Source organism: Anabaena azotica SJ-1, from assembly GCF_047275885.1.
GTDB classification, from domain to species: Bacteria; Cyanobacteriota; Cyanobacteriia; order Cyanobacteriales; family Nostocaceae; genus Trichormus_B; species Trichormus_B azotica_A.
Genome location: NZ_CP178454.1, coordinates 5,361,758 through 5,419,428, shown reverse-complemented (window position 1 = coordinate 5,419,428; position 57,671 = coordinate 5,361,758). Strand labels below are relative to the sequence as shown.

Here is a 57,671-nt window from a genome sequence, read left to right as displayed (position 1 = left end):
AAACTGACAGCAAGACTTCTCCATTGCCCCCTCCTGTCTCCTCTCCAACTTGTAGACGTTGCAAAGCCGATTTATCTGACTTGCTCAGTCTGCACGACCAAGCCATTTGGTATCACAGACAAGCACTCCATTTTTTTTCAAAAGGGCGTTATCCAGAAGCAGCAATCCAGAACAATAGAGCTATTGCTTTGTATTACAGTAATGCAGACTTCCATGCCTTAGCTGGGAAATTATCGGCATTGCAAGGAGAATGGAGAGAAGCGATCGCATCTTGGCAACAAGCACTCAAGTTTGACCCACAAAATATCATTGCTTGTGATTGTCTACAAATGATCCAGCTAATGAAGGAGGAGCGCAGTGCCTCCTCCTGAATTTTAACAGCCCTATGGCTAACGCCACGCTGCGCTATCAGGTGAGGCAGAAGGCAGAGGGCAGGAGGCAGAAGGCAAAATTTTGAATTAAGAATCAAGCCTTTTTGACTCGCCCATTTGGGTTTAAGTCTCCCACCATAATTTTGTGATTTGGCAGTCTACGATTAGAAGTGGGTTTAAATCCCCCTCTCATCGGCCTCCTGCCTCCTGCCTTTCAACTCCTGCCTCCTTTAAATTCCCAATCGTTGATAAACCTGATCTAAATGTCTGAGATGGTGCTGTGGATCAAAACAAGCATCTATTTCTGCTGGTGACAACTTTTGAGTAACACGGGGATCTTTGCTAATCAAATCGCGGAAATTACCTTCCGGTTTGTTCCAAGCAGTGTGGGCGCTTTGTTGGACTATGGCATAAGCTTCTTCGCGGTTAAGTCCTTTGTCTATTAAAGTCAATAGGACTCGTTGACTGAAAACTACGCCACCATAACAGTTAAGATTCCGTTCCATGTTCTGGGGATAAACCAGCAGATTTGTCACCAAGTCTGTGATTTCATGCAGCATAAAGTGAGTTAAAATGCAAGCATCTGGCAAAACTACCCGTTCTACAGAACTGTGAGAAATATCTCTCTCGTGCCATAAAGCGATGTTTTCTAAAGCTGCACCTGCATGACTTCTCACCAATCGAGCCATCCCCGTCAGTCGTTCGGAACGGATGGGGTTGCGTTTGTGCGGCATGGCGCTAGAGCCTTTTTGACCTTTAGCGAAAAATTCTTCAACTTCCAAAACGTCGGTTTTTTGGAGATTACGAATTTCTACCGCAAAGCGTTCAATGGATGCCGCAACAAGGGCCAATTGCTGCACATAGTCGGCATGAATATCACGGGAAATAACCTGTGTTGAGGCTGTGTCGGGTTTGAGTCCTAGCTTTTGACAAGCGATCGCTTCTACACGAGGTTCAATATTCGCATAGGTTCCTACAGCGCCGGAAATCTTACCTACAGCTATGGTTTTCCGGAGAATTTGCAAGCGTTCTTGATGCCGTAACACTTCCGCTAACCACCCAGCCAACTTAAAACCAAAAGTCATCGGTTCAGCGTGAATACCATGCGATCGCCCAATCATCACAGTATAACGGTGTTCTCTGGCCTTACGGCGAATTGCCTGAATTAAATCTTCCAAGCGTTGCAACAACAAATCCAAACTAGCGATCAATTGCAGTGCTAGAGCCGTGTCCAGAACATCCGAACTAGTTAAACCCAGGTGAATATAACGTCCCGCATCACCTACGTATTCATTAACATTTGTCAAAAAAGCGATCATATCATGGCGGACTTCCGCCTCAATTTCCAGCACCCGCTTAGGGTCAAAATTCGCCTTGGCTTTAATCTCTGCAACCGCCTCTGATGGAATGTAACCTAATTCTGCCTGGGCTTCACAAACAGCAATTTCTACTTGCAGCCAGGTTTTTAGTTTATAAGCTTCGTTCCACAGATTGCCCATTTCGGGCAAAGTATAACGCTCAATCACATTCGGGCATATAATACAACCGTCATATTTTACCGAAAAATTGGGTCTAAAGCCCCGTCCTTCTAGGACGGCTTTTCTTCCTGCAACCTATCAATCCAGTCTTCAATCATTTGAGTCATAGTTTTTCGCTTCTGTTTGGCGACCTTTCTCAGTTTTTCAAGTCTTTGAGGGTCAACCCGTACACTCAGTCTTTCTTTCATGCTGCTATCCATCGGCTACCCATTTATGGTATCATGGGGGATATGAAAACACTGAAGTTTAAGCTCTATCAACACAAGCGGAATAGACACCTCAAGCGCACAATTAACGCTGCTGGGGTGATTTATAACCATTGCATTGCCCTCCATCGACGCTACTACCGGATGTATGGCAAGTATTTGAGTTGTGCAAAACTCCAGTCACACATTGCCAAATTGAGAAAGCGTAATTCATTTTGGCAGCAGGTAGGATCACAGGCAGTGCAAGATATTTGTCAACGCATTGACAAAGCCTATCAATTGTTTTTCAAGCACAACAAGAAAGGAGTAAGACCACCAGGATTCAAGAAGATTAAAAAGTACAAATCTTTCACCCTTAAGCAAGCAGGGTATAAGTTTTTGAGTGGTAACAGGGTAAAAATTGGTAGTAAAGTTTATCAATTTTGGAAGTCTAGAGAGATTGAGGGAACAGTCAAAACCCTAACTATTAAACGCACGACCTTGGGTGAATTGTTTATGGTTGTGGTTGTTGATGATGGTAGCCCAGAAGTTGAAGTTAAGACGGGTAGAATCGCTGGCTTTGACTTTGGGCTGAAAACATTTCTCACTTGCTCAGACGGTACTAAGATTGAGTCTCCCCAGTTTTTCAAACAGTCCCTAAATGCCATCACCAAAGCGGCTAGGCAACACTCTAAAAAGCTAAAAGGCTCATCCAACAGGGAACGAGCAAGAAAGAATTTAGTACGCAAATATGAGGATATCTCTAATCGGCGGCGTGACTGGTTCTGGAAGTTAGCCCATGAGTTAACAGACCAGTTTGATGTACTGTGTTTTGAGACTTTAAACCTCAAGGGAATGCAGCGACTTTGGGGTAGAAAAATATCGGACTTGGCGTTTGGTGAGTTTCTACAAATCTTAGAATGGGTTGCCAAAAAGAAAAATAACTTGGTTGTTTTCATCGACCAGTGGTATCCCAGTAGTAAAACTTGCTCTAGTTGTAGGCACGTTTTAGAAAACTTGGATTTATCAGTCAGAGAGTGGCGTTGTCCGTCATGTCAATCAGTTAACGGAAGAGACGAAAACGCAGCACGTAATATTCAAATGGTTGGGGCATCATCCATTAGGTTAGGCGATGTCAGACAGGCTATGCCTGCAATTGCTGTTTGAGCCTAGAATCTCCATGCTTTTAGGCTGGGGAGTATGTCAAATTTTAATTAGGGTGTTGTGAGTATTCATTGATTTTCTAGCCAAATATACTCATAAATGGTATAATGCGCTCACATTTAGGGAAGATAGATGAAATTAGTTGAACGTCACATCATCAAGAAAACTCATCAATTCTACAAGGAGATAGATGAGTTGTGTTGGCGTTCCAAAAATCTCTACAATTACGCTAACTACTTAGTCAGGCAATCATTTATCCTTGAGGGCAGTTATTTAGATAATACAAACTCAACTCAAGGGAAATGCTCACACATCTCACCGGATAAATGCACTAACTTGTAAACGGAATAATCAAATAAATAATTACTTGCATAATGCTAGTAGATGGATTATTAATTATTTAGTTGAAGCAGGAATAGGGACGCTAGTTATTGGCAAAAATGAGCAATGGAAGCAAGAAATAAATCTCGGTAAAACTACAAATCATGTTAATGCTAGTCTGAATATTGCTAGAAAAGTAGTCCCTGCGGCTTTTAGCTTAGGGATAGAGGAGCCACTGCGTTGGACGGGTTCCCCGGCTTGAAGCAAGTGGCGTGGTATTGCAGTTTACCCATTCCGGGTAACACCGGGAAAAGTAGCTTGAGGATATTTGTCCATAAAACTACTAACTGTAACGGATAAGAATCCTATTTGATTTGTAAACATGAAGAGTATTCGGTCTTTAATGTTGGGTGTTAGGTGCGAAGAAGTATATCCAACTTAATTTAAATCAGTAAATATATTTAGTAAATAATTTAAAGTCATTTAAGCTAATTTTCGTTCCAATCCTTAACTTTTATTTAAAGAGCAGATGTTATTATTTGATACACTTACTCAGTATCAATGGAAATTTTGCCTAATCAAAAGATTTACCAGCCAAACAAGTTTGAATTTAGGATTTACAATTCTTAGATTTATCCCACTCGTTCTGAGGTTGAGTTTGGAGATTTTAGATTCACTGAAAACAGGGTGTGGGGTTATGAAGTGTAGGGAAATATAGTTGCTTCCTGACCCTAAAAGGTGCAAACTCCTCAATTTATTGATGGAGAAGACAAATATCTTGAACATTAAGGATTATAAAAAATGCTGGCTATGCATAGCATGAAAAGTGCTGATAAGTTGAATCTAAAACTAGAATCAACTTTGCAGGAACTACCAGTTTGGACTGTTCAAATCGAACTAAATCAGCCAGGAAATGAATTAGCTAAACTTTTTGATCAAGAGCCTTTATTACCAGGAATTATCTTGACTAAAAATCATAAATATGCAGGCATGATTTCCCGACCACTATTTTTTGAGCAAATGAGCCGTCCTTATGGGTTAGGACTGTTTGCTGGTCGGCCTATTGAATATCTTTACAATTTTCTCCTACCAGAGACATCTATTTTATCTGAGGATACTCCCATTGTAGATGCAACTCAGACAGCATTAGCGCGATCGCCTAAACTTGTTTATGAGCCGATAGTAATTACAGACCAATCTCACCAGTATGGATTACTCGATTTCCATCAGTTACTTTTAGCTTACTCTCAAATTCATGTTCTCACACTTAATCGACTTCAAACAGAAAAAGAACGCGTTCGCGTAGCACGAGCAGATTTTCGCGACCTTCAACACAACTATACTCGATTACTACAAAATGAAAAAATGATTGCCTTGGGACAACTTGTAGCGGGAATTGCCCACGAAATCAATAATCCCATGAACTTTATCTATGGCAATCTTAACTATGCCGCTGAATATGTACAAGACCTCATATATCTACTAGAATGCTATCAAAAAGAACCTTCTTACCCTGAAGTAGCCTTGCAAGCCAAAAAAAGAGGTATTGAAATTGAATTCATCATGGAAGATTTGCCAAAATTGTTATCTTCTATGAAAGTTGGTGCGACCAGAATTAATGAAATTGTCTTATCTCTACGAAATTTCTCCAGACTAGACCAAGCAGAAATAAAATCTGTTGATATTCATGAAGGCATAGAAAATACATTAATAATTCTTCAACATAACTTAAAAGCTAAACCTGATCGTCCAGAAATTAAAGTAATTAGAGATTATGGTAATCTGCCATTAGTAGAATGCTATGCTGGTCAACTTAATCAAGTATTTATGAATGTCATATCTAATGCTATTGATGCCCTTTCCGAAAATTATCAAATATGTATTTGCGGTCATCATTTAACTTCCCATAATCAAAAAGATATGACAATTACTATTCGTAGTGAAGTAAATGAGGACAATCAGGCAATAATTCGCATTGCTGATAATGGACCAGGAGTACCAGAGAATATCCAAAAGCGTGTATTTGATCCCTTTTTTACTACCAAATCCGTGGGTAAAGGAACTGGATTAGGATTATCCATCAGTCATCAAATTGTGGTAGAAAAGCATGGTGGTCAAATTTATTGTTTATCGCAGCCAGGACAAGGATCTGAATTTATTATTAAAATTCCCGTTATTTCGGAAAAAAAAGAATTTCCATAATACTTTTGCAATTTATATCAAAAATAATGCTACCAAATTCTAGTGAAATTAACCTCCTGATTCCATCACACAAATTACCTCTATACGCTAAAAAAGTCTTAGTAACAGCCCCCAGAAATTATGCCTGTCGTTTGTCGGAAGAAATTATTAAAACAGGTGGTCTTCCCGTTCTCATGCCTACCATCGAAACCTGCTTTTTATCAGACTACACAGATTTAGATATTACTTTGCAGAAATTAGATAAATTTAACTGGATTATCTTTACCAGTCGCAACGGAATAATCGCCTTTTTTCAGCGTCTACATGAATTGAATATTCCCCACTCAGCGTTACAAAATTGTCAATTATGTGCTTTAGGTAAAGACTCTGAAAGTTTATTATCTTTTTGTGGACGAGTTGATTTAATCCCCGAAGAACCCAGTCCAGCAGGAATTGTCGCAGAATTATCTAAAATGCCCAATATTCATGATCAAACAGTCCTATTACCTACTCCTGAAGTTGTGGGTTTACCTGAACCGAATATCATCCCTAACTTAATTAATGATTTATATAAATTAGGTATACAAGTTACTCGTTTATCTACTTATATGACCCAGTGTATAGATAAAAATATTTATACAGTAGAATTAAATTTAATACGTCAAGGAATCATAGATATGATTGCTTTTAGTAGCACAGCAGAAATAGAAAGTTTTATCAGAATGTTTGATTCAAAAAATGATTATGAAAATTCTATAATTGCTTGTTTTGGACCCTATACAGCTACAAATGCACAAACTTTAGGTTTAAATGTTTCTATTGTATCAGATGATTATAGTTCATTTGCCGGATTTACCGCAGCAATGGCAGATTTTTTTAATTAGTGTTGATGGGTTTTACTGTTATTCACTGCAAGTAACAAAATATAAGCTAAATATAAGATTGTCACTTATATTATAGAAATTTTTGGGGTTGCTAGAGATAATTGAATAACCCTAATTTTGCACTCTATGTTAATCAGTTGGTTTTACCTCATGATAGCAATTCTTTTTGAAGTTGCTGGAACAACTTGCATGAAACTGTCTGAGGAATTTACTAAATTAGTTCCTTCGATATTAATCTTTGTCTTTTATGGACTTTGTTTAACATTTTTGACGCTTTCTCTGAGAAAACTTGAAGTTAGTATCGTTTATGCTGTTTGGTCTGGTTTGGGTACTATTGTAATTACTAGTATTGGTATTGTCTGGTTTCGTGAATCTTTTACTCCTATAAAAGTTATGTCCATCTTTTTAATAATTATCGGGGTAATTGGTTTAAATGTAGGTGAATACTTGCAGAATTACAAGAATTAATGTTTATTCATGAAGTTGCAGAATGCTAAATCACAAGAAGACCCCTGACTTCTAACAGAAATTAGAGGATGTTTGAAAAGTCCCTCATGGTGTATCAAAAACTCTTAGACCCTCCTAACCACCTTGAGAAAGGAGGGAATAAATCCATCAAAGTCCCCCTTTTTAAGGGGGATTTAGGGGGATCTATAGGTATGGAATACCACACGAAAAAGTTTTCAAACAACCTCTTAAATTTGTAACAATCCCTCTGGGTTCACTGTTAACAGTGGCCGTCGCTGCAAACCTTCACCGTGTAAAATTTCATTAGCGGCCAACAAACCACTACTAACAGCCCTTTCCATTAAACCGCAAGGAAAAGGCATTTTCACCCAATCACCTGCAAAGAATAAATTAGTCAGAGTTGTAGTGGTTTCTGGACGTTCTGCATAACTGTTGGGTGGATATCCAGAAAAGTTATGTTGATTGACTAATTCTCGATGTATTAATGTGGCTTGTTTTAATTCAGGAACTATTTCATAGAGTTCATTTTCAAAGGTTGTTAACAAAGCTTCTTGATTAGGAAATTCTTTTTCTTTGTAACAGTAAGCGTGTAATTCTATTACACTACCACCTGTACGTTGCGCCCAATCAATGAATTGCTGTTGTATGCGATGATAAAGAGTAATACTATCAGTTAATTTGTAACCAGATAGAGAGGTAAAATTACTATGTTGCCATGGAAAGTCCTGATCAAACCAGAAACGACACACAGCAAAAGGATCAGCAATATTCAATTTTTCGATTTGCGATCGCACTTGTTCATCTACATCCCCAGTCATACGTTTAAATAAGTTTTGTACTCCCGGTACATCAGTAGCGAAAACATAATAGTCTGCGGCGATTATCTCCGGTGATGATGAATCTTGATTAACTGCCAATAGCTGCAAATTATCATCTTTTCTTGCGACAACTTGAAATTTCGATAAATCTCTTTGAGCAGGCCCTTTAACAACATTACCATCAGATGTAAATACCGCACCATGACAAGGACAATGGAACTTACCATCTGTTGCTATTTGCACCGTACAACCTTGATGAGTGCAAGTGAGAGAAATAGCTTCCTGACTGCCATTTTTTAGAGCAAATACTTCATCCGCAGCACCAAAATATTCTATCTCACTATCATTCACCACCGAGTTACGCTTGACCCAAAAAGGTACATTATTATTATTATTATTGTTGCCTACATAATACTTAATTCCTTCAATCTGATCTTGATTCGCAACAATTTCACTTACCGTTGCACCTGTGATAATTTTACCTTGTTTCTGAATTGCTTGAGCGATCGGTTGAATTAAACTTGTCCCCATGTCATCTTTGGTACCATTAAAAGCTAATCCTTCAGGATTACCAAAAAAGTAAAAATGGAAGAACTGCATAAGTTCTCCTACACTCATATTATCAGGCGCATTCAAGCTAGATTTGGCAAAAGGTAGAAAATACAAATCATATAAACCTTGGGGAAATTCTGTAGCAACCCAATCAGCAACAGAGATATTATCAAAGCGTTGGTAATTCTTTTCTCTCTGAAATCCGGTGATTGCTTGAAAAACTTGTAAATGCTTAATTTTGGTAAGGTTTATTCCCCATTGGAAGCGATTGGGAGAAGCAATAGCTAAGTCAATAATATTCCAAGGGAAAGCTGAATTACTAGGACGAAATACCTCTGGTTGATATTGAGAATTATGGTAAACAACAGAATAAAAGTTTAATGATTGGAAATTATCGCTTATACCTATTTCTGATACCACACTATTTAAGTTATAATACTGGGGGAAAAAGCCATGAAACCCATGTTCCATCATAAAAGTTTCACCAGCAGCCTCTATTTGCCAACTGGCTATTTTACCACCTAGTTGGGGAGATTTTTCTAAAAGTGTCACAGTAAATCCCCTCTGAACTAATTGATATGCACAAGCTAAACCTGCTAAACCACCACCAATTACTGCAACAGTTTTGTGAGTATGTAATGTCTTGGGTAAATCAAGATGATCTTGTTGAAAAACTGAGGGTTTTGGTTTACTAAACCGAGAGTATCCCGTTGCTCCCACAATCGTACCCACACCAAATAGCTTCAGCAATGTACGGCGAGAAATAGTAGATGATTCTGGTAAATTAAATAGTTGACTCATTGGTTATACAATTAACTTTTCACGATGCAATACTGCGTGCAATCAAGTCGATAAATGGGCAAATTTTTATCGTTATTATCAAAGGATGTCTTTTGGTTGAGGTTGATCAATTGCTAGTCGTGGTCTTTTAACATATTACTTACTCAAATGTGATCATCAAAATCTGCTCTAACAGAAAAAAATGCAAGATTTGGTTTAGCAATTAGAAGGTTCTTTGATAGTGTAATATATTATTTAATAATTGACTTCTCTGCATGGATTATACTATACCGTTAGTATAATATCAACCTGGGATAGATTTGTAAATCAACTAACCAAGAATGAAATATTGGCGTGAAACTATAGCTGTAACTCAGCGCATCTTAATTGAACTATTGCGACGTAGACGCAGCTTAATTTTTTGGAGTATTTTCCCTATTTCCATTTTAATTCTCAACGGATTTATTTTGGCAGAACGGGCAAAACTCACAATGGCTGTGGCTTTTGAAAATGCCGCACCTTCAACTTTAGTAGGTGCAGCACTATTTTTTAGTTGTTTGGGTGGGAGTGTTGCTACCGTAGTCGCAGAACGAGAACAACAAACTCTCAAACGCTTATTTATTTCTCCCTTGAGTGGCACATCTTATTTTTTGGGAATTTTTCTCGCGCATAGTGTTATTGGAATTGGACAAACACTGTTAGTTTATACTATCGCTGCTTTTTGGGGTGCGACATTTAAAGGTTCTATTTTATTAGGAATTATCATAATTTTATTGAGTATCATTGCTTATGTTGGTTTGGGATTTATTTTAGGTACACAATTAGCTAGACGGATTGAAGATGTTAATGCTTTAGTTGCAGCTTTTGGTGTACCATTATTAATTTTGGGAGGAGCATTTTTACCGACTTCGTTATTTCCGAAAACTCTATTAAATATTGCTAGATTTAACCCTATTTATCACATGAATGAAGCTTTGTTAGGTGTATCAGCTAAGGGAGATACATTTAATGATATCATCTTACATTTTTGGTTTTTATTCTGGTTTGCGATGGTAATGTTAGCCTGTGGATGGTTATCTTATCAACGAATGTTGATGGTAGAAAGAAGGCTGTAAATTTGTTATCATTTAGATAAATAATTCTCCAATCAATTGGAAAGTTATTTGTAAGTATTGAGCATAGAGAATACTGCAATTCAGGAGAATAAAGGCTTTTTTAATCAACTTTGATGATTTTGATAAAATCTCACTTCTCTCTATTTTTTATTTCAAAAGCTTGTAATCCCATTGAAAAATGATGATATTCACGGCTTAATTGTAATGTAATCCTATTGAATAATTGGGAATAGCTTGTGTGAATTTTTAAACCATTCAGGAATTGGCCTGAATTTAGGTGTAATGAGTCTTGTATAGCTACGCCACGCAAGCTATCAAAAATCAAATAGTAGTCCTATATAGTCTAATTTGAGATTTTAAGGAGGGGGATTTTAAAGATATAACATGGGTATGAATTTTCGAGTCCATGAACGAATTATATACTTTGCTCTCTCCTTTCTACTGCTGTAGTTTTTACCACCGAAGTGACCAGCAATTCCTTGAAAGTCAGGTTCAATGGCAAAACGAGAGATTATTTTTTGTTTTCCTTCCAAACTTTTAATAGCTCTGTAAAACTGGGTTTCAATATAAAAACACCCTTCTTTATGTTGTTGATGGAGAGGTTTAATATTGTGATGGTAAAAGTCTTGATTAAAAACTAAAAAACGAGTGTCGCAATAGGGGTTTACTTCATTGTTTCCCAATAATCTTTTAATTCTCCAACCTTGATCTTTATAGTCGCATAAACAATCATAATCTTCTTTTACACTTGCTAATATCTGGGTCATATTTTTTAAATAAATTCGACCTGTAATTTTAGCAAAATAGGTTACTGTATTAATCAAACTGGATTGTTCTAATCCTTTTTCTATTAATAAAGATTCCCCATATCCTTTGCCTAATTCTCTGGGAAAATCATTACAATTTAAGGAAATAAATTCAATTTTTTTATTATGTACATTATCAATAGCGGCTTCTTTGACTCTATCAAGAGGCCATCCTGAATTTTCAATAAAAATAATTTTCTTGATTCGTGGCTGATTTTTGACATAGTATTTAACACTATTATAATAATCCTCTTGTCGCTGTTCTGCTAAAGTAGGATAAGCTTTGGGCATTCCCTTGATATCAATACTAGCTGTTAATACAAGGGCGAAATCTTGCTCAATATTTAAACCTTTATTTTCTTTCATAGTTAGTTTTATCTTGCGTGGAAATTAGCGTGGATTAGGGTTTTTTTATTAAAGATGAAAATCTTTATTCCCATAATTGCCTGTGAGCTAGAATAACTTTAAGATAATTCATCTGGTATCTAACATTTCATTTGTAGAAACCGCTTTTTATGTGCATAAGGATAAATATTTGTAATTTATGATACTGGTTAGTTATTCTTTTAAGCATTGGCAAAGCGATCGCTAACGCCTTGAGTTCTCTATAAAACTCAGTGTTATGCGTAATCATCCTTAGTTATATCGCAAAAAATGCTATTTGGCAATCACTACAGAATACACTTCATTCCCATTTTGGTGGGAAGTTGTTAATCAGAGCAAATCATTACAGGTGCAGTATTGACATAGGAGATCACAAAGTTAAGCATAGATTCAGTTAGGTTTTCGCTAAATCTGTTGTTTTTGGTGATTTTCGCCAGTTCAATGACTTGATTTTTCTAAAAACTCGTTTTTGCTAGTTTTAGAACATCTTCTTAGATAGTTAAGTTCAAGTTTACTAAAGTTTAAAATTTAAATCATAAATATGCTCAGGATTAAAAACTTAAATAAATCTTACACAAACAGAAAAGTTCTGGAAAATTTAACCCTAAATATTGCTTCAGGAGAAGTTTACGGTTTATTAGGTGCAAATGGAGCAGGAAAAACAACAACAATTAATATTATTTGTAATCTCCTCAATGCTGATAGTGGTTATATTACCATCAATAATCAACCAATTTCCGAATCAACCAAAAAAATAATTGGAATTGCTCCTCAAGAAAATCTGTTATATAAAACCCTTTCTTGTGCAGAAAATTTGCAATTTTTTGCTGATATTTACGGTTTGGATCGAGAAACAAAAAATAAACAAATCGAAGCAACTCTTAAAGCTGTTAATTTATTAGATAGAGCTAAAAGTCCTGTCGAAACTCTCAGTGGGGGAATGCAAAGACGACTAAATATTGCTGTGGCTTTGGTACATCAGCCGCAGTTAGTAATTCTAGATGAACCAACTACAGGGTTAGATATTGAAGCGAGATATGAAATTTGGGAGTTAATTCGCCAACTCAAAAATCAAGGTATGACTATCTTGCTGACAACGCATCTACTAGATGAAGCTGAACGACTTTGTAACCGAATTGGCATTTTGAAAAATGGTACAATTTTAGCTGAGGGGAGTTTATCTGAGTTAAAAACTCTTATTCCCGGTCAGGAAGTTTTGGTGTTGCAAACTATACAAGAAGACGAAGCGATCGCACTAGCTCAAAAATATGGTTTTATCCCCAGGCGTTATGGTAATGACTTAGCTTTTTTACTACCAGAACCGCTAGAATTAAAGGAAATCATGACCAGATTTGAAGGCATACCCATGGATTCTATTTCTCGTCAACCTGTACGCTTAGAGCATATTTATTTAGAAATCACCCAAGTTAATAGGTGACAGGTGACAGGTGACAGTAAGCACTATTTTGAATTTTAGATTATGGATATTATCGAAATACTAAAAGCTGACTATCAAAGATTTCCTGTGAATCAAACCTACAGCATTTATGCACCAAATGTTTATTTTCAAGATGCTGTTTTTAAATTTCGTGGTTTGGAACTTTACAAATGGATGATTAAATTTATCCAGACTTTCTTCTTAAATTTGCAAATGGATTTGCACAATATTCAACAACAAGAAGACACAATTAAAAGCGACTGGACACTTAGCTGGAACTCCCCCCTCCCCTGGAAACCACGTATATCTATTTCTGGTTGGAGTGAACTACGTCTCAACCCGGAAGGTTTAATTATTTCCCATATTGATTATTGGCATTGTTCCCGATTAGATGTGCTGAAGCAACACCTATTTTCCGTAAACAAAGGATAATGTAAATATGTAAATAAATGTAAACAAAATTCAGGCAGGACAAAATCATCCATGCGAGTAATTTTAATGACAGGTAAGGGTGGCGTAGGTAAAACCTCCGTCGCTGCTGCAACTGGACTTCGGTGTGCAGAACTCGGCTATCGGACATTGGTTTTAAGTACAGATCCTGCTCACTCCTTAGCGGATAGTTTTGATATAGAATTGGGACATGATGCCAAACAAGTCCGCCCAAATTTGTGGGGTGCAGAACTCGATGCACTCCAGGAATTAGAAGGGAACTGGGGGGCTGTAAAGCGTTATATTACCCAAGTTTTACAAGCACGGGGTTTAGACGGGATACAAGCGGAAGAATTGGCAATTTTACCAGGCATGGATGAAATTTTCGGCTTGGTGAGAATGAAACGTCACTATGATGAAGGGGAATTTGACGTTTTAATTATTGATTCTGCCCCAACTGGTACGGCGCTGCGTTTGCTAAGTTTACCAGAAGTTGGTGGCTGGTATATGCGGCGTTTTTACAAACCTTTTCAAAATATCTCAGTAGCACTCAGGCCTTTAGTAGAACCGTTGTTTAGACCAATTGCGGGTTTTTCTTTACCAGATAAAGAAGTAATGGATGCGCCTTATGAGTTTTATGAACAAATAGAAGCACTGGAAAAAGTATTGACTGACAATACTCAAACCTCCGTTCGACTTGTCACCAACCCAGAAAAAATGGTGATTAAAGAATCTCTTCGCGCTCATGCTTATCTGAGTTTGTATAATGTAGCGACAGATTTAGTTGTAGCTAATCGCATTATTCCCCAAGAAGTTAAAGATCCCTTTTTCCAACGTTGGAAAGAAAATCAAGAGCAATATCGCCAAGAAATTCATGACAACTTCCACCCCTTACCAGTGAAAGAAGTACCTCTTTATTCTGAAGAAATGTGTGGTTTAGCCGCATTAGACAGACTGAAAGAAACTCTTTACCCAAATGAAGATCCAACTCAGGTTTATTACAAAGAAACCACCATCAGAGTTGTACAAGAAAATAACCAATACAGTTTGGAACTTTATTTACCTAATATTCCTAAAAGCCAGATTCAACTCAGTAAAACTGGTGACGAATTAAACATTACCATTGGTAATCATCGCCGTAACTTGGTTTTACCCCAAGCTTTAGCCGCACTGCAACCTTCAGGGGCAAAAATGGATGATGATTATCTGAAAATTCGTTTTGCTGACAATGTAAGAGTTTAGGAAATAGGTGATAGGAGGCAGAATAATTTTGAATTGTGGATTGTTACTTGTTGCCTATCACCTGTTCCCTGTTGATAATTATGCGGAAATGTATGATCCCATTAATCATGATTGAGTCTATAATTAGCCCGTATACTCACTGTTGCTTTTGTCTACAATAAAATATTTAAATATTATTAAGCTGAATAATCGACTGTAGTAAGATAATAATTATTGTATAAAAACAATGGTTTCCATCCCACCAATTGACCTACAGACAGGTATAGCTCAAGAAACTCTACTGCGTCGAATTACAAATCGGATTCGCCAGTCCTTAGAGTTAGAAGACATTATTACAGTAACTACAGCCGAGGTTCGTTCCTTACTAAGAACTGACCGAGTGATGATTTATAAATTCCATCCTGATGGTAGTGGTCAAGTTATTGCTGAATCTATTTATGAAAATAGTTTACCCTCGTTGCTAGGGTTGAATTTTCCGGCTGATGATATCCCTCCCCATGCGCGTGAATTGTTTATTAAATCGCGGGTGCGTTCTGTAGTTAATGTTGATGCTGGTGAAATTGGCCAAAGTCCTGTGCGTGACATCAATACAGGAGAAATTACATCTAATGACATTCTTTACCGTCCTGTAGAACCATGTCACATAAAATATTTGACAGCTATGGGCGTAAAGTCTTCAGTGGTTGCACCGATTATTCATGAAGATCAACTGTGGGGATTGTTAGCATCACATCATTCTCAAGCCCGGGAAGTGGTAGAATATGAACTAGAAGCGATGCAGCTGGTAGTGGAACAGTTATCTGTGGCGATCGCACACAACAATCTCCTCATCCAAGCCCGTGCCAAAGCCGAACGAGAAGTTATTATTAACCGTATTGCTACCCTGCTTCATTCGCTGCCAACTATTGTCTTACAGCCAGCTTTAGAAGCCACAGTTGCCGCTTTTAATGGCGTTGGAGGCAGGTTATGTATCAGACATAATGCTTTTAATTTCCAACATAGTAGCTTTAAAGCCCTCACAGAATGTTTAATTCCTGGTAGCAATTGTTTTCAGCTTTATGTATGTGGAAAACAACCTATTATTTCTGAACAAAATATATATCCAATTTTAGAACAGTATAGCGTCTGGCGAGAACATTATAAATCCGGTCAATACGAAATTTGGCCAATTTCTGATATCTATCAAGATGCTAATTTAAGAATTTTACAACTTGCTTTTAAACCTACAAAAATTCGCAGTATTTTAATGATTCCCCTCCACTATCGACAAGAATTAGTGGGTTATTTAAGTATTTTTCGCAATGAAATAGAGACAGAAACCCTTTGGGCGGGTAAAGTTGATCCAGATAATAGACAAATATATCCCCGTCTATCTTTTGATATGTGGTGTGAACTAAAACAAGGACAAGCTCAAAAATGGACAGATGCAGAAATTGAATTAGCTAGAGAAATTAGTAAACATTTTGCTTCAGCAATTCAGCAATATGAACTTTACCAACAGGTACAAAGTTTCAATGAAAACTTAGAGAAACAAGTCCATAAACGTACATTAGAAATGCAAAAAACGGCTGAACAACAACAAGCTGTGTTCGGAGTTATTAATAAAATTCGTGAATCCCTTGATACCGATACTATTTTTAAAACAACTACTAAAGAAGTTTGTCGATTAATTAAATCTGATCGTGTTTCCGTTTATAAATTCAGTGCTGACTGGGGCGGAGAATTTGTTGGAGATTTTGATGCTACTAGCACCAACTACTTGAATGATTCAAAACTGGGAATTAATACAATTTGGAATGATACTTATTTACAAGAAACACAAGGAGGAAGATATCGCAATAATGAAACTTATGCAGTAGATGATATATATAAAATGGGATTTACTCCCTGTCATGTTGATAACTTAGAACAGTTTAACATTTATGCTTTTGTCTTAGCTCCTATTTTTATCAGGAAAAAACTTTGGGGTTTACTTTGTACTTATCAACACGCTGGTCCTCGTCAATGGACAACTGCTGAAGTTAATTTTCTCAGTCAGATTGCAGGGCAACTTGGTGTAGCAATTCAACAAGCTGAATTACTTGTTAAAACTCAACAACAAGCGGAACAATTAACTCAAACCCTGCATGAATTACAAACTACTCAAACCCAACTAATTCAAACTGAGAAAATGTCTTCTCTAGGACAACTTGTAGCGGGTGTTGCCCATGAAATTAATAACCCAGTTAATTTTATTTCTGGAAACCTTACCCATATCAATGAATATGCTAAAAATTTGCTGACCATGCTCAATCTTCATCAGCAAGAGTTAACAAATCCTAGCAAAAATATTTTAAACACAGCCGAAGAAATTGATTTAGAATTTCTCATAGAAGATTTACCCAAAAGTTTATCTTCCATGAAAATTGGGGTAGATAGAATCCGGCAAATTGTCTTATCTTTGCGAAATTTTTCACGTCTTGATGAATCAGAAATGAAGGCTGTGAATATCCATGATGGTATTGATAGCACCCTATTGATTTTACAGCATCGCTTAAAAGCAAAACCTGAATCTCCTGGGATTGAATTAATCAAAGAATATGGGAATTTACCTTTGGTAGAATGTTTTGCTGGACAACTAAATCAAGTCTTTATGAATATTTTGTGTAATGCCATTGATACCTTAGAAACTAGTAAAAAATATACATTAGAAAATCCCAAACCAGGAAAAATTACTATTTCTACTGCTGTAGGAGTAATGAATGACAATATAAATAGTGCAGTCATTCGTATTAGTGACAATGGTTCAGGAATGCCTTCAAATATCAGAGACAGAATATTTGATCCATTTTTCACCACTAAGCCAGTAGGAAAAGGTACTGGTTTGGGTTTATCAATTAGTTACCAAATTGTGGTAGAAAAACATGGTGGGATTTTGAAATGTAATTCACAACCAGATATAGGTACAGAATTCTGGATTGAAATCCCCATTAAACATATCTTTCAAGGGAATAGGGAATAGGCAGGAGTCAGGAGTCAGGAGTCAGGAGTCAGGAGTCAGGAGTCAGGAGTCAGGAGTCAGGAGTCAGGAGTCAGGAGTCAGGAGTCAGGAGGATAGGAAGAAAATATTTCTCCCCTGCTCCCCATCATCTTCCCTGTCACCTATTAATACTAATTCCTCAATTGCACAGGCATAGCTAAATAGGTCATTTTTAAACCGCCTAAAGGTGTAAAAATTACCGGAGTGAGGCTTTGATTTAAGTGCATTTGAATTTCCGAAGATGGTAATTCTTTTAAACCTTCCATTAAATATTTAACATTAAAAGCAATGTCTATATCTTCCCCAGAAATTTGTGCCGGCATTGACTCTGTACCATTACCCACATCTTGCGCTTCACAAGATAAGGTAATTTCTTGATTGGCGTTATCAATACTGACTTTGACAATATTATTTTTCTGGTCAGCTAACACCGCAATTCGTTCTAAGGTGCTGATAAATTGCCGCCGTTCTAATACTACTTGGCGTTCAAATTGACGCGGTATTAATTGCCGATAGGCGGGATATTGACCTTCTAAAGTCCGACTGGTTAAACGTTGATTTTGCCAAGCAAAGACAATTTGACCTTGATCCAAATATAAGGATACAGCTTCTTCTGAAGAACTATGAGCTAACATCCGCTGTAATTCCCGTAATGCTCTAGCTGGTACTGTCACCTCTAGTTGTTCATTACTTTCAAGGGGACGTTCGTTAGCGGTTTCTAGCACTGCTAAACGGTGTCCATCGGTAGCTGCAAATTCTAAGGTATCCTGTTTAACTGTTAAATGTACGCCTGTAAGCACTTGTTTGGTTTCATCGGCGCTGGTAGCAAATAATGAACCCTTCAATCCTTCAATTAATGCGGCGGTGGTGAGTTGAATTGCTTCTGAAGAGTCAATTACTGGTAATTCAGGAAATTCTTCTGCTCCCATGGCGCGGACTTGATATTTACCGCTTTTGGGTTTGAGGGTGACAACTATACCTTCTCCGGTGTTGTCTCCTGATTCATCGTCTAAGGTGATTTCGCCTTCTGGTAGACGGGAGGTGATATCTACAAGTAGTTTAGCAGGAAGTGCGATCGCACCTCCTTCAATTACCTCAGCACTAAAACTAGTTCGGATACCCAAACTGAGATCAAAAGCTGTTAAGCTGACTTGGTTCGTTTCTGCATCCGCTTGTAAAAGCACGTTAGCAAGTACAGGATGAGTTGGTCTTGATGGTACTGCACGACTGACGAGTGAAAGATTTGTACTGAGGTCGCTTTGAGAGCAAACTAATTTCATGGTAGAGATTCAACTGGTGAAGGATTATAGTAACAAATTTTAGGCTGGGGACTGGGAATTGGTAGCTGTGGAAAACATGTGGAAAACTAGCCTGGTTTTTCCACAAGGTAATTATACTTAATGTAATTTACTTAAATATTTTTTAAGTTTTCCACAGTTTTTTCCACAAAAGGCAAGATATTTTCCACAAATACAGTTAAATTTAATATTTTTTTATACTTTGCTTAACATTCTAGCTTAAATTCTCGGTGAGAGGTGACAGTGAATAGAGATGGGGAGGAAAATTAAGTCAAAAGTCAAAAAACAGGGAACAGGAAAAGGCAAAAGTTACAATTTTAATTTCTCCTGCCTTTAGCCTCCTGAATTCTGCTATATAATAACTTTCGTGATTCCTCAGCAGTGTTTGCGGACTGCTATTTTGTAAACCTATTTAATAAATCTGCACGAGATAAATTTAAAAGTAGGGGAGTAAATTCATCTCTAGACATGGTAATTACCTGATCAATAATGTTTATCAATTCAGGATCAAGTTCTCCAAAACGTACTTGCAAAATACTTTCAACCATAGCCCGACGTTCTCTTTGAATCCCTCTATCAATTCCTATTAATTCTCCTTCTTGCCGTCCTTCTTGTCGTCCTTCTTGTCGTCCTTCTTGTCGTCCTTCTTGTCGTCCTTCTTGTCGTCCTTCTTGTCTTCCTTGTTGTCTTTGTTCTTCTTTGAGTTCTTCTAATAATTGTTGATACATTTCTGATAATTTCATAATTAACTCCTGATCATCTTGATCAATATCTTTTTCTTTTTGTTGACGTGCTGACAACATGGCAATCAGGTCATTTACTAATTTTATAACATTCTCCAAGCTTGGATTATTCTTAGCTATTGCTTCTAATTCTTCCACTGCTTGTCTTTGGACTTTTCCTCTACCTAATACCCTCAAAAACAGTGTTTCTGGTGTATTTGGTAATTGATGTATGACCACAATGCCAGTTTTTAAGACTTTCCCCAAGAAATAAACCCCTTGACCCCATGTTTCTATATCTAGAGTAGCATTACAACCTGCTAATATGTCTTCTGATGCTGTGGGGGTGAATATCCATAAATGGGGTAGTTCGGTTTCATTAATTCGCGTATCGTTGCGTTTGCGTTGTCTTTCTACTTCTGCATGAATATCAAATAGTTTACCCATGCAACTGCGAATTTCACCTTTGCTGACTGCGTTACGGAATGGTTCAAATATTACCGATGCTGCATAAGTCCCCATTTTTCCTAATAGTCCTAATTCTCCTATGTTTTCTGGAGATGTGGGAGTAAAGAATACGTCAATTTGTCTCACTTCGGAAGTGATATCTTTACTCATTTCTACTTGACCGTAAGGTGTGAATAGTTCTGTGAGATATTGTTTGGAAAATTGGTCATGGATAAAGCGTGTCATTTTTCTGATTTTTACCAAGATTGTTGGAAATTAGATTAGGACTTCACCCTAACTACTACGGAGAGGGGTATATTAATTGTTTATTAGCAATATAAAATAAACTCCTATTTTTGATAACGGCTGTTCATGTTGATGCGATCGCTCAATTGGCGTAAAGTTTGAGGTAAGGTACGGTCTGTATCTTGCAGTTGGGTAATTTTCTCGCAACTATACATCACCGTTGTATGGTCTTTACCACCAAACTCTTCCCCAATCCTCGGTAAACTTAAGCCTGTATATTGACGCATTAAATACATAGCAATTTGTCTAGCCCAGCTAATTTCTCTTTTGCGAGAATTACTTTTTAAATCTTCAATTGATAACTTAAAAAAGTCTGCCACTACATTTAAAATTACTTCCGGTGTCGCTTCCATGTTCTGGTTAGGAGTTCCTAAAACTGGAGTGATATTCTCCACCGTCATTGGTAAACCCCAAATAGAAATATAAGCCACCGCCCGAATTAATGCCCCTTCCAACTCTCGAATATTAGAAGTATAATTATAAGCAATATATTCAATTACATCTCTAGGTAAACGAATATTTTCATATTCAGCTTTTTTTTGCAAAATTGCCATGCGCGTTTCTAAATCCGGCGTTTGAATATCAGCAATTAACCCCATAGAAAAGCGCGAACAAAGCCGTTCTTGCAGACTAGGGATTTGCTTAGGAGGACGGTCAGAAGCAATCACAACTTGCTTCCCAGCCTCATGTAAAGTATTAAAAGTATGAAAAAATTCCTCTTGAGTATATTCTTTCCCTTCCAGAAATTGAATATCATCAACCAACAAAACATCAGCAGCCCGGTAATGTTCCCGAAAACTTTGCATACTATCATTACGAATAGCAGTAATTAAATCATTAGTAAACTGCTCAGTCGAGACATAAAATATTTTAGAATCAGGATAAATTTCCCAGCGATAATGACCAATAGCTTGCATTAAATGAGTTTTTCCCAAACCCACACCACCGCATAAAAACAAAGGATTAAATTCCCTACCTGGATATTCTGCAACCGCCAAAGCAGCAGCATGAGCCATCCGATTATTAGCACCAACCACAAATCTTGAAAAAACGTACTTAGAATTTAAATCTGTACTTTTTTGTTGACTTTTAGATACATTAGGAGAAATGGGATTGACAGCAGGCAATTCCCAAGCAACTTCTCCTTCCACTAACTGAGAAACATCATCACCCTGAGCCACCGTCAGGTAAATTTCTACTGGATAACCCACAATATCTTGCACGACATGAGCAATAGTATTGATGTAATACTTCTGAAGCCAATTTCGGGCAAAGAGGTTAGGTGTGCATATTATCAGACAATTATTTTCTAGTTGCTTTGCACTAGCAGTTTTAATCCAAGTCTCAAAGGTGGGACGAGATAGCTCTAGCTGTAAACGCTCTAGCACCTGACTCCACAGCTTATCTATGGGAATTTCCATCATCTACCACCTTTGCTGCTAATAGCCACAATAGAAGATATGAGCAAGCAATAGTTTAACTTTAAACTGTAATCATTCTGGTTTAGACCAGGTAGCCAATATCCTATCACTTAGTGACTAACACGGAGAGAAAGTACATGATGAAGATTTATAATCATCACCTAGCATCCAAAAATATTGATACCAAAATTTTGATCCCCCGTATACGAGCTAAAAGAAAAGGGTGGATGCTAATCACTGGTTTAGCAGCAGTGGTTCTGAGTGGCTGTTCTAACCTGAATAGCAGAACCTTAGAATCGGAACAGAACCCGGCTTCAGTCCAAAAAACTACTGCTCCCACTTCAGTAATTATGCCTCCTGCCATCATCGCCTCCTCTGGTGATCCTAACTTTGTAGTTGGAGTAGTACAAAAAGTGGGAGGTGCTGTTGTTCGCATTGATTCAGCCAGAACCGTCACATCTCAAGTACCAGATGAATTTTCAGATCCTTTTTTCCGCAGATTTTTTGGTGACAGAATTCCACAGGAAAGACAAAGAGTAGAAAGGGGTAGCGGTTCTGGATTTATTATTAATTCCTCTGGGCAAATTTTGACCAATTCTCATGTCGTAGATGGCGCAGATCAAGTTACAGTTACACTCAAAGATGGACGGACTTTTGATGGTAAAGTCTTAGGAGAAGACCCGGTTACAGATGTAGCAGTAATTCAAATTGATGCTAATAATTTACCAACTTTAGCTCTAGGCAATTCCAATACCTTGCAACCAGGAGAAGCAGTAATTGCAATTGGGAATCCCTTGGGTTTAAACAATACTGTAACTTCAGGAATTATTAGTGCTACAGACCGTTCTAGTAGTGCTATTGGTGCTAGTGATAAGCGAGTTGATTATTTACAAACAGATGCAGCAATTAATCCTGGCAACTCTGGTGGACCACTGCTAAATGCTCGTGGTGAAGTAATAGGAATGAACACAGCTATTATCCAAGGCGCTCAAGGTTTAGGCTTTGCAATTCCTATTAATACAGTGCAGAAAATTTCCCAAGAATTAATTAGTAAAGGTAGGGTGGATCATCCTTATTTGGGTGTACAAATGGCGACGCTAACACCAGAACTCAAGGAAAGAATAATTCGTAGATCTGGTAATAGAGTAAATTTAGTTGCAGATCAAGGAGTCTTATTAGTGAGAATTGTTTCTGAATCACCAGCCGCAGTTGGTGGACTTAAACCAGGGGATGTGATCAAAAGCATTAATAATCAACCTGTTAGTAAAGTGGATGAAGTACAAAAACTAGTAGAAAATAGTCAAATTGGTACTCCTCTGCAAGTCCAAGTAGACCGTCAGGGGAAAACAGTTCAACTAACAGTCAATCCTGCTCCTTTACCAGTGCGTTCTGAAAATTGATTTCTGGGCATAATTGTTTAGTTAGCAATCAATTAATACTTACATAAATGGTGTTTATCATGAATAAATCAGTGCCAATTATTCAATTAGGCAATCCAATGTTACGCCAAAAAGCAGCTTGGGTAGAAAACATTCAAAATGAGCATATTCAAAAACTCATTGATGATTTAATATTTACTGTTTCTCAAGCTAACGGTGTAGGAATTGCTGCACCTCAAGTAGCAGAATCTTATCGGTTATTTATTGTTGCTTCTCGTCCTAATTCCCGATATCCCGACGCACCAGACATGGAACCAACGGCGATGATTAATCCCAGAATTATTGCTTATTCATCTGAAGTTATCAAAGGTTGGGAAGGTTGTTTAAGTGTACCGGGAATTAGGGGGTTAGTCCCTAGATATCAGAAGATTGAAATTGAATATACTGACCGCAATGGGAAGATACAAAAACAAGAATTAACAGATTTTATTGCTCGGATATTTCAACATGAGTATGATCATTTGGAAGGAAAAGTATTTTTAGACAGGGTAGAATCTACTGAGGAACTCATGACTGAAGCTGAATATCAACAACGGGTAGTTAAAGAATCGAAATAGGTAACAATTCTTATTTTTTTAATTCTCCCTCTTAGATGTTTAAACTTTAAGAGGGATAGACTATTCTCTTAGAGGATTTTTGATAAATCACCAACCACTTTTAAAATATCTTCTTACACCTTACAGGAGTTTGTAATTAAATCATTTATAACATCTATATTGAAAGCACAACTTAAGGCTGCACTTTCTGAAAAGAGATTACAATAATCTATACTTTCTATACTAGAAGGAAAATCAACAGGAGTAGGTTCTAGAGAAGCGTCATAATCAATATTCAAGTAAGTATCAAATCTTTCTGGAAATAGGTAATATAGACAGCTTATGTTGTTTAAAAATTGTAGGCAAAGTATCATAATGATCAAACTTAGCCATTAACCTACTTTCTCTGAATTCATTAATGCTATTTGACTCTATTTCAAAATATCCTATTTCATATATGTTTTCTAAAATAGAATATTTTTCAAATAGTGCTTCCCAAGCAATATCATTTTTGTTTTTTGGTTTTTTAATATTTTTATCACTCATAGTTTTTGACTAGAATCTCATCCACTTTACCTCTTTTTTTTCCATGACAATTTATCGCCCTGATAGCTGATATTTTTGTCTGTGAATAATCTTTATATAGGTCTGAAATAAATTCTGTATAAGCATTACTTAGTAAAATATAACAACCTCTACTATGTAAATCATCAAATACTTCTTTTAACCTTTTTTGTTCCTGTTTATTAAAACCGTTCACATCGTAGCCAGTAAAAGAAGCAGTTTCGGAAACTGGATCATAAGGAGGATCAAGATATATAAAATCTCCTCGCTTGGCATCTTTAACAGCTTCGTGAAAATCAGAGTTTAATATTGTAACTTGATTTTCATTTAAATATTTATTGACTGCTTTTAAAACAGCTATATCTAAAATATTGGGGTTTTTATATTTGCCAAAAGGTACATTAAATTGACCTTGAGAATTAACTCTAAATAACCCATTATAACAAGTTTTATTTAAGAAGATAATTCTGGATGCTCGTTGAACTTCTGTTTTAGATTTAAAATTCTTTTCTCGATCCCAGTCTCTAATATCATAATAATAATATTCATCATTTTTGTGATTTTTTAAATCCTCAATTAGTTCATCTAACGAATTTTTAATTGTTTTATAGCAATTTATTAATTCAGCATTACTGTCATTAATGACGGCTTTTTTAGGTTGTAAACTAAACAAAAGCGCACCTCCACCAACAAACGGTTCGTAGTAGGTTTGAAGATTATAATTTTTAGGGAAGTGATTAGCTAAAATTGTCGGCACAAGTTGTCTTTTTCCTCCTGCCCACTTTACAAAGGGTTTAACTAACGGATTAACTGATACCATTTTATGACCTGCAAATTATTAAGTGACAATAGCTTTTTGATACTATTGTACTATATAATTGATATTTTCGTCTAGAGTCATGATTATACTATATTTTTTGAAAAAATCTGGATTTTGGATAATTATTAGAATATTCCCAATTTAATTGACATTCATGTTGATCAAATTCCCAATTAATACATATACAGATATGGAGTCTATCGAATTTATTATATTCAAAATTTGAAGATCATGAACTGTTATATATTATGAAATTTTGGCATATTAATGATACGTTAAATATATTTTCATGACGATACCATCTTTTATTTGTCTGGCTGCAATTCATATCTTTAGAAATTTCTGTATTTAACAAATTGGGAATCTGTTTCTGAAAATAGCTCTCAAGAGTGAGACTTAACACCAAAACTAGCAGTTATATTTAACTTGAATTAATTTCTAGTTTTGTATACCTAATTTTAGATAAATGAATACTGGTAAAAAAGATGCGTTTGGGGAATGGAAATCTCTAGATTTTTGGAAAAAGCAATCTCTTGATTTAATTCCCTTGCTGACAGGGTTAGCTGTCACAGGGAGAATGGGAATACATGGTTTAGCCGCAATTCCAGTTTACATCCTAACGGCAGATGCTACGCGCAGGGTGATTAACTCTTTAGAACCGGAATTTTTGTCAGCGGAAACAGTTAAACCTATTCCAGATACAGATAAAAAAGATAATGCTCAAATTGCTTATACTGTAGTCCATACAATTCCGGGAAGGATTAGATTTTATGTGCCGCTAATTGCTCAAGATTCTGCCTATACACAAAGGTTAGAAGCTTTACTAAAAGCCCATAATCAAGTTACTAATGTGCGTGTTAATAGCCGTGCTTCCTCGATAGCGATCGCATACCAATCTCCTGAAGTTAGCATATACCATTGGGTGGAGGTAATGGAGTTAGCTTTACAACAAAATCCATCTATATATCCTACTTCCGAAATAGGTACAACAGAGATTTCAGAACTTTCTCCCAAAACTTCCAATTTATGGACTAATTTAAAACCTGCATCCCTGTCCTATTCCCTAAATTTAATGGCAAATTTACCTTTACAATGAAGATTTCAAGCATTATCAAGGAATATATAAATCGAATCGAATTTCTATGCAGCAGATTGCAGATCAATCAGGTAAAGAAGAATGTAAATTGAACCCTAGACAGCAAGAGAGTTTTACTCTAGACTCTTGCCGTATACCTAAAAACATCTATCAACAGCAAGATGATATAACAATCAAAATTAGAGTAAATTAAAAAGCTTATGTGACCTGCTCCAATTAATTGGAGGTCTATTTAATTATGGCAAAAATTACTGATTTTGTAGAAGATGCCGGCGCACCTGGAATTATAGCCGGAATAGGGGCAGTTTTACTTGCTCCTGTGGTAGTCCCTGTTGTTGCAGGAATTGGTAAACCGATAGCTAAATCAATCATCAAAAACGGACTTGTTGCTTATGAAAAAAGCAAGGGAGCTTTTGCTGAATTGGGTGAAACTTGGGAAGATATTGTAGCTGAAGCTAGAGCCGAAATAGCAGAAGAACAACACACACCAGCATTTGAAGCTGCTGAAAATCAATCTGGTAATGGTGCATAAGCAGGTGACAGGGTTGAAAGTCTCTTGGTGTGTACCTTATGGGGTGCTATAACCAGCAATTTGGGTTATGTAGGGGTTTAGCATTGAGCTTTATCCCTACTGAATAAATATTGTTGTTTAGTGTGTTTTAATTGTGATTTTAATTTTTATTATTCAAGGTTTCAATTATGAGACAAATTACGGAAAGAACAAATTTAAATACATCTTTTAATCCTATAGCCACAAAAATTATCAGCGATACTCCAGGAAGGCTAAGATTAAGAGTTGCTCCTGGAAACCGCCAAGCTGAGAAAATACAACATATCGCCAATTTTTTAACCGCACAACCTCACATTACTCAAGTGCGAACTAATATCCATCACGGTAGCATTCTCATTCATCATGATGGTCAGACTGGCACTTTAGCAGAAATTTCAGCTACACTGCGTGATATAGGGATAATTTTTGCAGATATTACCCAAGGGAAAACTGAAGCAGCAACGGGTATATCTAATGCATTAATTGACTTGAATCAACGGGTTGAACGTGCTACAGATGGTACGGTTGATTTAGGTTTCTTGTTTCCTTTTGGATTGAGTATATTGGCTGTCAGACAGTTAATGATTAAGGGTTTGCAATTAGAAGTAATTCCTTGGTATGTTTTAGCTTGGTATGCTTTTGATAGTTTTCTGAAACTGAATCATGTCAACCAAACCCAAAAGTAATCATCAGCAAAATGTTGAAGTTTGGGGCTTTGAAAGTTTACAGCGGTTTGCGTAGTTAGGAGGTACAACATCTAAATTCAAACCTATACACAAAGCCAGTTTTACTTCTGACTCCTGACTCCTGACTCCTGACTCCTGCTGTATTATGAGTTTTAGCACCTTTGTAAGCATATTCCTTTCCCACTAGAAGAATACTGATTAAATGTTCGCGTAGCGTGCCGTAGGCATACCGCGAAGACGCAAAGGACGCGAAGATAAGAAAGAAGAAGATAGTAATATTTTGTGGGGAAGGGAGTATCAATTATGAAAAAGCTGATTAATCAACCGGATGACTTTGTTAGGGAAAGTCTAGCAGGAATGGCGGTGGCTCATGCTGATTTAATTAAGGTAAATTATGAGCCGACTTTTGTCTATCGAGCGGATGCACCTGTACAGGGAAAGGTAGCAATTATTTCTGGTGGTGGAAGTGGTCACGAACCTCTGCACACGGGTTTTGTGGGGATGGGAATGCTTGATGCTGCTTGTCCTGGTGAGGTTTTTACGTCACCGACTCCTGACCAAATGTTAGCTGCTGCACAACAGGTAGATGGTGGTGCTGGTATTCTTTATATCGTTAAAAATTATAGTGGCGATTTGATGAATTTTGAAATGGCGACGGAGTTAGCTAGAAGTGAAGGCATCCGCACGCTAAATATTATTATTGATGATGATGTGGCGGTGAAGGATAGTTTGTATACCCAAGGAAGAAGGGGTGTAGGTACAACGGTGCTGGCGGAAAAAATTTGTGGAGCAGCAGCAGAACAGGGTTATGATTTGCCACAGTTAGCTTCTTTGTGTAGAAAGGTAAATCTGCATGGACGCAGTTTAGGTGTGGCGTTGAGTTCTTGTACGGTTCCTGCCAAGGGTACGCCGACTTTTGCTTTGGGGGATAATGAGATAGAATTGGGAATTGGTATTCATGGAGAACCGGGAAGAGAAAGGGCTTCTATGAAGTCAGGAGATGAGATTACAGAGATTTTAGTGCGATCGCTCATTGATGATAATCTCTATAGTCGTACAGTGCGGGAGTGGGACGAAACCAAAGCAGGATGGATGGATGTGGAACTGTTAAATAAACCCCTGCAAAAAGGCGATCGCATCTTAGCTTATGTTAACAGTATGGGAGGTACTCCCGTTTCTGAACTGTATCTTGTCTACCGCAAACTAGCAGAAATCTGTGAACAGGAAGGATTGCAAATCGTGCGAAATCTAATTGGACCCTACATGACATCATTAGAAATGCAAGGTTGCTCCATCACACTGCTGAAGTTAGACGACGAGATGCTGCGGTTATGGGATGCACCAGTAAAAACAGCAAGTTTACGCTGGGGAGTATGAAATGGTTACTCAGGTGCAGATAATTCAATGGATACAAGTATTTGCTTCTGTCATTGAACATAATAAGGAAGAGTTGACAGAATTAGATGCAGCCATAGGTGATGCTGATCATGGTATCAATATGGATAGAGGTTTTAGAAAGGTCAGCAATCTGCTACCTAGTTTTGTTGATAAAGACATCAGCACCATTTTCAAAACCGTCAGCATGACTTTAATTTCCAGTGTTGGTGGTGCTAGTGGTCCTTTGTATGGAACTTGGTTTTTAAGAGCTAGTTCTGCAACGGCTGGTAAAAAGGAATTAACTGAAGACGATATGCTAAAGTTACTCCAATCTGGTTTAGATGGTGTAATTGAACGTGGTAAGGCACAGTTGGGAGATAAGACAATGGTAGATGTATTGTCTCCAGCTGTTGAGGCTTTTGAGCAAGCTGTCAACGAAGGTATGGGAACGGTGGAAGCTTTGCGGGTAGCGGTTTCGGCTGCGGAACAAGGTTTACAGGAAACCATACCCATGTTAGCAAAAAAGGGTAGAGCTAGTTATTTAGGCGATCGCAGTGTGGGACATCAAGATCCAGGGGGTACTTCTGCTTATTTTATGTTGCGAAGCTTGTTAAAGGTGGTGGAAAGTTCTAAACATAGGGGGTAGGTTGTACGGGATATTTGATATCATGTCCATCTGTGAGCTTCGCTGCTCGTCAGAGATACACTTATCATATCTGTTGTGGCTATTAATAGGGAATAGGGCAAAAGCAATTGCCAACAGCAGAGTTACGTAAGTGATTAGCTGAACTTGATAAACTGATGTGCAGCTAAATTGGATATGATGATATTCGATACATAAGTTTCAAGTCTTTTATCTTTTGATTGGCTGTTGTGCTTTAAAGATACACAACAGCTTATCACTATCCGATGTGAAAAACTTACCGCAATTTTCACACTTATTAAATACCCAAGCAAAATTAATTACACAAATTGATAAAAATCGGTATCTTTACAGGTTGAGTTGCATTATGTCAACTTAATGAATAATCAAACTATCTCTATTTATTTCTAAAAAATCATAAGTCCTAAATAACTCAACTATTTGCGAAATATTTTGTATAAAAACTTCTTCAATTTCTTTGTTACTAACTAATATTTCCTGTTGTTACTAAAAGGAGTTTATAAGGTTCTTGTTTGATTAAAAAAGAATCTAAAAAATCTTTATCTTTAGTAATAACAATTCTCTTTTCCAGGATTGATATTTTGTTGATTTCTGAATCTGAAGTAGAATTTTTTAAAGGTAGATTTTTGGTATGAATAACATCATAACCTAATGTTACCAACAGATCGGCAATTCTCACTGGTAATTGAGCATCAATTAAGAATTTCATGAAATCAATTGTCGAATACTTTTAACTTGAGTAAGTTGAGTTGCAAAAACTAGAACAGCTAAAATATCTTCGTATTCTAAATCATCATAATCTGCTAGAATTTCATCAGTAGTCATTCCTGAACTCAAAAGTTCTAAGATCATTTCCACAGGATAGCGCAGTCCTCGAATACAGGGTTTACCATGACAAATATCATGGTTAATTGTGATTCTATCTAATAAGGGATTATTCATAAGGTTAGATATGATCATCATGGGATCACATTAAAGATTGATGCTCATTTAAGCAACAGCAAACTCAGTCAACTTGCGAGTGTCCGGATCATGAAAAGCAAGAACAATATCCTCTTTTGGTACACCTTCCCTTAATAACTCAGTTGCAATACCTTCTTCTGTCCAATCTTCTTCAATGTAGATTTTCTCATTTTTAATTCTCACATAAACAGTAATTGCCTTTACTCGTTTTCTTTCATTCCAACCCACATCAAACCATAAATATTGATCTCTTTCTTCGTCAAAAGATAATACGGTGTCAACCCCAGAAATATTAGGAGTTTGACTAGATATTTGATCATATTCTGTTAATATTTTTTGGATAATTGCACGATAGTTATTTAACTTATCCATTGAACAATTTCCTCCTGAACAATATTAATAACAATCAGTAAAATTTGATATTTTTCTATCACAAGTTTAATACCTTTTGTCTGAAAAAAAGTTTCATAAGCCTCTTGTTCAATTGCTAAGTAAAGACGACAGTTAGGATGTAATTGTCTTAACAATGTGCGATATAAAATATATTATCCTAAAGCACATTGAAACTCATGAATTAGGGAAAGACTCAAGAAACTTTTGATCTCAACTACAATATTAATATCTTCTTTCTGTGCAGCAAATAACTTTTTACCAGCAATATCAGCAAAGAGTTTCAGCCCTTCGTATCTAATAGTATAAGGATCACGAATGATCTGCCAACCATCTTTAATTAAAGCATTTTTAAATCCATCATGGTAAATATCTTTTGCTGGCATTTATCAACCTGTGATTAATATTTTCGATAATTAATTATTAGCCCCCTCTCCAAGTAGGAAAGGGGGTTAAAGGTGAAATTACGCCGGATAAATCCTTAACCGCCGGTTTGGTTCTTCTCCAAAACTATGGGACTTGAGCCGATAATGTTCTACCAACTCATGCTGAATTTTTCTTACTTGCGGAGAACGGGGTAATAACTCCACAGGTTGACCTTTAGGAATGACAATTTGCTCAACTGCAAGTCTGGCTTCTTCCAAAGCGTCTATTTCGTCATCACTCCCACTATGCAGTAATAGTTGTAATTCTCGGTCATCGCCGATTTCTGGATCTTCGATATTCAGTAACCGCCGCAAACCGCGAGTAATTTGGGGAATTGTACTGGATTTAATCACATGAATGGGTACATGACGAGCCTTGGCCATTTGCCTTAATTTAGCGTGGTTTTTGACGTGCGATCGCAACGCTAAAATTGCATCGGCACTATCTATATCTTTGGTCAAAACCACAGGCAAAGTTAACACACTAATCACCTGTTCCAGTTGGTGACGACTCACCCCATAGGGGTAAATATGCAAAGGCAAATCTTCCCCATTGGGACCGGCTGATTTAGTCTGGCTAAAATCAATACTTTCAGAATAATTGAAAGATTCATCTAGCAAGCGGTCAAACTCGCTGCGTCCTGTCACCCGTTCCCGTTCTAGAGATAAAGGTGGTAGAGCCACCATTTGACCAGAACCACGCCAGCCATTAACCTGTTTCACAGCCGGAAAAGATTCTTCCTCACTAGCTAAGTTACCGCCACGACCCTGAACCACAGATAATTGTCTGGTAATGGCCACTTTGCCATTTTCATCCACACTTCGTGTTTGTGGATTAGCTTGACGACCTCTTAATAGAGTATCCACTGTATCAGCTACGCTTTCATGCACTACCCAGCGTTGCCGTTCCATCATTTCCACAGCAATCTCAAAGGTAGGTGGCGCTTTACGTTCCAAAACGGTCTTTTGTGAACCGCGTCGTCTCGCTTCGTCATCTCCCAGCGTCACCGCTTGAATACCCCCCACCAAATCAGACAGCGTGGGATTTTTGATCAGGTTTTCAATTTGGTTGCCGTGAGCAGTACCAACTAATTGTACACCTCTCTCCGCAATTGTACGGGCTGCTAAAGCTTCCAATTCTGTGCCGATTTCATCAATGACAATCACCTCCGGCATATGGTTTTCCACTGCCTCAATCATCACTTGATGTTGTAATTCTGGCTTTGCCACTTGCATCCGGCGAGCGCGGCCAATGGCAGGATGAGCGATATCACCATCACCAGCGATTTCATTAGAAGTGTCAATAATCACCACTCGTTTATTTAAGTCATCTGCCAATACACGGGCAATTTCCCGTAAAGCGGTGGTTTTACCCACACCAGGACGACCTAACATGAGAATGGATTTGCCAGTTTCTACCAAATCGCGGATCATGCCAATTGTGCCAAATACCGCCCGACCGACACGACAAGTTAAACCAATAATTTTGCCTGTGCGGTTACGGATAGCACTGATGCGATGTAAAGTTTGCTCAATTCCTGCCCGATTATCTCCACCAAAGGTTCCGACTCGTTGAATGCAATCATCTATTTGTGCTTGAGTGACGGGAGTTTCGCTCAGATACTCAGCTGCATGGGGAAACCGAGCTTCTGGGCGACGACCTAAATCCAAGACCACTTCCACTAGATAATCTCTTTTAGGATGATTTTCTAGTTCTTGCCGTAGGTCTTGAGGCAAAATGTCCAGTAACTTTTGGAGATCGTCTGTAATCGTCATGCTTTCTATGGTGAGAGATGGTGACGTTGTGAGAGATAACAAATGAGCAATGAACACTCTTACTTTGACTTAATCTGAGAAACGAGAGAATGAGCAAGTTTCACAGCTTGCCATAGTAGTTCCGGTTCATCTTCGAGGCGTAGATTTGCTTTGACACTGGTAGTAATCACCTCCTTATTTTCTAACTGTTCAAGAATCGGTGACAGCAATACACGGGCATAACTGCCGTAAGCAACACCGGAGATCAAGGCTGAGGAGAGAAATTCTTCATTCCCCCCTGCTCCCCTGCTCCCCTGCTCCCCTGCCTCCTGAAGCATTCCCATCTCCTTCAGTTTAGGAACAGTGTAGCTATTAGTACCCCCTGCTAACTGCACATATCCCGGTAGGTTTGCTGCCAAAACTTTTTGCCCTAGTTTCACTGCTGCTATGGTAGTGCCATCGCCGATGTCACCACTCATAGAGCGCCCGTCTGTTTGCCAAATTAAAATTTGGGGACGGGGGGTGATGAGGTCATAAATTGCTTGGAGATAATCAATCAGCCCTTCTCCATCGTTACAGCTGATAGCTATTAACTTTAATTTATCTGCCCAAGGAGCGATCACTACCCACAAACGCTGGAATTCTTCCAAACGCCCTACTTTTGTATGAATTTCTATGGCATCTATTCCCGTTGAAATGATCAATGGTGCTATCGCTCCCGGAGTTGATATATAAGATGCTGCATTTATCATCTCATAAGGACAAACTGGAATGCAACGACCGCAGCCATAACATTTTTCGGCAATAATTCCTGAAAAGCTATCTTTTATACCGTTAAACACAATCGCTTGTGCGGGACAAATTTTTTCACAGGGTCTGGGGCAATCTACGGGACAATAATTAGCATCAAATTCTGCTTTTCTAAAATGTGGGTCTTCTCCATCGTTGAGGCTGACCATGAGTAAAGGTAACTCACCTTTAAAACCAAACCCTTGCCTTTGGGCTTCCTTAGCCAGAGCCTTAGCTGCTTGTAAACCTGCTTGGGCTGCGGCAATCACTGCCGGATCAGCTGCCACATCTATGCAGTCAGCACCCGCCAAAGTGTAGGCTAAGGTTAAATTTCTCACCGCAGGTAGATGTTGGTAACTGGCTCCACAAATCAACTTGAACCAGTGACCTTGTTTTAGGGATTGTAAAGGGGCTAACAGATTAGTCACACTTCTATTATGCGTTTTTCAATATCAAAATTGCAGCCCTTGACCAAGAAAAAATTTTAGGACTTAGGCATGGGATAGATTTTTTTAATTTTTAATTTTTATTTTCATTGCAGTCTCGTAGCCACAGTTTAACACCTTGAGCGATCGCACTGTTACTACTATCCCTTGGTGGTGCTACAGGTTGTTTGACTGGATATGCACCTGTTTGGCTAAACATCATCACCACTTGCCAACCAATTTTGGTTCTGGTCAAAAACAACCAATGAAATTCTTGTAATTCTACTACTTTTTTACTTATATACTTGCGTTCCAATGTAGTAAAAAATACTTGCTCTACTCCCTCTGATTCATATTTTTTAACGGTATCAATACCGGGATTTAAAGGCAAAGGCTGGAATTCAGGCTTTCCCGCTACTAAGATATAAGTGTAAATATCAACACTTCTGTTCAGACGACGAGCGCGTTGGATTGCACGGTTGGTGTAGCTAGGTAAATCTAGCATTAACTGAGTAGTTAAAGTTTCTAAACTTTGTTCCGAGCAGGAATTACTTACTTCTGATTTAACAGGTTTAGGAATGATATTTTTAGAGAATGCAGGGTCAACAAATGCAAAAGAAATCAATAGCCAGCAAGGACATAGCATCACTAAGTTCCTAAACATCAACCAGCTATTTTTTCTCCTTTGTCCTTTTGTATTCATGAGATAAAATTTACACCCTTGACACCAATTTAATGTGAGGTTACACAGAATCTTGACTATATCTTATTCTATGTAGCTTTATTTTCGATGCTTAAAGACTGAGAGGACACCTTTGGGGTCGAGTGCTGTGGACAATACTAGAACGGTATAAAGGCTCTTGTACGGTAGGTGTAACACCTATTTCAATACTTAAAGATGCCATTTGGGGATATTTATCTAAGAGCATTTGAACTAGTTTTTTATTCAAAATTTCCCAAAAATCTGCTTCATTTGGGTAATTGACAAAAAACTTATCAATATCTTTTCTAATTGGTACAAAATCAGGATAAGTATTTTGGGCGATCGCTTCTGGTGTCATACGGTAAGCAACTTTGACATTGAGGATTGCTCCTCCCTGATGTTGAATGGGATAATTAGACATTTGAAATGTAAATACTTCTTGATGCTGTTCACATTTTAGGACTGTTTGAGATAAAGCAGGTGATATTGATATATTAAAGGACAGAATTAAGGCACTAGTAGAAGCCGACAAAAGTCTATATTTCATAAACATTCCTGGTATACGGAAAACTCAGCAATAAAGAGACTCAAGGGACTTTAATCGTATGGAATTTTTGTCAAAACGAGTAATTGTCACCATTTTTTTTAGAGTTCAAAATAGAAGACCCCACAGATAAATCTGGGGGCTAATAATTGAATCAAAAAATTTCCTCAAATCCACCCATTAAACTCATTTTTTCGATAATTCTTCGCTAATTTTCTGCCAAGCTAATTCAGGGTCAGATGCAGCAGTAATCGGACGACCAATCACCAGATAATCTGCACCAGCTTTAATCGCTTGGGAAGGGGTGAGCGATCGCTTTTGGTCTCCTTGATCAGCCCAACTGGGACGGACTCCCGGACAAACGAATAAAAAATCATTCCCACAGGTTTCCCGCAGTTGTGTCACCTCTTGGGGAGAACACACGACCCCATCTAATCCTGATTCTTGAGCTAAAAGCGCCATTTGTAAAGCAAATTCTGGTAATTCCAGAGGAATTTTTAAATCAAACGCCAACTGTCTAGCAGAAATGCTGGTTAAAAGGGTAATAGCGATTAACTTGGGTGGTTGTGTACCTGCTTTTTCTGCTCCTACTTGTACTGCTTCCATCGCTGCTTTGAGGGCATCTTTGCCGTTAGTAGCATGAACCGTCAACAAATCCACACCATAACCAGCAGCAGCACGACAAGCACCTGCAACAGTGTTGGGGATGTCGTGAAATTTCAAATCGAGAAAGATCCGCTTTTGTCGGGATTTGAGAATTTCCAGAATTGTGGGGCCTGTACTGGTAAACAGTTCTAAACCGACTTTCCAGAAAGTGACTTGGGGAAGTTTATCCACAAGAGCGATCGCACTTTCTAAATCTGGAACATCCAAAGGAACAATAATCCGTTCATCTGCATTCATCTGCGTTCATCTGCGTTTCATTAACTAAATCATGGAACAAGACGGACAAAATTCTTTTTACCCACTTGCAAAACCTTACCGACTAAATCCCCCGGTGCTGCAAAAGTTGTATCCACATCAGTCACCTTATCACCATCTAAACGCACACCACCCTCTTGAATTTTACGTTTACCTTCGGCGGTACTTTTACATAGACCGGTAGCACCAAGAATAAAAGCTAATTTAGCGGGAAATTGAGCAATATCAGCTAGGGAAAACTCTGGTAATGTGCCTTCCTTACCACCACTTTTTGCTGCTTCCTTGGCCTCATTTGCTGCTGCTTCCCCGTGATATTGACGGACAATTTCCCAGGCTAAAAATTCTTGGCGATCGCGTGGATTTTCTGGCAAACTATCCAAGGGTAAATCTGTCAATAATTCAAAATATTGTGACAGTAAATTATCTGGCACAGCTTGGAGTTTTTGATACTTTTGGGAAGGATGTTCAGATAACCCCACATAATTATTTAAAGACTTAGACATTTTTTGTACACCATCTGTACCAATCAAAATTGGCAACAATAGCCCAAATTGAGGCTTTAATCCAAAATGGCGCTGTAAATCTCTGCCTACAGCAATATTAAACTTTTGATCAGTTCCACCCAACTCCACATCAGCCTCAACCGCTACAGAATCATAGCCCTGCATTAATGGATACAGGAACTCATGTAGAAATATTGGATTCTCTTTTTTATAACGTTCCGCAAAACCTTCTTTAGCCAACATTTGTCCCACCGTCATCGTAGAAAGTAACTCCAAAATTTTCCCCAAATCTAGACGGGAAAGCCATTGGGAGTTATAACGTACCTCTAACCTACCAGGTGTGTCAAAATCTAAAATAGGACGTACTTGATCAAGATAAGTTTGGGCATTTTGTGCCACATCTGCCTCTGTCAGTTGACGACGGACATCAGACTTACCCGTAGGATCACCGATGCGTGCAGTAAAATCACCAATAATTAAAACAGCCGTATGACCAGCATCTTGAAACGCTCGCAGTTTTCTTACTGGTATACTATGACCCAAATGAATATCCGCACCCGTCGGATCAATACCCAATTTTACCCTTAAAGGACGATTCGCATTGACCAAACGCTTTTCTAAACTTTCAGTTTCATGATCATCATCATGGGGTTGAGGAAAAATTTCTGCCACACCGCGATGCAGCCAAGAGAAATTTTGAGTCATACTAGAGGATTCGTTATTAACTACACTTTGCACTTGAGAAGTTAAGTTTATTATGTTCACCAAAAAATTATCCGTTCTCTGCTCTGCCAAACTACTATAATTGCAAAAAATTAACCGTCTTTTTTCATTTAATGAATTACATTTAAATTTACTAGTGAGGAAGTGAGATCGCCGTGTCGTCTAGGACTTTTGAAGACAAACAACCACAACAACAGACTTCATCTGGATTTGAGTTTTTTAAAGGAGTAGGTCAGGTAACTGGCGGTACTCTGCTATCTATCACCCTGCTAACAAGCTCTATTGTAGCCGGAGGACTAGTTGGCCTAGCCATTAGTTTCCGTAATTTGCCAGATGTTAGACAATTACGTAACTTTTTTCCCTCAGAAACTACTTACATATACGATATTAAAGGTAAATTATTAACAAGTGTCCACGGTGAAGCCAATCGGGAAGTTGTACCCCTAGATAAAATTTCCCCCAATCTGAAACGGGCAGTATTAGCCAGTGAAGACGGTCACTTTTATTCTCACCATGGGATTAATCCTAGTGGTGTTGGTCGGGCTGTAGTAGTAAACTTGGTGGCAGGTGGTGTAAAAGAAGGTGGTTCTACCATCACCATGCAGTTAGTAAAAAACCTGTTCTTATCTCATAAGCGTGCTTTTACACGAAAATTAGCCGAAGCAGTTTTAGCAATTCGGTTAGAACAAATTCTTTCCAAAGACGAAATTTTAGAAATGTACCTCAATCAAGTGTATTGGGGTCATAATAACTACGGTGTCCAAACAGCGGCTCGCAGTTACTTTAACAAATCAGCAGAATTTTTAACTTTGGGTGAGTCAGCAATGATGGCGGGTTTAATCCAAGCCCCAGAAGAATTCAGCCCCTTTTCTAGTATGAAGCTGGCAAAACAGAAACAAAAGGAAGTGCTGGGGCGGATGCTGGATTTGAAGTGGATCACCCAGAAAGAATACGATGATGCTCTCAAGCAAGAAATCAAACTAGGGAGAATTAAGTCATTTCAAGGCAGCGCCCTACCTTATATCACCAATACGGTAGCCCAAGAATTGGCGAAAAAGTTTGGACGTGATGCACTACTAAAAGGCGGAATGCGGGTGCAAACCACTGTTGATGCCAAATTCCAAATGATGGCAGAGGAAACGGTCATCAAGTGGCATAACACTTTACTGAGTCAAGGGTTATACAAAAATCAACTTGCTCTAGTAGCGATTGACCCCCGCACACATTTTGTTAAAGCCCTAGTTGGTGGTGTAGATCCTAAAGCCAGTGAGTTCAACCGCGCTACCCAAGCCCAACGTCAACCTGGATCTTCTTTTAAACCTTTTGTTTACTATACTGCCTTTGCTACTGGCAAATATGCTCCTGATAGCACGGTGGTAGATTCTCCAGTCAGCTACCGAGACGGTAATGGTTGGTATTTTCCCAGAAACTATGATGGTGGCTTTAGCGGTGCAATGTCGATTCGGACTGCTCTGGCTCAGTCTCGAAATATACCAGTTATTAAGATTGGTAAAGCTATAGGGATGAATAAGGTGATTGAAACTTGTCGGACTCTGGGGATTATGAGTCCGATGGAACCTGTGACTTCCCTGCCTTTGGGTGCTATTGGTGTCACTCCCCTAGAAATGGCTAGTGCTTACGCTACCTTTGCTAATTATGGCTGGCAATCGCCAGCAACTGTAATTGTAAGAGTTACTGATAGCACCGGGAATGTGTTACTCGATAACACACCTAAACCCCAGCGAGTTCTTGATTCTTGGGCTTCAGCAGCAATTATAGATGTGATGCAATCTGTGGTTACTAGTGGTACTGGTAAAGGTGCTGCTTTAGACAGGCCAGTAGCTGGTAAGACGGGAACAACTTCTTCAGAAAAAGATATTTGGTTTGTGGGTACTGTACCACAACTTACTACTGCTGTTTGGGTAGGAAGGGATGACAACAGACAATTATCCAGTGGTGCGACTGGTGGGGGTATGGTTGCTCCCATTTGGCGTGATTTTATGGTCAAAGCCTTAAAAGACGTACCTGTTGAGAAGTTTAAGTCACCTTCTCAGTTCCCTCGTCCTAAGTCAAATTAGGAGGCAGGAGGCAGGAGGCAGAAGGCAGGAGGCAGGAGGCAGAAGGCAGGAGGAACTTATTTTATTTTTCCTGTTCACTGTTCACTGTTCCCTGTTCCCTGTTTCCTGTTTCCTGTTCCCTGTTCCCTGTCATGACTGTTTTTCTAACTCTGCTTTCATTCTTTGCAGAGTGATATTCATCTGCTCAAACATTTGTTGGGGGGTGACACCAAACTGATCCAACTGAGTTTTGAGTTGTTGGATGGTCATTTGTGCCATGAAGTCTTCTGATAGCTCGAAACGCTTCATAAAGATGCGATATCGATCCATCATTGCTTCCATTTGCTCAATAAACAGCTTTTTGCCCTCGCGGTCAAATTTGCCGTAGTTGTTGCCAAGTTGAATCAGCGATTGATAATCTTCAAATAGCTGCTTGGCTTCGTGCTGAACTATCTCAGAGTCGAAGAATCCCATTTTGCTTTTATTCAACTGAGTTCTATGACTCAGTAACTTAAAATTTTTCCTCTATTCATATTTTAGTCTAGGGGACTCATCTGGGGAATAAGCTTCGGGTTTAGTACGGTTGTTTACCGAAATTCCACTACTTGACCGATGTAGGGTTTGCTGAGAAAGTCTTCTCGTTTAGGCAGGGAACAGGGGAGGATGAGGGAGATGGGGAGGATGGGGGAGATGGGGAGGATGAGGGAGATGGGGAGGATGAGGGAGATGGGGAGGATGGGGGAGATGGGGGAAATATTTTCTTCTTATCCTCCTGCCTCCTGCCTCCTGCCTTCTGCCTCCTGCCTCCTGCCTCCTGCCTCCTGCCTCCTGCCTCCTGCCTCCTTCAAGAATCATGACCTGAGAGAAAGCGACTTAATAAGCTGGCTATGCTTAAAGCTTTTGAGATCGATTTAGGATTAGATTTGTCAGCGGTTTCCATTTTCAGTAGAGTTGCGTATTTCAAGGCTAGTGGGTGCTTTGGATTGAGTTTTAAGGCTTGACGTATATAAACTTTTGCCATTCCTGGGAAGTTCTGTTGAAAATGCACTACTCCTAGTAAGGCGTAATGGTCGCTGTTGTTTGGCTCTAATTTGATGGCATCACGCAGTTCTTTGACCGCCAGCGCCCATTGTGCTTGTTGTGCATACTGAACAGCTCGCTCGTAGTGTCGTTGAGCGTAGTTGATGGCAGAGGGTTTAGAATTATTGTCTTCAGATAATACCAGTGTAACTTTTGGGATTTCTGGACGAGGGACAATTGATTTGGATTCTTTTGTTATTGTTTGTGTTTCAAGGTTGTTGTTTTTTGATAGGGATAGATAAACTAAATTTAGTTTAGTTATATACTTAGTTATTTGATGTGATTTTTGCAGGGATTTATATTGGGATGCTACGCAAGCAGCGATCGCTTGTTCATAAAAGAAATCAGCTTCTTGTGCTGAAACTGGCATAATTTGCATATTTATAGCTTTTTTTAACTCGGATAAGCTCTGCTTATCTAAGGATGTTGCTTTTAATTGTAATGTCGATACTATGTTTAGACGTTTCTTCTCTTGTTTTAATAGCTGGTAAGCAGGATTGATTAAACGAGTTAATATAATTCTAGACAGTTCTTTATCGGTACTTTCAATATTTATATAGTTGTCAGGATGTAATTGCTTTGCTAAAGCATGATAACGCTTATAAATCTGACGATCATCAGCGTTCACAGAAACTCCCAACACAGCATAGGGGTCAATAAGTAATTCAAGTATTTCTGGTGGAAGGGAGTTTTGGGACATTGTTGTAATATTTGCAAATAAAAGCTTTAAAGTATGATCAAAGCTAAATGCAGACTTTTCTTGGGAATTAGGTAAATTGGTGTAGATTTTCTACTATTTTAAGTGATCATTTATTTTATATGTATTGATGCAGTTAGAATTTAATTTACCTAGATTGTCAAGAGTAGCAGTTACCTGTCGGCTAAATCCATACAATAGATTCAGATATGTGTTTTTTCTCCTAAATTATACTAAGGTTAAATTAATACAAGTAAGTATGGGTTAGGGGTGTCTCATGTTCGGGGTTTTGGTATTTGGAGATTGATGGAGATGATGTTAACTAAACGGAAAAGTCGAAGTATTGCTGCTATTCTAGCTTTTTCTGGTACAGTTACAATTTCAGGTTTACACAAATTTTATTTGGGACAGCCATTATGGGGAATTTTGTATGTCTTGTTATCTTGGACACCAATTCCTAAGGTCGCTAGTGCTATAGAAGGGGTTTGGTATCTCACCCAAGATGAAGACGCTTTTGACCGGAATTTTAATTTAGGTCAGTCAGTGGTGAAGAGTTCCCCACAGGTAAGTAATAACATAGAATCAGTAGCTAATGCTTTGCGTGAGTTGGATGCACTCCGCCAAGATGGATTAATTTCTGAGTATGAATTTGAGCAAAAACGCCGCCAGATGCTTGATCAAATTTCGTGACGTAAGTAACACAATGAATAACTGGCTACCGATCAATCTCAAATTGCAAAAACTCCGTGCTAAATTGCTCAATGATCCTTACTATCGTCTACAATCTGGGGAAGAAATTCAGATGGCGGCACAATTGGGGATGCGTATTGATGCTAATCAAGCAAGTGTAGATGATTGGCTACGCTTACCGGGTTTGTCTATTCACCAAGGACGATCGCTTGTGGAACTTTCACGTTCTGGTGTAAAATTTTACTGTATTGAAGATATTGCTGCGGCGTTAAGTGTACCGGTTCATCGAGTAGAACCTCTCAAACCACTGCTAAATTTTAATTACTATGATGATGAATCTTTAGTTAATACTAAGCACATTAATCCAAATACAGCAACGGTAGAAACTTTGATGAATATTCCGTTGATGGATTTATCTCTAGCGCAAGCAGTGGTACAGAATCGCCTCAACCAAGGGTCTTACCGCAATCTGGTTGATTTTCAGCAACGGTTACAACTGTCTGGTGAGGCGATCGCACAGTTAATGTATTATTTGCGGTTTTAGAAAGAAGGGAGATGGGGAGCAGGGGAGCAGGGGAGCAGGGGAGATGGGAGAAAGATTTTCAGCAATGACCAATGACTAAATTAAACCGATGCGGTCTAAAGGCCAGAAGCGAAAAGTGGCGCGACCGATGAGGTTTTTGCGGGGTAAAAAGCCCCAGTAGCGGGAGTCATTGCTGTCGTTACGGTTGTCTCCCATGACAAAAAATGCGTCTTCGGGAACTTTAACTGGTGGAAATGGTTGATTAGGGGGTTCTGCAATGTATTCTTCTTGTAAGGGTTGACCGTTGAGGTAAACTTTACCTTGAGAAACACTAATTACTTCTCCTGGCCGACCGATAACGCGCTTGATAAAGGCTTGATTTTTGTCATATCCGCGACGTTGTAATTCTGGTGGTGATTGAAATACGACGATATCGCCAGTTTTGGGAGGCTGAAAACGGTAGGATACTTTTTCTATGACCAAGCGATCGCCTGTGTGTAAGGTGGGGTACATTGATTCTGATGGGATTAACCGGGGTTCGGCGATAAATGTCCTAATCAGCAATGCTAAGGTGAGTGCGATCGCTATTAAGGTAAAATTTTCTTGCCAACCACTCCATTTTTTTGGCGATGTGGAAGTTTCTTTAATATTACTTTTGTGAGGATTCATACAATTTTTCGGGGAGTTTAAAATTGGAACTATATTAGGGAACAGGGAATAGGGAACAGGGAACAGGGAACTTAAAATTCTTTTGATGTCTAAGTCGATCTGAATTTTATGATCACTTTCTGTTTAAAGGTAGAATTATTAGTAATTTTGGTTCTGTGTGAACCCATACAAATAATCTGAATATTAACAAGAAAGAATTTAGGAGTCAGGAGTCAGAATTGAATTCTGTGCGACTGGCGAATGAACGGGTTTAATTCCTCCACCAAATCCATCACTGATTGCATTCTGTAGCTTGCTTCCCGCAGGGTATTCTGAGTTCTTATTTAATTTATAGTTTCGTCTATATTACATTACCATCTACACTTGATTCTAAATTTGGTTCTACTTTGGCGGTAATTACTTCTGTAGGGCGCAAAATCTTTTCACCCCACCGAAATCCACGACGGACTATTTTTGTAATCGTTTGGTCTGGAACATCTGTTCTTTCTTCTCGATCAATTACACGACATAGGTTAAAATCTGGTTCTGTATTTTCTAATTCTATGGGTATGAGTTGACGTTTTCCAAGTACGCTCAGAAACTTGCGATTAACTGCGGCTATGGAACGGGGTAAGCGTTCTATAAATTCTGGACTGGGGTTAGGGTTGTTTTGCAGATAGTCTAGTAATGCGTCTAATGCATCAGCAACTTCCAAAAGTTCTAAAAATAAATCTTCGGTTTCTGCTGTTTTTTTGGTTTCCTGTTCTCGTAAAGATTGCTGTAAAACAACATTTTCTTTTTCGAGATTACCAAGTTTTTGAATAAGTAGATTGCGTAATTCTTGGTTGATAAAATAAGTTGTATTTAAGTCAGACACGGCGACTCTCTTTAGTTAATATTGCTAAGATTTTTTTAACCCAAGTGTTGACTTGGGGATGACTATGATTAATCAAGGACTGACAAAGGGCGATCGCTCTCTGTAATTGTCCACCCATTTGATAGGCTTTAATCAACCACATTGTAGCTTGCAGATAATCTTGGCTATTGCGTTCTCTACAAGTATGGCAGTAGTCTTCCAAGTATTTTATCGCTTTTGGGTAACGTCCCTCTTGACAAGCAGCAACGCCTTGGGTAAATAATTCTGATAAGGGTAGGGGTAAGGGTTCCCGTTCTAGGTTTTCTTGTTGGCTGGCTTGTGCGATCGCTAAATCTAAATCATCAAATTCTGGTAATAAAGATAAAGTGGGTGCTGGTTGTTTTAAAGCTGATAAATCACTATATTTGAATCGCTTAATAGTTGGTAAGATCGGACGCAGATAATCAGCAATAATTCTTTCTTCTGATTTCATCAAGCTCTTTTGGGCTTTAGCAATCACATCTATCGGATATTGCTTGCGCTTCATAGCTAAAGCTACAGCTTTGGTAATTTCTGCTTTTGATGCGGCTTGAGATACACCTAATATATCGTAGGGGTTATTTTCCATATCCATTCCCAAATCTAAAACCTAAAATTACTCTGACTTTTTAACACAACTTTAAACCCCGGTAAATTTCTTGAAATTCTGGTTCATCTGGACATATTTCATAAGCCCAACGTCCTAGTTGTAGCATGACTTCATGATCATCTAAACTACCTTCTTTTAATCCATTAATTAATATATCTATAAAAAATTCAGCTACAACATAACGAATTCGTTCTCGTTTTGAATGTCTAGCTTTTCTCACCATTGCTTCATGCTGTCTAGATTTGAACAGCAAATTAATTTCTTCTAATTCCTGATTGAATTCAATACTTTCTATAATATCATTAACAACGGGATTACTGTGATCAATTTTTTTAATTTCTTGCAGCTTTTTTAGAGCTTGATTGAGAGAAATTTGCTCATCAACAAGTTTTTGTCTAATTTCTTCTGCTTGATATTCAGCCAAATAACTGCGAGAATAGTCACTATCTATAATATCATACCAGAATTGAGCAAATTCTAAATGTTCAGAAAAATCCGAGATAATTTGACGTTGAGAATGACAAAGTTTATCTAGTTCTTGTTGCCAATCTTGATTATCTTTAATTTCTGCTTTTGCTTGCCTGAGTTTTGGGATTGCTTGTTGCCATTTTTGCTGTTGTAAATAATAGCAACCTTCGTAATAAGCAACGAAATCATCAGCAAATTTTTCAACTCCAATAGTCGGTTTAGTTGTAGGTTTAATTTGAATAGCTCTTTGAAAGTCTCCTTCTAAGCAAGCGGCTACAGCTAATCCCCAATTTGTATAAAGGGAATGAAGAATTTTTTGATGAGGATGTATTTTATATACGATAATATTTTGCCATTGGGAACTAAATCTATGATAACAGGCTGGAGTGATGAATACATCATTGACTTGCATTCCTGAATTGGCAGGTTCTCCCATAAATCTGAGCGCAACTATTTCCCAACGATAGCGATCGCGCAGATTTAAATAATTCTCAATATCCTTATCTTTGATATAATCAATGGCTACTTCTAATCGACGTTTTAATTCTAAAGATACCGCTGGATAATCTACAGCTTTATTCCCCAACCAAGGAATATCTTTGAGGCTATAATCATTGGTTAAATTTGCTAGACTTGTAGATAAAGCAATAATAAAATCCACTAATTTATGAGGATATTTTTGGGAATAGTAATAAGTTGTTACTGTCCAATTGTGCAAAGTAATGATATTAGGATTAACAATCCAGAAATGTTTCATTTTATTAGCAATATTGTCCCAGTTTGAATCTTTCCAAATTTTGACTTCTAAACTTGGTTGAATATATTCTTGCAAATTAGCTTCTACTAAAGCATTATTACCAAATTTTTGGATAAATTCTATACTGGCTGTTTTAGCTTGCTCTAATTTTTCAGCCCTGATCAATTCTTCAATATGATGTAAGCATAACAAACGTTGATATTGAGAAAAGTGTTTCAGAATTTCTCGTTGCTCAGTTATTGATTCAGAAGATATATCTTGCCATTCTCGATAAGCTAACTGCAAATTTCCTTGTTTAGCTAGTGAAAAACCTCGCAGATAAGCAGCTTGTTGTCCTGATACACCTTGTAAATAAGATAGTGCATTTGCCCAATCTTGCATTTTAATTGCTACTAAACCTAAACGAATTTGGCAATCTTGAAAATCAGGTACAAAGGATTTAGCATTTTCATATAAATATTTAGCTCTGGGGAAATCACCAACTTTTTCTGCTGCTAAACCCTGACGGTAGAACTCTCTACCTTGAACTGTAGTTTTGAGTTTTTGGAGTAAATCAAATCCATCAGCACGAGGAAAATCTATTAAAGCAGATTCTAAAATTGTCACTGCTCCCTGTAATTTTCCTTGAGATTCAGCTTGCTTTGCTTTTTGGTAAGCAGAATTATAAATTTCTTCTTGGGAAACTAGGGTAATAGCATCAGAAATAGCTTGTTTGATTGCATCTGTAGAGTATAATCTTTCAGCTTCTTGATAAGTAGTAATCGCATTTTTGAAAAAGCGGTTTTCTATATATAAATTTCCTTGCGTTACTAATAATTGAAACTGCTGTCGCTGTTGCAATTCTTGTTGGCATTGTTGAATAGTTTTTAATACTTGTTCATCTTTAATAATTCTACTATATAGCTGATAAATACCCAGGGCATCCGATAAAGCTTGAGTTGCTAAAGGATCACCAGTATCATGACTCAAAATCAACTTAGCTCTATCAGCAAGTTTATCTGCTTCTGTGAGTTGTTTACGCCATTCTTTTGATTGTTGTTCTAACCTTTCCACAAGATTACTGATTAATAATTTTCCCAGCAACCGTTCCCAAAAACTAGGTTTTTCAGCCCAAAGATTTAGGGCTATTTCCGCAGTGTTTACAGCTTCTCGCAGCTGCTTATCTGCTGCCAATTTTTCAGCTTTTTGGCTTGCTTCCTTGAGGCTATCCAGGATATTCATTCAGTTGTCTCCTGACAGTTGGGAATTTTTAACTCTTCCTCCGGATCTATATAGTAGTTTTCGCGGTTTTGCAATTGGGGATTGGCTTTAACGATCTTTTCCCAAGTATTAGCATTTCCACAGAATTTTTCAGCAATTAAACTTAGGTTATCTCCTGGTTTCACAATGTAGATATTTGATGTTAGTAATTTTGGCTGTAGAGTATTGTTTGGTGATTTAGATTTACTAACTACTGTAGAATTAGGAACAGCAATATTTGCATTATATAGACGAGGTTGCATGATCAAAAAACTTCCTCCAACTCCCAAACTAATACCTATGATTAGCATTAAAAAAGCAACTCCCAAAGTCCAACTATTAATTTTTTTTTGTAGTGGTTTTTTTTCAATTGGGAGTAAATCATGAAGTGTGCGAATTAGAGCAAGATCAGTATCACAATTAGGACAAATGTCACCTGCAAGTTCTTGATATCCACACACAGGACAGTTCAGTTTAGTATTCATTTTGTGAGTCCTGTGACAATGCTGTTACTGGGTAAGTCTTGATTTAGCCAATGTTGTACATCTGGTTGTAGTTCACGCAATAATATTTCCGATTCATTGGTATCACCATTTTCCATCGCTTTAAGCATACGGTAGAGTTTATCAGACATAGCATTTGCTTGGGTAGGTGCAACTACATTAGCTTGTTGGATAGCAAGAACACAAGCTTGAATAATCTTGACTGCATCGGGTAAATTATTCAGTTCTAGTCTAGCTTCTTCACTTTTATTTTCCATTGCCGAGAGATTATTATGCTGAATAGCAGAAATTAATTCTTGACTCAACCTTTGTAATCTTTCTTGCTGTGGTTCAGGAATCATAAAATCGCACAGTTTCATTATGCGATCGCATTCATTTATCAAAGTCTCAGCTTCTAACCGTTCTGAAGACATATTAATTTTAAACTTCCGCAAATTTTCTCCAGCGCGATCGCGTAAATCGATCCGTTCTTCTCCTGACTTTAAATCAATAATTTGGTTAGCTGACTGCACAACTGGTACTGCTAATTTTAAAGCTTCTTCCACACCAAAAGCAGTTAGATTTTGATTGTTGAGTTCCTCTATTGCTTCCTCTAATTCTTTATATATCTTTTCATCAGCACCACCACGAGAAAAATTACAACTAACTTTTACTGAAGGATTATTTTTCAAAATAGCCGTCATTTTTAAATCGCTATTTTTTTCATCCAATTCTAAATAAACAGTAATTTCTGTTCCTGCTGGAAATTTTTTCTCTAAACCCAGCCACATTTCCCCAATTCTTTCATCATATTTATTACCCACTTCATCAGGACTAAAAAACTGAAAATGAATCAACCGCTGTCCTTCAGCCACAGTTTTAAAAGTGTGGGATGTCGTTACAGGCAAAATATCACCACGATTAATTACCTTGGTATATTTACCATCTGCCAATTTAATTGCATAATCGCGGGAAACAGTAGTTACTTTATCTGTTTGTCCAGCAGCCACAATAGCCGCACCCTCAGCTACTGCATACATCGGTCGCGGATGAAGTAATACTTTATTACCAAAAACATCCTTCAGTTTGCGTTGTACCAGAGGAATTTGGGAAGAACCACCCACCAACAAAACCACATCTACCATTTCCAAATGATATTCAGCATATTCCAAAGCTTGGCGACAAATTTGTAGAGTTTTTTCCACCAAATCACCAATCATTTCTTCAAATTGCTGGCGGGTAATTTCTACCTCAATAGGAATAGCAATTCCTAATTCATCAAGTAATTGAGTAGCGGGGTTAATTCGCGCCATTTGAGAATTACTTAATTCTACTTTTGCCCGTTCTACCGCTACCTTTAAATCAGCATTAAATCGTACTTTTTGATAATAGGGCATTTTCGCAATCAAGCTATCAATATCATTAATTCTTTCTTGCTGCGCGACTTTTTCTTTCACAAACTTGATCAAACGTGAGTCGATATCATCACCACCTAACCACAAATCACCCGCCTTTCCCTGTTCGATAAATTGAGTTCCAGATGCGGTAATTACTGAAGCATCAAACGTACCACCGCCAAAGTCATAGACCAAAATCGTCTTGACATCATCGCTATTAGGTGAAAAACCGTAGGATATTGCCGCCGCAGTCGGTTCTGGTAACAGTTCTAAAGGAGTGAGTCCAGCTTTTAGTGCAGCAGTGCGGGTAGCGTAGCGTTGCTTATCGTTAAAATATGCAGGGATGGTAATTACCGCTTGGTCAATCACTTCCGACGTTTTACCGAATCCTTGACGATAAGCTTGGGCATTCTGCACCACTTTTTTGAGAATTTCCGCTGAAATATCCTCTGGTTGGTATTCTTGACTTCCTAACCACACCGCAATACTATTGTCTGTTCCCTGAGTCGGTTGGGCAATTTTGTAACCAAATTCCGATTTTTGTTTTTGAACTGTTGAATCCCCAAAACCCCTACCCATCAAACGTTTGATAGAAACAATTACATTTTCTGGATCATGCCTTAGTTGGTTATAAGCCTGTTCTCCCACCAAAAATTTACCTTGGTCATCAGCAATTACAGAACGAGTGAGTTTCCGATCTGGGGGTGTGTTATCGTTAGCTGTCACCACTTCTACTTCTGCCAACTTGAAAGCAGCGACAGAGTTAGTTGTTCCCAAATCAATACCGATTGCTTTGCCCATTGGTGAAATGTTACCTTTACTATATATATAATTGTTTTTGATACTAGTTAGGTGTGCTGCCACTTAATAACGCGCTATTTGGTGGCATTGGCTGATTATTATATGATTAATACATATACAGTTAACCAGCTACTATAGAAGATTTACGTAAATTACCCAAAAATTTCTATAATTATACTAGTAAATACAGCAATTTCCGTAAATTAGGCACAATAATTTAGGACGGCAACTGGAAAATTAAGATATAACCTGTGTTAGATAGACGCGCAAAGTGCTGTATTAATTCCTTAATCTTCACAACTTGAATGCTTATAGTTTTTATGAGGTTGTAAAAGTTTTTCTCCTTTATATTCTTGAATATCTAAAACCCGTCTTAAACCAATTTTTAGATATTCTGCTTGCAATTCAATACTTATGGATTTTCTCCCTAAGCGTTTAGCTACAGCAGCAGTTGTAAAAGTTCCAGCAAAAGGATCAAGTATTAAACTTTCTGCATGACTACTTGCTAAAATGATTCTTTCTAATAATGACTCTGGTTTTTGTGTAGGATGGTTTTCATATTCTGCCATGCGATATCTCACACGGGGAAAATACCAAGCATTACCGGGGACTTTTTCTGTATTATAGGGAGTTGGGATTGATTTTCTGTAATCAATTAATTGACGTTGTGCGCCTGTTTTTGCTTCAATTTTGATATTATCAGCATTAAAAATGTAATCATTTTTATTTTTTACACAATGCAGAATAGGTTCATACATTGACCCAAAGTATTTTGTGGCTTGCACTCCAGAACTATCGTAATGCCATATTATCCGACTGAGAATGGTTAATTTTTTTCTCAAGTAAATGTCAAAATAAGGCATTGCTTGGGTACTTGTCATTACATAGAGTGAACCATGGGGTTTTAATGAACGAATACATTCATCAAGCCATTGATATGACCAATTTACATATTCTGCTTCTGATTCCCATTTATCATGAAAATTACCGAATTTTTTACCTATATTATAGGGAGGATCGATAAAAATTAAATCTACTGATTCTGAAGGAATATGATTTGATAAAATGCTGATAGCATCGCCGTGAAATATGGTATGTTCTTGATTTTTATAATGTTCTATCATTATAGAGTCTAGCTAGTAGATTTTTTACCTAAATATTGCCTGGTGATACCTCCGGTAATCTGAATTGTATAGGACTTACGCAAGTATCACAATCTAGTCTCTTGTAGGATACGTCAGATGTGGAAAATCTGCTGATATTAACCAATATATAGGTCTGATGCACCTTAATGATATGCCAGTTGTGTAAGTCCTGTTAGCAACACGCTATGCAAAAACTGTCGGTTTGCTAAATATAATTAGGACTTACGCAAGATTTGACTAAAAACCTTATTTTTGCGTCAGTCCTGATAATAAAGAAAATGCTGAGGTATGACTAACTTACAAATTAGACTTATCAGCATTAATCACATTACTATTAAATTTTGGTGGCAATAATAGCAAAACCTAAACGTGGTGACTTGATTGTAGGAGTACAATCATTGCTGTTAACTATACATTTTTGAATTATATAAGGAGTGTTTACGACTTTTACAGAAACTTTATAACCAAGCAAATTCTGTGTTTGTTTTTCTGTCATCATTAATACGATTTGTTCAACACTTAAGTTGATGGCAGTTTGAGAAAAGAAAATACTCATAAAGGTAATTTCAGTTCTTAATTTCTCCTCAATTTGACGAATAAACTCTGCACTATATGTACCACCTGAAAGAATAGAAGCAATTACATTAATTCCTTGGTTTTCTGCCGATGCCCAATTAACAAATGATTCTGAAGAAAAATAGACTATTGAACCTGCATGACTAGCAATTATTTCGTTTTTGACATCATTGTAAGTATCACGATTTGCGTCTTTAAATAAAGGTGGTGTAAAACTCACTGTAGTTAATAAACTACCCAAGGTAGGCATTTCTCCATTGAGAATATTCGTAATTGCGCTGGCATCTACTTTGTAGTTACCAAGATTACCCTGACCACAGTTAATAATAGGTTTACGTTCAGAGGTTAACACATTAAAAGTGTAATCGTATTTACAAGTAGTTGAAGCAGTCGCAGATACAACTTGTTCTGGTGTGATTGTCCTTATTTCCATTTCTACATAAGGCACTTTTTCTCTGCGATAATTAGTAAAATATTCTGGTACTTTTGTGCAAGCTTTAAATCTACCACTTCCTACACATTGTTTATTCATTCTGACATCGGGATAAGGAACATCTACCCAACGCCATTTATTTACAGGAACTTTTGTTTTTACCGCGGGAATTGTCTTATTCCAAGTATGTTTAGCCCGAATATTTATAATTAAAGAAATTGTCTTACCTATGACATTATATTCAAGCTTTTCAATCTGATTTTCACTCTCATTACCTATTTTTACTACATTAATGCTAGATAAAATTCTATTTGCTGTTGATTGCCATTGACTGGCAATTGCATCCAATTGAGGAATACAACTAACCATTTTTTGATCTATAGGTTGAAGTAAGTTAATTTTTTCAGGCATGGTCATTGGGTCTTTTGCACAGGCTTCAATATTGTATGCTTTTGCTTGCTGTGATAGTCCTAATAAGGTAAAAATAGTTAATGCAGACACTAGTTGAGATTTCATTTTTAGAGCCTCGAATCATGGCGAATAAGTAAGTATCAAGCAGGAGAAACTATTGCAGATTTGGCATGACAAAACGTAATTTAATGTTGGCTGCAACATCAAATTTAATTAGTATCTGCAATCTTTTTTAACTAGGACTTACACAGATGGGAGATTAGTATGGTGCGTCAGATTTATAAATTGGTTAGTATCAACATATTCTCGGCATCTGAAGCACCCTACAAGAGATTTGATTGTGATACTTGCGTAAGTTCTATTAACTTTTAGTCCGATTAGATGAAATGATCGGCTTAGGTAACAACAAATATCAGGTTGAATTTTGCTTTAGCCAATCTACCTCAATACTGCTCGGTTGAACAAAGTGAAACCCAACAAACCCTTATAAATGTTGGGTTATGCCTTCGGCACACTGCGTGAACGTTCCTCAACCCAACCTACATAATTTCATTGTTTTGAGCTTAACCGACAAGTATTGCAATCTACCTATATCGGCTTTATTTTAGTTGAGGTAAGGTAAAAGTCATGAAAAAATCAGATTGATTGTTAATTCCTGCATTAATCGGTCCTATTTGCTTTTCTAAAGCTGTTTTGACTAATCCTTCCTCAATCCCTAGCTTAGAAGCTATTAAAGAAGTTCCAGATACGATTGCAAATTGTCGTATATCTAGTCCATTAAATATGCTTAGTTCTTGAGTTAATTGAGGTGCAAGTTTAGAACCAAGATATTGACCTGCTAAACTGACTCCCTCGGCATACCATCTTCCTTCTAATCCTTCTAATTTAGGATCTCCTATATTACTGACTATTGTTTTGTTATTACTAATTTGAATGCTAAATAGCTGGGTTAATCTTCCGCTGGCAGATACCCAAGGAGTATAATGTTTCTTTCCAGTTACAGGATTTTTGAAAATAAATTCTCTATGTTCTGCTTGAATTACTCCACTAACTTGTAATTTATCTCCTACGATTTTGCAGTCTGTATCTTTTAAGGTAAAACGATTAAAATTTGTATTTTTTAATCGCTGTTCATTAATTTTTAGGGTTTGTCTTAAAACCCCTTCCATTAAATCTTTGGGAATTAACAGTGTGGCTACATTCCCTTCGAGCTTTAAACGAGGAACAAAGTTAGGCACAACAGTATTAAAATTAACTGCTAATACCTTCTGTTCATGATAGCTAAAGGGTGCTACAACTATTCCCAAGGTGAGTGTAGCTAAGGTCATACCAATTGCTAATTGTTTATTCATTGTTGTTGCTGAGTGATATTGTGTGATAGTTTCGCTCTTTTTTTCTACGAGAGCCTACGTCAATATTGTATGCATCGCTTGTGTGATATCCCCTCTGAAAAGTTGGGGATATGAATATTGCTTATGTAAATAATCTACTGCTTTGGATAAAATTTGATGGTCAGCAAAGGTCGGAAAAAAGTCGGATGTTTTTGGTATATCTACAACAATTTTTTTACTAAATTAAGCTTATAGTGAAAATATTCTGGTGATATTGGTATTTTTGAGTTGGTAAATGATAGTTGAAGAAGCGATCGCACTAGTCGAACAATTATTAGAGCGGGGATGCTTAACAAAAGTTCAAGAACTTGTGTTTCGTAAATCTTGGACAGGACAGACTTACTTAGATATGGCTGTAGATTCTGATTATGATCCAGGTCACATCAAAGACGTTGGTTCTGAGCTTTGGCGATCGCTCTCGAAAGCTTTAGGTGAAAAAGTTACCAAAAATAATCTACACAGGGTATTAGAGCAAACAGCACAACGACAAATAGGTGAAAGAAATAATATAGCAGGGTATACAGAAATTTTAGCAGGATTAAAATTTGAAAAAGATATTATTATGCTATTTTTCCCACAGGATATTATCCAACGGTTAGTAATTGATCAAGATATTTTACAAAAAGTTGAAAAACAAGAAGCTTTAAAATGGATTACTAGTTTTCTCAATTATCGTTTTGGTGAAGTTAATCCATCATTGAGAGAAAATTTTCAGGAATTATCTCTGCAAGAGTTAGAAGTATTAAGAGATGTTTTATTTGATTTTTCAACTTTAGCAGATTTAGAAGTTTGGTTAAAACAACAAAAAGATTAACCATCAGTGAAGGTTAGATTGCACAGAATCAGCATCTATTATAAAGTGCAATGCCTGTGATGGGCGTAGCGATCGCATGAAATAATGTCTTTATCCTCAATCAAATACTAATGTCTTGCTGCTTTCCTCAAAAATGTCGGACATGGATTGCAGAAAAGACGAGTTATATTTGCTACAAGTGATAATTTATCCAGAGAGATTTGAGAGCAAAGTTACTAACTGTTAAAAATCTTGAGAATTTGCAAAAATAGTGAGAATTTTGCAGTAAGCTCATTTTGAATTGTAGTGTGACTTCAAAGGATTCTTTATTATGTCAGGCTCATTTTTGCCCTCTATCTTGGCTTATTCTTCGTTCTTACCTTCCATCTTCGTTCCTTTGACTGGTCTAGTTTTACCAGCAGTAGTTTTCGCGTTCTTATTTTTATACATTGAACGTGAAGATATCGCTTAATTAGGTGGTGGGGACTAGGGATAATTAGTTACCTCTTATATTCCCATTACCAAATCACCAATTACCCATTTTTACCTAAAAAACCGCCGATCTCTTGGAGACAGGCGGTTTTTTAAAGTTTGTTTTTCCACAAAAATGTGGATTAGGTTAGTCTTATAAAGAAGAACCTATGCCGGCGTAGGCACCATAAAAGAAGATACCTACAACAGTAATTACACCTAAACCTGCGATTGTAGCGACAACCCACAGGGGAATTCTCCCACTTCCAGACACAGTTTTCTCCTCCCTTAACAACAAATCAACAGAAATTAGCGGTGACAGTTCCAGTTAGTTAAAGAAGTAACTGGAGAAAAGAATCCCTAGAACGAAAATTAGTAGAAGTCCCAGGTACAGAGAAGTACGGTTTAACTCAACTGGTTGTTGATTAGGATTTGGCGATCTATCCATGAGTTGCTCCTAGCGTTGAATAAACTGCATTGCGGCGATCGCGCCCAAAAAGAAGACAGTTGGCACACCTAAAGTGTGAACTGCAAGCCATCTGACTGTAAAAATTGGATAGGTAACTGGTTGATTGATGTTATTGCCGCTTGCCATGATCTCAAATTACTTTCCGATAAATGTTTCTACTTGCTTTTTAGCTTCAAAACGGTTTTTCACAATAGGCACTTCTTGACGCACCTGAGTGAAATACTCATTAGGACGGGGTGTGCCAAAGGCATCATAAGCCAGTCCAGTGCTAACAAATAACCAACCAGCAACGAATAAAGCTGGAATGGTGATGCTGTGAATTACCCAGTAACGAATACTGGTAACAATGTCCGAAAATGGACGCTCTCCAGTGGTACCTGACATTTAAGTGACTACCTTCACAAAAACTACTATTGAGTTTATTATCCTACAAAGTTTAGAAAGAGTTACAAGTTGCAACGTTCTTCTCAGAAAAGGTTATCATCTCTTAACCCACCTTGTAACTAAGCAGCCTCTGGTGGGGATGATGAATTGGCATTGGGGTTATATTTGAGCAGAATACCGTGATCGCCAATGATAAAACCTTGATCAGGGCTAAAAAATACAATCTTGTACAAATTAGCAGCCACTTCTTCAACCTCACGGTCTTTTTCCCAGGTTTGACCACCGTCGGTACTGCGTAGCAAATTGCCGCTACCACCACCAATCCAGATTTCTTCAGGTGTACGATAGGCTAAATCTAGTAAACCCCAGCTAGTAGCCAACTCTGGATATTCTACATCCAACCACTCATCAGGTTTAGTCAAATCACTAAATTGAACTTGACCCCCCCGCGCTAATAACCATAACTGGCCATTATTAGCAAAACCCATATTTTCTAAACGCCTAGAACTATTGCGGTTATGGGGGTCCCAAGCTGCTTGTCCTGGTTCCCAGACAGAGTAAAAACTACCTTTAGAGGAAACAGCGATATACTTACCATCAGGCGATCGCTCCAAGTTACGCACCACACCAACAGCAGCCTCTACTTGTGCCTTCCAGTTTTGACCACCATCTGTAGTTTTATAAATAGCTCCCACATCAGTAGCCATTTCTGCTGTATTTTCACCCAAAGCAGTAATCAAAATTGGGCTACCAGGTAACTTTTGATTCAAGGGCAGACTAGACCAAGATTTACCTTCATCAGTTGTATGCAGCAACAAAGAAGGTTCTCCAACTATCCAACCTTCCTTACCTGCAAAACTTACTGAATCAAATCGAGATTTTGGCTCATCTACAGCTAATTGTAGCGGTTGCCAAGTATTTCCACCATCATTGGTTTCCAACAGAGTCGCATTACTACCAACTAAATAACCATGTTTAGGGTTATCAGTAAAAGCAATATCGAAAAGTTTCGCCTCGGTTGGCACATTAATAACTTCCCAGGGATTAAAGCTAACAGAAGGAACTTTGCTACAACCTATACAGGCTAGGACTACTATGAGCGCGGCAAATATTCCTTGCCACTTCTTTACAATTGAATGCATCAGTATTTCTTAGTGTTTATCTAAATTTACAGAGGTTTTATTTAAGGTGTAACAGCAAAGACAAGAGGCAGAAGGCAAAAGAAGACATTCTCTCCATCTCCCCAAGCGGGTTTTACTGTAAGCCGTAAAGACTGATAAAAAACAAAAAGCCCAGAGCTAAAGCGCTAAATATCAAGATGTTCTTTTGCGCGGGAGTAAGTTTATTTACACCCAAGCCGTAACCTAAGTTTTCTTTAAAACCAGATGCTGTACCTGACGGTCCAATATTGGCAAAAGCTACCTTCTTGGCCGTACAAACTGGACAACGCCAATTTATAGGTAGTTCAGAAAACAGTGTCCCGGCAGGAATA

At 37.8% G+C, this 57,671-nt stretch carries 58 protein-coding genes and 1 pseudogene (2 of these 59 running past the window's edge); 23 read left to right on the top strand and 36 right to left on the bottom strand.

The window, feature by feature from the left end:
• On the top strand, positions 1-371 hold the 3' portion of the coding sequence (locus ACLLO5_RS23575; protein WP_413172922.1) for a tetratricopeptide repeat protein. Its footprint begins 79 nt before the window's first position; 371 of the gene's 450 nt are visible here — the last part of the coding sequence; its start codon lies beyond the left edge, outside the window; its stop codon occupies positions 369-371.
• 230 nt (positions 372-601) lie between these two features.
• On the opposite strand, the gene purB is transcribed toward ACLLO5_RS23575, so the two are convergent.
• Positions 602-1,897 carry an adenylosuccinate lyase gene (gene purB / locus ACLLO5_RS23570; protein ID WP_413172920.1) on the bottom strand — a complete coding sequence of 432 codons (1,296 nt, stop codon included), beginning with the start codon at positions 1,895-1,897 and terminating at the stop codon, positions 602-604.
• A 242-nt stretch (positions 1,898-2,139) separates the two neighbouring features.
• Between purB and ACLLO5_RS23565 the strand changes: the two genes are divergently transcribed.
• The 5 genes from ACLLO5_RS23565 (at position 2,140) to ACLLO5_RS23545 (ending at position 7,112) form a co-directional block, all read left to right on the top strand.
• Entirely contained in the window at positions 2,140-3,261 is a 1,122-nt protein-coding gene (locus ACLLO5_RS23565; protein ID WP_413172919.1) for an RNA-guided endonuclease InsQ/TnpB family protein, read from the top strand.
• 364 nt (positions 3,262-3,625) lie between these two features.
• Entirely contained in the window at positions 3,626-3,841 is a 216-nt protein-coding gene (locus ACLLO5_RS23560) for a hypothetical protein (RefSeq protein ID WP_413172918.1), read from the top strand.
• A 539-nt stretch (positions 3,842-4,380) separates the two neighbouring features.
• Complete coding sequence (locus ACLLO5_RS23555) at positions 4,381-5,781, top strand: sensor histidine kinase (RefSeq protein WP_413172917.1); 1,401 nt, start codon at positions 4,381-4,383, stop codon at positions 5,779-5,781.
• Positions 5,782-5,807: 26 nt separating this feature from the next.
• Positions 5,808-6,644 (top strand): uroporphyrinogen-III synthase, encoded by an 837-nt coding sequence (locus ACLLO5_RS23550; RefSeq protein ID WP_413172916.1) that lies wholly within the window; start codon positions 5,808-5,810, stop codon positions 6,642-6,644.
• 126 nt (positions 6,645-6,770) lie between these two features.
• Positions 6,771-7,112: a DMT family transporter gene (locus tag ACLLO5_RS23545; RefSeq protein WP_413172915.1), complete on the top strand. Its 342-nt coding sequence runs from the start codon at positions 6,771-6,773 to the stop codon at positions 7,110-7,112.
• A 227-nt stretch (positions 7,113-7,339) separates the two neighbouring features.
• On the opposite strand, the gene ACLLO5_RS23540 is transcribed toward ACLLO5_RS23545, so the two are convergent.
• Positions 7,340-9,283 carry an FAD-dependent oxidoreductase gene (locus ACLLO5_RS23540; protein WP_413172914.1) on the bottom strand — a complete coding sequence of 648 codons (1,944 nt, stop codon included), beginning with the start codon at positions 9,281-9,283 and terminating at the stop codon, positions 7,340-7,342.
• A 320-nt stretch (positions 9,284-9,603) separates the two neighbouring features.
• Between ACLLO5_RS23540 and ACLLO5_RS23535 the strand changes: the two genes are divergently transcribed.
• Positions 9,604-10,377: an ABC transporter permease gene (locus ACLLO5_RS23535; RefSeq protein WP_413172913.1), complete on the top strand. Its 774-nt coding sequence runs from the start codon at positions 9,604-9,606 to the stop codon at positions 10,375-10,377.
• Between the two features lie 371 nt (positions 10,378-10,748).
• Here the strand turns inward: ACLLO5_RS23535 and ACLLO5_RS23530 are convergent, their stop codons facing one another.
• Positions 10,749-11,549 carry a hypothetical protein gene (locus tag ACLLO5_RS23530; protein ID WP_413172912.1) on the bottom strand — a complete coding sequence of 267 codons (801 nt, stop codon included), beginning with the start codon at positions 11,547-11,549 and terminating at the stop codon, positions 10,749-10,751.
• A gap of 559 nt (positions 11,550-12,108) precedes the next feature.
• On the opposite strand from ACLLO5_RS23530, the gene ACLLO5_RS23525 reads away from it, so the two are divergent.
• The 4 genes from ACLLO5_RS23525 to ACLLO5_RS23510 all read left to right on the top strand — a co-directional run bounded on the left by ACLLO5_RS23525 (position 12,109) and on the right by ACLLO5_RS23510 (position 17,677).
• A complete protein-coding gene (locus ACLLO5_RS23525; protein ID WP_413172911.1) occupies positions 12,109-13,005 on the top strand; it encodes an ABC transporter ATP-binding protein in 897 nt (298 codons plus the stop codon).
• A gap of 42 nt (positions 13,006-13,047) precedes the next feature.
• Positions 13,048-13,437, top strand: a complete 390-nt coding sequence (locus tag ACLLO5_RS23520) for a DUF2358 domain-containing protein (RefSeq protein WP_413172910.1) — start codon at positions 13,048-13,050, stop codon at positions 13,435-13,437.
• Between the two features lie 51 nt (positions 13,438-13,488).
• Positions 13,489-14,676, top strand: a complete 1,188-nt coding sequence (locus ACLLO5_RS23515; RefSeq protein WP_413172909.1) for a TRC40/GET3/ArsA family transport-energizing ATPase — start codon at positions 13,489-13,491, stop codon at positions 14,674-14,676.
• 226 nt (positions 14,677-14,902) lie between these two features.
• On the top strand, positions 14,903-17,677 hold the full coding sequence (locus ACLLO5_RS23510) for a GAF domain-containing protein (RefSeq protein WP_413172908.1): 2,775 nt from the start codon (positions 14,903-14,905) through the stop codon (positions 17,675-17,677).
• A 149-nt stretch (positions 17,678-17,826) separates the two neighbouring features.
• Here ACLLO5_RS23510 and dnaN read toward each other — a convergent pair whose 3' ends face one another.
• From dnaN to dnaA, 3 genes are all read right to left on the bottom strand, one after another.
• On the bottom strand, positions 17,827-18,975 hold the full coding sequence (gene dnaN / locus ACLLO5_RS23505) for a DNA polymerase III subunit beta (protein WP_413172907.1): 1,149 nt from the start codon (positions 18,973-18,975) through the stop codon (positions 17,827-17,829).
• Between the two features lie 413 nt (positions 18,976-19,388).
• Positions 19,389-20,408 (bottom strand): hypothetical protein, encoded by a 1,020-nt coding sequence (locus ACLLO5_RS23500; protein WP_413172906.1) that lies wholly within the window; start codon positions 20,406-20,408, stop codon positions 19,389-19,391.
• Between the two features lie 104 nt (positions 20,409-20,512).
• Positions 20,513-21,889 carry a chromosomal replication initiator protein DnaA gene (gene dnaA / locus ACLLO5_RS23495; protein ID WP_413176173.1) on the bottom strand — a complete coding sequence of 459 codons (1,377 nt, stop codon included), beginning with the start codon at positions 21,887-21,889 and terminating at the stop codon, positions 20,513-20,515.
• Between the two features lie 140 nt (positions 21,890-22,029).
• Here dnaA and ACLLO5_RS23490 point away from each other — a divergent pair, with 140 nt between their 5' ends.
• A complete protein-coding gene (locus tag ACLLO5_RS23490) occupies positions 22,030-23,289 on the top strand; it encodes an HhoA/HhoB/HtrA family serine endopeptidase (protein WP_413176172.1) in 1,260 nt (419 codons plus the stop codon).
• 59 nt (positions 23,290-23,348) lie between these two features.
• A complete protein-coding gene (gene def, locus ACLLO5_RS23485) occupies positions 23,349-23,885 on the top strand; it encodes a peptide deformylase (protein ID WP_413172905.1) in 537 nt (178 codons plus the stop codon).
• A gap of 113 nt (positions 23,886-23,998) precedes the next feature.
• Here the strand turns inward: def and ACLLO5_RS23480 are convergent, their stop codons facing one another.
• From ACLLO5_RS23480 to ACLLO5_RS23470, 3 genes are read right to left on the bottom strand one after another with little or no spacing between them, the layout of a single operon-like run.
• Positions 23,999-24,238, bottom strand: a complete 240-nt coding sequence (locus tag ACLLO5_RS23480; protein WP_413176171.1) for a DUF6997 domain-containing protein — start codon at positions 24,236-24,238, stop codon at positions 23,999-24,001.
• Positions 24,171-24,410, bottom strand: a complete 240-nt coding sequence (locus ACLLO5_RS23475; protein WP_413172904.1) for a type II restriction enzyme — start codon at positions 24,408-24,410, stop codon at positions 24,171-24,173. Before ACLLO5_RS23475 ends, ACLLO5_RS23480 begins: the two co-directional genes overlap by 68 nt.
• Positions 24,403-25,248, bottom strand: a complete 846-nt coding sequence (locus tag ACLLO5_RS23470) for a DNA adenine methylase (RefSeq protein ID WP_413172903.1) — start codon at positions 25,246-25,248, stop codon at positions 24,403-24,405. The genes ACLLO5_RS23475 and ACLLO5_RS23470 overlap by 8 nt, the downstream gene beginning before the upstream one ends.
• 466 nt (positions 25,249-25,714) lie before the next feature.
• Here ACLLO5_RS23470 and ACLLO5_RS23465 point away from each other — a divergent pair, with 466 nt between their 5' ends.
• From ACLLO5_RS23465 to dhaL, 5 genes are all read left to right on the top strand, one after another.
• A complete protein-coding gene (locus ACLLO5_RS23465) occupies positions 25,715-26,344 on the top strand; it encodes an HMA2 domain-containing protein (protein ID WP_413172902.1) in 630 nt (209 codons plus the stop codon).
• A gap of 238 nt (positions 26,345-26,582) precedes the next feature.
• Positions 26,583-26,876: a DUF5132 domain-containing protein gene (locus tag ACLLO5_RS23460; RefSeq protein WP_413172901.1), complete on the top strand. Its 294-nt coding sequence runs from the start codon at positions 26,583-26,585 to the stop codon at positions 26,874-26,876.
• Positions 26,877-27,043: 167 nt separating this feature from the next.
• Positions 27,044-27,580: an HMA2 domain-containing protein gene (locus ACLLO5_RS23455; RefSeq protein ID WP_413172900.1), complete on the top strand. Its 537-nt coding sequence runs from the start codon at positions 27,044-27,046 to the stop codon at positions 27,578-27,580.
• A 303-nt stretch (positions 27,581-27,883) separates the two neighbouring features.
• A complete protein-coding gene (gene dhaK, locus ACLLO5_RS23450) occupies positions 27,884-28,957 on the top strand; it encodes a dihydroxyacetone kinase subunit DhaK (RefSeq protein ID WP_413172899.1) in 1,074 nt (357 codons plus the stop codon).
• 1 nt (position 28,958) lies between these two features.
• Entirely contained in the window at positions 28,959-29,603 is a 645-nt protein-coding gene (gene dhaL, locus ACLLO5_RS23445) for a dihydroxyacetone kinase subunit DhaL (RefSeq protein ID WP_413172898.1), read from the top strand.
• A gap of 481 nt (positions 29,604-30,084) precedes the next feature.
• Here dhaL and ACLLO5_RS23440 read toward each other — a convergent pair whose 3' ends face one another.
• The 10 genes and pseudogenes from ACLLO5_RS23440 to tyrS form a co-directional block, all read right to left on the bottom strand.
• Positions 30,085-30,330, bottom strand: coding sequence for a DUF5615 family PIN-like protein (locus ACLLO5_RS23440; RefSeq protein ID WP_413172897.1), 246 nt, complete (start codon positions 30,328-30,330; stop codon positions 30,085-30,087).
• Positions 30,327-30,563 (bottom strand): DUF433 domain-containing protein, encoded by a 237-nt coding sequence (locus ACLLO5_RS23435; protein ID WP_413172896.1) that lies wholly within the window; start codon positions 30,561-30,563, stop codon positions 30,327-30,329. Before ACLLO5_RS23435 ends, ACLLO5_RS23440 begins: the two co-directional genes overlap by 4 nt.
• Positions 30,564-30,611: 48 nt before the next feature.
• The gene (locus tag ACLLO5_RS23430) at positions 30,612-30,956 is read right to left on the bottom strand and encodes a XisI protein (protein ID WP_413172895.1); all 345 of its coding nucleotides are present in this window, start codon (positions 30,954-30,956) and stop codon (positions 30,612-30,614) included.
• Positions 30,944-31,360 (bottom strand): annotated as a pseudogene (locus ACLLO5_RS23425) (element excision factor XisH family protein). The gene ACLLO5_RS23430 and the pseudogene ACLLO5_RS23425 overlap by 13 nt, the downstream one beginning before the upstream one ends.
• Positions 31,361-31,438: 78 nt before the next feature.
• The gene (locus ACLLO5_RS23420; RefSeq protein ID WP_413176170.1) at positions 31,439-33,175 is read right to left on the bottom strand and encodes a R3H domain-containing nucleic acid-binding protein; all 1,737 of its coding nucleotides are present in this window, start codon (positions 33,173-33,175) and stop codon (positions 31,439-31,441) included.
• A 59-nt stretch (positions 33,176-33,234) separates the two neighbouring features.
• A complete protein-coding gene (gene ldpA, locus ACLLO5_RS23415; protein ID WP_413172894.1) occupies positions 33,235-34,371 on the bottom strand; it encodes a circadian clock protein LdpA in 1,137 nt (378 codons plus the stop codon).
• Positions 34,372-34,462: 91 nt separating this feature from the next.
• Positions 34,463-35,032 carry a hypothetical protein gene (locus tag ACLLO5_RS23410; RefSeq protein WP_413172893.1) on the bottom strand — a complete coding sequence of 190 codons (570 nt, stop codon included), beginning with the start codon at positions 35,030-35,032 and terminating at the stop codon, positions 34,463-34,465.
• A gap of 130 nt (positions 35,033-35,162) precedes the next feature.
• Positions 35,163-35,618, bottom strand: a complete 456-nt coding sequence (locus tag ACLLO5_RS23405) for a hypothetical protein (protein WP_413172892.1) — start codon at positions 35,616-35,618, stop codon at positions 35,163-35,165.
• 183 nt (positions 35,619-35,801) lie between these two features.
• Complete coding sequence (gene pyrF, locus ACLLO5_RS23400; RefSeq protein ID WP_413172890.1) at positions 35,802-36,518, bottom strand: orotidine-5'-phosphate decarboxylase; 717 nt, start codon at positions 36,516-36,518, stop codon at positions 35,802-35,804.
• A 29-nt stretch (positions 36,519-36,547) separates the two neighbouring features.
• Positions 36,548-37,744, bottom strand: a complete 1,197-nt coding sequence (gene tyrS / locus ACLLO5_RS23395; RefSeq protein ID WP_413172888.1) for a tyrosine--tRNA ligase — start codon at positions 37,742-37,744, stop codon at positions 36,548-36,550.
• 173 nt (positions 37,745-37,917) lie between these two features.
• Here tyrS and ACLLO5_RS23390 point away from each other — a divergent pair, with 173 nt between their 5' ends.
• Positions 37,918-39,840, top strand: a complete 1,923-nt coding sequence (locus tag ACLLO5_RS23390) for a transglycosylase domain-containing protein (protein WP_413172887.1) — start codon at positions 37,918-37,920, stop codon at positions 39,838-39,840.
• A gap of 129 nt (positions 39,841-39,969) precedes the next feature.
• Here the strand turns inward: ACLLO5_RS23390 and ACLLO5_RS23385 are convergent, their stop codons facing one another.
• Both ACLLO5_RS23385 and ACLLO5_RS23380 read right to left on the bottom strand, forming a co-directional pair.
• On the bottom strand, positions 39,970-40,293 hold the full coding sequence (locus ACLLO5_RS23385) for a DUF1825 family protein (RefSeq protein ID WP_013191130.1): 324 nt from the start codon (positions 40,291-40,293) through the stop codon (positions 39,970-39,972).
• A gap of 370 nt (positions 40,294-40,663) precedes the next feature.
• Entirely contained in the window at positions 40,664-41,599 is a 936-nt protein-coding gene (locus ACLLO5_RS23380; protein WP_413172885.1) for a J domain-containing protein, read from the bottom strand.
• Positions 41,600-41,911: 312 nt separating this feature from the next.
• Between ACLLO5_RS23380 and ACLLO5_RS23375 the strand changes: the two genes are divergently transcribed.
• Positions 41,912-42,286 carry an NINE protein gene (locus ACLLO5_RS23375; RefSeq protein ID WP_413176169.1) on the top strand — a complete coding sequence of 125 codons (375 nt, stop codon included), beginning with the start codon at positions 41,912-41,914 and terminating at the stop codon, positions 42,284-42,286.
• A 13-nt stretch (positions 42,287-42,299) separates the two neighbouring features.
• A complete protein-coding gene (locus ACLLO5_RS23370) occupies positions 42,300-42,830 on the top strand; it encodes a helix-hairpin-helix domain-containing protein (protein ID WP_413172884.1) in 531 nt (176 codons plus the stop codon).
• A 75-nt stretch (positions 42,831-42,905) separates the two neighbouring features.
• Here the strand turns inward: ACLLO5_RS23370 and lepB are convergent, their stop codons facing one another.
• The 9 genes from lepB to ACLLO5_RS23325 form a co-directional block, all read right to left on the bottom strand.
• Positions 42,906-43,478, bottom strand: a complete 573-nt coding sequence (gene lepB, locus ACLLO5_RS23365) for a signal peptidase I (protein ID WP_413172882.1) — start codon at positions 43,476-43,478, stop codon at positions 42,906-42,908.
• A gap of 340 nt (positions 43,479-43,818) precedes the next feature.
• On the bottom strand, positions 43,819-44,334 hold the full coding sequence (locus tag ACLLO5_RS23360) for a nucleotide exchange factor GrpE (RefSeq protein ID WP_413172881.1): 516 nt from the start codon (positions 44,332-44,334) through the stop codon (positions 43,819-43,821).
• Entirely contained in the window at positions 44,327-44,941 is a 615-nt protein-coding gene (locus tag ACLLO5_RS23355; protein ID WP_413172880.1) for a molecular chaperone DnaJ, read from the bottom strand. Before ACLLO5_RS23355 ends, ACLLO5_RS23360 begins: the two co-directional genes overlap by 8 nt.
• Positions 44,942-44,981: 40 nt before the next feature.
• Entirely contained in the window at positions 44,982-47,408 is a 2,427-nt protein-coding gene (locus tag ACLLO5_RS23350; protein WP_413172879.1) for a peptidase M, neutral zinc metallopeptidase site, read from the bottom strand.
• Positions 47,405-47,911: a LysM peptidoglycan-binding domain-containing protein gene (locus ACLLO5_RS23345; RefSeq protein ID WP_413172878.1), complete on the bottom strand. Its 507-nt coding sequence runs from the start codon at positions 47,909-47,911 to the stop codon at positions 47,405-47,407. Before ACLLO5_RS23345 ends, ACLLO5_RS23350 begins: the two co-directional genes overlap by 4 nt.
• Positions 47,908-50,106: an Hsp70 family protein gene (locus tag ACLLO5_RS23340; RefSeq protein ID WP_413172877.1), complete on the bottom strand. Its 2,199-nt coding sequence runs from the start codon at positions 50,104-50,106 to the stop codon at positions 47,908-47,910. Before ACLLO5_RS23340 ends, ACLLO5_RS23345 begins: the two co-directional genes overlap by 4 nt.
• Before the next feature lie 287 nt (positions 50,107-50,393).
• Positions 50,394-51,230: an adenine-specific DNA-methyltransferase gene (yhdJ, locus tag ACLLO5_RS23335; RefSeq protein WP_413172876.1), complete on the bottom strand. Its 837-nt coding sequence runs from the start codon at positions 51,228-51,230 to the stop codon at positions 50,394-50,396.
• A 355-nt stretch (positions 51,231-51,585) separates the two neighbouring features.
• Positions 51,586-52,776, bottom strand: a complete 1,191-nt coding sequence (locus tag ACLLO5_RS23330) for a hypothetical protein (RefSeq protein WP_413172875.1) — start codon at positions 52,774-52,776, stop codon at positions 51,586-51,588.
• Between the two features lie 494 nt (positions 52,777-53,270).
• Positions 53,271-54,023: a hypothetical protein gene (locus ACLLO5_RS23325; protein ID WP_413172874.1), complete on the bottom strand. Its 753-nt coding sequence runs from the start codon at positions 54,021-54,023 to the stop codon at positions 53,271-53,273.
• Positions 54,024-54,297: 274 nt separating this feature from the next.
• On the opposite strand from ACLLO5_RS23325, the gene ACLLO5_RS23320 reads away from it, so the two are divergent.
• Positions 54,298-54,876, top strand: coding sequence for a DUF4351 domain-containing protein (locus ACLLO5_RS23320; protein WP_413172873.1), 579 nt, complete (start codon positions 54,298-54,300; stop codon positions 54,874-54,876).
• Positions 54,877-55,186: 310 nt separating this feature from the next.
• Positions 55,187-55,327, top strand: a complete 141-nt coding sequence (psaI, locus tag ACLLO5_RS23315; protein WP_190558249.1) for a photosystem I reaction center subunit VIII — start codon at positions 55,187-55,189, stop codon at positions 55,325-55,327.
• 153 nt (positions 55,328-55,480) lie between these two features.
• Here psaI and ACLLO5_RS23310 read toward each other — a convergent pair whose 3' ends face one another.
• The 6 genes from ACLLO5_RS23310 to ACLLO5_RS23285 form a co-directional block, all read right to left on the bottom strand.
• Complete coding sequence (locus tag ACLLO5_RS23310) at positions 55,481-55,600, bottom strand: photosystem II reaction center protein J (RefSeq protein WP_013190555.1); 120 nt, start codon at positions 55,598-55,600, stop codon at positions 55,481-55,483.
• A 54-nt stretch (positions 55,601-55,654) separates the two neighbouring features.
• Positions 55,655-55,774 carry a photosystem II reaction center protein L gene (locus ACLLO5_RS23305; RefSeq protein WP_083389546.1) on the bottom strand — a complete coding sequence of 40 codons (120 nt, stop codon included), beginning with the start codon at positions 55,772-55,774 and terminating at the stop codon, positions 55,655-55,657.
• A 9-nt stretch (positions 55,775-55,783) separates the two neighbouring features.
• Complete coding sequence (gene psbF, locus ACLLO5_RS23300; RefSeq protein ID WP_013190556.1) at positions 55,784-55,921, bottom strand: cytochrome b559 subunit beta; 138 nt, start codon at positions 55,919-55,921, stop codon at positions 55,784-55,786.
• A gap of 9 nt (positions 55,922-55,930) precedes the next feature.
• Positions 55,931-56,179 carry a cytochrome b559 subunit alpha gene (gene psbE, locus ACLLO5_RS23295; RefSeq protein ID WP_013190557.1) on the bottom strand — a complete coding sequence of 83 codons (249 nt, stop codon included), beginning with the start codon at positions 56,177-56,179 and terminating at the stop codon, positions 55,931-55,933.
• A gap of 119 nt (positions 56,180-56,298) precedes the next feature.
• Positions 56,299-57,321: a photosynthesis system II assembly factor Ycf48 gene (locus tag ACLLO5_RS23290; protein ID WP_413172872.1), complete on the bottom strand. Its 1,023-nt coding sequence runs from the start codon at positions 57,319-57,321 to the stop codon at positions 56,299-56,301.
• Positions 57,322-57,433: 112 nt separating this feature from the next.
• A protein-coding gene (locus ACLLO5_RS23285; protein ID WP_413172871.1) for a rubredoxin crosses the window boundary here: on the bottom strand, positions 57,434-57,671 show its 3' portion. The gene runs 107 nt beyond the window's last position; only the last 238 of its 345 coding nucleotides appear in the window; its start codon lies beyond the right edge, outside the window; it ends in the stop codon at positions 57,434-57,436.

Excerpts from the sequence above, each read along its gene's own strand:
- ACLLO5_RS23520 (WP_413172910.1), top strand. The coding sequence starts at position 13,048 with ATGGATATTATCGAAATACTAAAAGCTGACTATCAAAGATTTCCTGTG.
- ACLLO5_RS23410 (WP_413172893.1), bottom strand. The coding sequence starts at position 35,032 with ATGTTTAGGAACTTAGTGATGCTATGTCCTTGCTGGCTATTGATTTCT.
- ACLLO5_RS23550 (WP_413172916.1), top strand. The coding sequence starts at position 5,808 with ATGCTACCAAATTCTAGTGAAATTAACCTCCTGATTCCATCACACAAA.
- ACLLO5_RS23525 (WP_413172911.1), top strand. The coding sequence starts at position 12,109 with ATGCTCAGGATTAAAAACTTAAATAAATCTTACACAAACAGAAAAGTT.
- dhaL (WP_413172898.1), top strand. The coding sequence starts at position 28,959 with ATGGTTACTCAGGTGCAGATAATTCAATGGATACAAGTATTTGCTTCT.
- ACLLO5_RS23320 (WP_413172873.1), top strand. The coding sequence starts at position 54,298 with ATGATAGTTGAAGAAGCGATCGCACTAGTCGAACAATTATTAGAGCGG.
- ACLLO5_RS23530 (WP_413172912.1), bottom strand. The coding sequence starts at position 11,549 with ATGAAAGAAAATAAAGGTTTAAATATTGAGCAAGATTTCGCCCTTGTA.
- ACLLO5_RS23350 (WP_413172879.1), bottom strand. The coding sequence starts at position 47,408 with ATGAATATCCTGGATAGCCTCAAGGAAGCAAGCCAAAAAGCTGAAAAA.
- ACLLO5_RS23465 (WP_413172902.1), top strand. The coding sequence starts at position 25,715 with ATGAATACTGGTAAAAAAGATGCGTTTGGGGAATGGAAATCTCTAGAT.
- ACLLO5_RS23460 (WP_413172901.1), top strand. The coding sequence starts at position 26,583 with ATGGCAAAAATTACTGATTTTGTAGAAGATGCCGGCGCACCTGGAATT.
- psbE (WP_013190557.1), bottom strand. The coding sequence starts at position 56,179 with ATGTCAGGTACCACTGGAGAGCGTCCATTTTCGGACATTGTTACCAGT.
- ACLLO5_RS23540 (WP_413172914.1), bottom strand. The coding sequence starts at position 9,283 with ATGAGTCAACTATTTAATTTACCAGAATCATCTACTATTTCTCGCCGT.
- ACLLO5_RS23340 (WP_413172877.1), bottom strand. The coding sequence starts at position 50,106 with ATGGGCAAAGCAATCGGTATTGATTTGGGAACAACTAACTCTGTCGCT.
- ACLLO5_RS23385 (WP_013191130.1), bottom strand. The coding sequence starts at position 40,293 with ATGGGATTCTTCGACTCTGAGATAGTTCAGCACGAAGCCAAGCAGCTA.
- ACLLO5_RS23470 (WP_413172903.1), bottom strand. The coding sequence starts at position 25,248 with ATGGTATCAGTTAATCCGTTAGTTAAACCCTTTGTAAAGTGGGCAGGA.
- ACLLO5_RS23325 (WP_413172874.1), bottom strand. The coding sequence starts at position 54,023 with ATGAATAAACAATTAGCAATTGGTATGACCTTAGCTACACTCACCTTG.
- psaI (WP_190558249.1), top strand. The coding sequence starts at position 55,187 with ATGTCAGGCTCATTTTTGCCCTCTATCTTGGCTTATTCTTCGTTCTTA.
- dhaK (WP_413172899.1), top strand. The coding sequence starts at position 27,884 with ATGAAAAAGCTGATTAATCAACCGGATGACTTTGTTAGGGAAAGTCTA.
- ACLLO5_RS23535 (WP_413172913.1), top strand. The coding sequence starts at position 9,604 with ATGAAATATTGGCGTGAAACTATAGCTGTAACTCAGCGCATCTTAATT.
- ACLLO5_RS23510 (WP_413172908.1), top strand. The coding sequence starts at position 14,903 with ATGGTTTCCATCCCACCAATTGACCTACAGACAGGTATAGCTCAAGAA.
- psbF (WP_013190556.1), bottom strand. The coding sequence starts at position 55,921 with ATGGCAAGCGGCAATAACATCAATCAACCAGTTACCTATCCAATTTTT.
- def (WP_413172905.1), top strand. The coding sequence starts at position 23,349 with ATGAATAAATCAGTGCCAATTATTCAATTAGGCAATCCAATGTTACGC.
- ACLLO5_RS23405 (WP_413172892.1), bottom strand. The coding sequence starts at position 35,618 with ATGAAATATAGACTTTTGTCGGCTTCTACTAGTGCCTTAATTCTGTCC.
- ACLLO5_RS23545 (WP_413172915.1), top strand. The coding sequence starts at position 6,771 with ATGTTAATCAGTTGGTTTTACCTCATGATAGCAATTCTTTTTGAAGTT.
- dnaN (WP_413172907.1), bottom strand. The coding sequence starts at position 18,975 with ATGAAATTAGTTTGCTCTCAAAGCGACCTCAGTACAAATCTTTCACTC.
- ACLLO5_RS23370 (WP_413172884.1), top strand. The coding sequence starts at position 42,300 with ATGAATAACTGGCTACCGATCAATCTCAAATTGCAAAAACTCCGTGCT.
- ACLLO5_RS23290 (WP_413172872.1), bottom strand. The coding sequence starts at position 57,321 with ATGCATTCAATTGTAAAGAAGTGGCAAGGAATATTTGCCGCGCTCATA.
- ACLLO5_RS23455 (WP_413172900.1), top strand. The coding sequence starts at position 27,044 with ATGAGACAAATTACGGAAAGAACAAATTTAAATACATCTTTTAATCCT.
- ACLLO5_RS23345 (WP_413172878.1), bottom strand. The coding sequence starts at position 47,911 with ATGAATACTAAACTGAACTGTCCTGTGTGTGGATATCAAGAACTTGCA.
- ACLLO5_RS23480 (WP_413176171.1), bottom strand. The coding sequence starts at position 24,238 with ATGATACTTTGCCTACAATTTTTAAACAACATAAGCTGTCTATATTAC.
- ACLLO5_RS23440 (WP_413172897.1), bottom strand. The coding sequence starts at position 30,330 with ATGAAATTCTTAATTGATGCTCAATTACCAGTGAGAATTGCCGATCTG.
- lepB (WP_413172882.1), bottom strand. The coding sequence starts at position 43,478 with ATGAATCCTCACAAAAGTAATATTAAAGAAACTTCCACATCGCCAAAA.
- ACLLO5_RS23355 (WP_413172880.1), bottom strand. The coding sequence starts at position 44,941 with ATGGAAAATAACCCCTACGATATATTAGGTGTATCTCAAGCCGCATCA.
- ACLLO5_RS23305 (WP_083389546.1), bottom strand. The coding sequence starts at position 55,774 with ATGGATAGATCGCCAAATCCTAATCAACAACCAGTTGAGTTAAACCGT.
- ACLLO5_RS23330 (WP_413172875.1), bottom strand. The coding sequence starts at position 52,776 with ATGAAATCTCAACTAGTGTCTGCATTAACTATTTTTACCTTATTAGGA.
- ACLLO5_RS23500 (WP_413172906.1), bottom strand. The coding sequence starts at position 20,408 with ATGACACGCTTTATCCATGACCAATTTTCCAAACAATATCTCACAGAA.
- tyrS (WP_413172888.1), bottom strand. The coding sequence starts at position 37,744 with ATGACTCAAAATTTCTCTTGGCTGCATCGCGGTGTGGCAGAAATTTTT.
- ACLLO5_RS23475 (WP_413172904.1), bottom strand. The coding sequence starts at position 24,410 with ATGAGTGATAAAAATATTAAAAAACCAAAAAACAAAAATGATATTGCT.
- ACLLO5_RS23380 (WP_413172885.1), bottom strand. The coding sequence starts at position 41,599 with ATGTCCCAAAACTCCCTTCCACCAGAAATACTTGAATTACTTATTGAC.
- pyrF (WP_413172890.1), bottom strand. The coding sequence starts at position 36,518 with ATGAATGCAGATGAACGGATTATTGTTCCTTTGGATGTTCCAGATTTA.
- ACLLO5_RS23565 (WP_413172919.1), top strand. The coding sequence starts at position 2,140 with ATGAAAACACTGAAGTTTAAGCTCTATCAACACAAGCGGAATAGACAC.
- ACLLO5_RS23375 (WP_413176169.1), top strand. The coding sequence starts at position 41,912 with ATGTTAACTAAACGGAAAAGTCGAAGTATTGCTGCTATTCTAGCTTTT.
- ACLLO5_RS23515 (WP_413172909.1), top strand. The coding sequence starts at position 13,489 with ATGCGAGTAATTTTAATGACAGGTAAGGGTGGCGTAGGTAAAACCTCC.
- ACLLO5_RS23555 (WP_413172917.1), top strand. The coding sequence starts at position 4,381 with ATGCTGGCTATGCATAGCATGAAAAGTGCTGATAAGTTGAATCTAAAA.
- ACLLO5_RS23420 (WP_413176170.1), bottom strand. The coding sequence starts at position 33,175 with ATGACGATTACAGACGATCTCCAAAAGTTACTGGACATTTTGCCTCAA.
- dnaA (WP_413176173.1), bottom strand. The coding sequence starts at position 21,889 with ATGGAAATTCCCATAGATAAGCTGTGGAGTCAGGTGCTAGAGCGTTTA.
- yhdJ (WP_413172876.1), bottom strand. The coding sequence starts at position 51,230 with ATGATAGAACATTATAAAAATCAAGAACATACCATATTTCACGGCGAT.
- ACLLO5_RS23435 (WP_413172896.1), bottom strand. The coding sequence starts at position 30,563 with ATGAATAATCCCTTATTAGATAGAATCACAATTAACCATGATATTTGT.
- ACLLO5_RS23490 (WP_413176172.1), top strand. The coding sequence starts at position 22,030 with ATGAAGATTTATAATCATCACCTAGCATCCAAAAATATTGATACCAAA.
- ACLLO5_RS23430 (WP_413172895.1), bottom strand. The coding sequence starts at position 30,956 with ATGGATAAGTTAAATAACTATCGTGCAATTATCCAAAAAATATTAACA.